Below are 56,680 nucleotides of genomic sequence, written 5' to 3'. Positions count from 1 at the left end.
GAATGATGCATTGAACATCAGCATGTGCTTCTGGAGCTAATTCCATAGCGGAAATGAACCATTTTGGAAGCTCTTCTGTATCGGCTTCTGGATGACGGTCCAAGTATTCCTGTACAATGTCAGCCTTAACTTCAATGAATTTACCAAGACGGCCGCTGCGGAAATACGTGAAGGAGAAATATGGTTCAAGACCTGTTGATACCCCGACCATAGTTCCTGTGCTTCCTGTAGGAGCAACTGTCAATAAATGAGAGTTACGGATGCCATGTGCAGCAACACTTTCCCTGATATCTTCAGGCATTTTTTCCATAAATCCGGTTTGTGTGAAACGTGTTCTAAGCTCATCGGTTTCTTTGTCAGTTGACCCGATCAGGAACGGGAAACTGCCTTTTTCTTTAGCAAGTTCCACGGAAGCCCTGTAAGCTGTCGTCGCAATCGTTTCAAACACCTTGTCAACCAGGATATTTCCTTCTTCAGAGCCATATTCCGTCTCACAGTAGATCAAAAGGTCATGCAGACCCATTACACCAAGTCCAACCCGTCTCTCACCCAGTGCCTGTTTTTTGTTTTCTTCCAAGAAATAAGGAGTTGCGTCAATGACATTGTCCTGCATACGCACACCGACTTCGACAGTTTGCTTAAGTTTCTCGAAATTAACGGTTTTGCTTTCTTTATCAGCCATCTCAGCCAGATTGACTGCCGCAAGGTTACATACTGAATATGGGGCCAATGGCTGTTCTCCACAAGGGTTCGTCGCTACGACCTGTTGACCGTATGCTTTGGCATTCGTCATTTCATTAGCATTATCGATAAAGAAAATACCTGGTTCAGCAGAATATGTTGCACAAATATTTATTAAATTCCAAAGCTCTTTAGCGCGGATTTTACGGTAAACACGGACTTTGTGACCCATTTTCTCCCATTCGCGAACATCGCCGACATTATGCCATTCTTCATTGTAAATGGCCATTTCTTCGGCATTATAGCTTTCAACATCAGGAAAACGCAATTCGTATTCCGCATCTTGTTCCGCCGCTTCCATGAATTCCTTAGTCAGGCAAATCGAGATGTTGGCTCCAGTCAGAAAATCAGAATTATGGACACTGTAAGTTCCCCCTGTACGGAGCTTTTCCTCTGCATCCCTAATGATTTTCTCGCTGAATCCACCTTGGCCAGGAATCTCCTTATAATTGATGATCCCTTGATACATAGCCGTTTCCTGTTCCGTGTGCGGCGTGAATTTCAATTTATCCGTCGCATATTTCTTGATCGCTTCGTCTTTAGTATTTTCCACTAGGTAACGCAGAATCCTTGGGTTTTGCATTTTAGAAATGATGAACTCTGCAATATCAGGATGCCAATCAGCAAGCATGATCATTTGCGCGCCGCGTCTGCTACCGCCCTGTTCAACCAGATGCGTCAGTTTCGCAATATCGTCAAGCCACGACACAGAACCCGAGGATTTTCCGTTTACGCCTTTTGCCAGAGTGTTTCTTGGACGCAGTGTCGACCCGTTCGTTCCCACTCCGCCGCCGCGGCTCATGATTTCCATCACTTGTTTCCTATGTTCTGAAATACCTTCACGTGAATCCGGTACGAATGGCATTACATAACAGTTGAAATAAGTAACATCCGTATTGGAACCTGCACCATATAATACTCGTCCTGCCGGGACGAAATTAAGGTTTTTTAATTCTTCATAGAATTTATTGAACCATTCCGTTCTCTTTTCTTCCGTGGTTTCCACTGATGCCAATCCCGTTGCATTACGTTTCGCAATTTGTTCATAGTATATTTCAAGCGGCTTTTCGATAATATCCAAAGGACGGTTTACAATTCCCGTCTCCATTTCTTCCGGATTATCCAGAACGCCACGGAACTCTTCATCCACCAAAACCTTCGCTTTTTTGGTTTCCCAATCTATTTCAACGATGTAACCGAGACCCCTTGCCGGGAATTTCGGATCTTCCTTAATCGTCAACACGACGAAATCGCCTGCCGAGAGTGTGATTTTTTCAGTATCCTTAAAAGAATAGCGGTCAAGCATGACTAGACGGGACACTCCCTTATGCGCCATTTTCATATCAGCAGTTACAGGGTGAACCTGGGGAAATAAAGAAATATCCTTATTCAACCTTTCTAGATCAACCTTTAAAGCTTCTTTTATTACAACCGACATAATTCCCTCTCCTTTATATGTTTCAAGATCCGTTCTTGCTGCCGCAAAAATCCTTATGTAACCTTACATGTCCGTTTCGCTTAACAAGTACCCTAAATTTATCATAGCGAAACTCAAAAATCAACATATAGTGTCGCATTAAATATTTCAACTACTATATATTGTGTTTGTTTTGAATAACTTTTAATTTTGTCAAACGATAAATCAATTAATATAGTTAGCAAAAGGGAGGAAAATGTCGATTTACAATAATTTTTCATCAGATTTCAATTAATTTGGACCTTGCTTTTTCCCCATCCCTTTTAGGGCTTATCCCTGCAAGGGATGCGTTATTTGGTCAAACAAATCTGAAAAAACTTTTTTATTATCCACTCTAATTATGCTTCCTCTATCTCATGAAATTCCAATCATCGCTTTCATATTTGCTTTCTGCAATGGACTTCACTTCCAGCAATTGCTTTTCGGTGAGGACGTATGGCTCTAAATCGACCGAAAGTCCTTCGGCAAAACCTTTTTCAAAAGCTTCTTTCGCTTCAGGGATGGTAATCTTTCTCCCTGCAATATCATTTATGGCCACAGCTTTGTTTTTTAGGTTTTTTTGCATTCTCTCTTTAACCCTGTCATTTGAGAATTTAAATACGCTAAAAAGCTTATCATCATCAAGTTCAAGCAAAATGGATCCGTGCTGAAGGATGACGCCTTTTTGCCTGGTTTGAGCGCTGCCAGCGACCTTCCTGCCCTCAACGACCAGTTCATACCAGCTTGGAGCATCAAAGCAAACCGAAGACCTGGGCGATTTTAAAGCCGCTTTTTCCTGATCGGTTCGAGGCACGGCAAAATAAGCTTCCAATCCCAGATTCCTGAATCCCATTAATATTCCTTCAGAAATGACACGATATGCTTCAGTAACGGTAGTCGGCATTCCCGGATAGGATTCTGGAACGATTACGCTATAAGTCAATTCATGCTCGTGCAGGACCGCTCGTCCTCCTGTTGGCCTGCGTACAAAACCAAGGCCCTGCCTTTTGACCTCTTCGATATCAATTTCCGCTTCCGCCTTTTGAAAATAACCGATCGACAATGTAGCTGGATCCCAGCCGTAAAAGCGTATGATTGGCGGAATTTCCCCTTTGCTTTGCCAGTTTAACAGAGCTTCGTCCAGTGCCATATTAAAAGCCGGTGAACAATACCCCGAATCTATAAAACCCCATTTATCTTTAGCCATCCTTACCCCTCGTTTCGATAGACTGTTTTTCAATACCCCACAAAAAACTCACATGTAGTAGTTTAACAGACTTTAACACTCTAAAAAAGAAAGTACCATCAAGTCCATGAAGAATTTGATGAAAATTCTTTTTGATTATTGGGTAAAGCAATTATATAATAAAGATTGTCTGTATTCGTTAAGGTAGAAGGGAGTTTTTATGTTTGGAAATATTATATACACTGCTCATCATCTTAGGAGTGGTTATTGCGTATTCACTTTTTAATTGGTACCGCCAGCGTAAAATCGTTAAAACACTAACACAGGACGAATTTATCGCTAACTACAGAAAAGTGCAGCTAATCGATGTGCGGGAACCGAATGATTTCGATAATGGCCATATCTTAGGCGCAAGAAACATCCCTATGACTCAAATGAAAACACGCTTGGTCGAAATTAGGCCGGACAAGCCTGTATATTTGTACGCTCAAAGCGAAATCATCAGCGGCAGAGCTGCAGCCATGCTATACAAAAAGGGCTACAGGGAACTTTTTCACCTAAAGGGCGGTTTCAAAATGTGGACTGGGAAAATCAAAGCAAAGAAATAAGACCCCATCTCCGCATGGGCTCTTTTTAATTCAATAGCTCAAGGAAAAGAAAGTTAACTGCTGGACTTTAATGAAATCTTACATAAACATGAAAAATCCCCGCCGGCAGGCAGGGATTTTTTTCGTATAAGCTATCAATCTAGGCTTGATAACGCAGAACAGGTTTTCTTGCAGCAAGAGTTTCATCAAGCCGCTTTATAACGGTTGTATGCGGAGCTTCCTGAACGATTTCCGGGGTTTCTTCCGCTTCCTTGGCAATCTGGATCATCGCATCGATGAACGCATCCAGCGTTTCTTTTGACTCGGTTTCAGTCGGTTCTATCATCATTCCTTCCTCCACGTTCAACGGGAAGTAAATGGTTGGAGGATGATACCCGAAATCCAGTAATCTTTTGGCTATATCAAGAGTCCTAACCCCCAATTTCTTTTGCCGGCGTCCGCTTAATACGAATTCGTGCTTACAATGACGATTATATGGTAAGTCAAAATAAGGTTCCAACTTGCGCATCATATAATTGGCATTGATGACCGCATTTTCGGTGACGGCTTTAAGGCCATCAGGCCCCATTGAACGAATGTACGTATATGCCCTCACGTTAATCCCGAAATTACCATAATAAGGTTTTACCCTGCCAATGGATTGCGGACGATCATAATCAAGAGCGAATTGCTCACCTTGTTTAATTATAAGAGGTTTAGGCAAGTAAGGAATCAAGTCCGACTTCACACCTACAGGACCAGAACCCGGACCGCCGCCGCCATGCGGACCCGTGAATGTTTTATGGAGATTTAAGTGAACCACATCAAAGCCCATGTCACCCGGGCGTGCTTTTGAAAGGACTGCATTCAGATTGGCTCCGTCATAATAAAGCTTCCCACCTGCATCATGGACAAGTTGTGCCATTTCCAAGATGTTTTCTTCAAATAATCCCAATGTATTGGGGTTCGTCAGCATCAAGGCCGCCGTATCAGGTCCGACAACACGCTTTAAATCTTCAAGGTCGACTAATCCATTTTCATCGGATTTCACTGTAATCGTTTCAAGTCCGGCAACAGTGGCAGAGGCAGGATTCGTACCGTGTGCAGAATCAGGTACAATCACTTTCGTCCGTTCTGTATCGCCATTCGCTTCGTGAAAAGCGCGAATCATCATCAACCCTGTCCACTCACCATGTGCACCTGCTGCAGGCTGTAATGTCACTTGGTCCATCCCGGTGATTTCAGTTAAGTGTTCCTGCAAATCAAATAAGAGTCCCAATGCTCCCTGAACGGTAGCCGGATCTTGATATGGATGGATATGGGCAAAGCCGTTGAAACGTGCCACGTTTTCATTTATTTTCGGATTATATTTCATCGTGCATGAACCCAGCGGATAAAAACCCGAATCCACCCCATGATTCCGTTTGGAGAGTGCTGTATAGTGACGCATGATATCCAGTTCGGACACCTCAGGCAGTTCTGCCTCTTCTTCACGGATGTAGTCGGCAGGAAGAATTTCTTCGAGCGGAATAGTTGCAACATCCATTTCTGGCAGACTGTACCCGATTCGACCGGAAGTACTGATTTCAAAAATGAGTGATTGATCTTGATTATTCATGTTGATCCCCCAATTCCTGCGCAAGTGCATCAATTTCTTCTTTTGTTCTAAGTTCAGTTACCGCAACCAGCATATGGTCTTTCAGCTCAGGATAAACCGTCCCTAAATCAAAGCCGCCGATCATCCCTTTTTCAAAAAGGCTTTTATTGATTTCTGAAAACGAAGCAGGCAGTTTAATGATAAATTCATTGAACGAAGGACCGTCGAATATCACTTCCACCCCTACTGCCATAATTGCTTTTTTCGCATAATGTGCTTTTTGAATATTTTGCACGGCCATTTCCTTGACACCCTTTTTCCCAAGGGCGGTCATTGCAACAGAAGCTGCCAACGCATTCAAAGCTTGATTGGAACAAATGTTGGATGTGGCTTTGTCACGGCGAATGTGCTGTTCACGAGCTTGTAGCGTTAGTACAAATCCCCTTTTACCATTTTCATCCACGGTTTGACCGACGAGTCGGCCTGGAACTTTCCGAACAAGTTTATTAGTAACCGCAAAATATCCACAATGAGGTCCACCGAATGCCGCTGGAATGCCGAATGGCTGAGCATCCCCCGTTACGATATCTGCACCGAGTGCACCAGGGGATGTCAAAGCTCCCAATGCAAGCGGATTACTGGAAACGATAAACATGGATTTGACGCCATGAATGATTTCTTCCATTTCCTTCAATGGCTCGATCCGGCCAAAAAAGTTCGGATATTGCACGATCACTCCTGCAATGTCCTCATTCGCCAATTCCTTTAAAGCAGCTAAGTCCGTCACACCGTCTTTATAAGGAATTTCGATCACTTCCACGCGTTGCCCTTTCGCATATGTCTTCACGACTTCTCTTGATTCAGGATGAACGGTTCCTGAAATGAGAATCTTCTTGCGGCGTGTCTGTCCTGAAGCAAGCATGGCTGCTTCAGCCAGCGCTGTCCCGCCGTCATACATGGAGGAGTTAGCCACATCCATGCCCGTCAATTCACATATCATCGTTTGATATTCAAAGATTGCTTGAAGCTCTCCCTGTGAAATTTCAGGCTGATAGGGTGTATAAGCCGTGTAAAATTCAGAACGGGATAGAACATGATCGACGATGACCGGTGCATAATGGTCATAGACACCCGCACCAAGGAAGGAGGCATAGTTTTTAAGATCCGCATTCTTGGCAGCAAGCCTTGATAATTCTTTCATTAATGCTGGTTCCGATTTAGCAGGCTTGATATCGTATTCTCCTTGAAAACGAACGCTCTCAGGGATATCATTGAAAAGTTCTTCAGCAGTGGATACCCCTATCGCTTTCAGCATTTCTTGTTTATCTTGCTCTGTCATGGGTAAATAACGATGTTTCATCTAATGACCATTCCCCTCTATTTACGTGGTTTTTTATAAAAAGGTGTTTGTATTATAACGGCTTTCAAACGTTTGGAACGGATCTCCACTTCGACTTCCGCATCCAGCACTGAAAATTCCTTATCGATAAGTACCAAACCCACGTTTTTCTTCAACGTTGGTGATTGGGTACCGGTCGTGACCTCGCCAATGACTTTATCACCGCTGTAGACCTTATACCCATGACGTGGAATGCCACGGTCTATCATTTCAATTCCCACAAGCTTGCGAGGAGCTCCTTTCTCCTTTTGCTCAGCAAGAACGGCTTTCCCGAAAAAATCAACTTCCTTATCGACTTTTACTGCAAAACCAATCCCGGCTTCTATCGGGGTGATGTCTGCTGAAAGCTCCTGCCCATACAACGGCAGTTTCGCTTCAAAACGCAGGGTATCACGAGCACCTAAACCAATCGGCTGAACTCCCTCTTCGTTTCCGGCATCCATAATCGCCTTCCAAAGGGCTGGACCATTTTCACTGTCACTATATATCTCAAAGCCATCCTCACCAGTGTATCCAGTACGGGATACCATCGTGGAGATACCGTTAATCATGACATTTTCCTTGAACTTGAAAAATCCAATTTCACTTAAAGCAGTATTTCCCGATAGTTTTTGTAAAATCTTCTCTGCAGCTGGCCCTTGAAGTGCCAGCTGTGTATAGTCACTAGATACATTCTTGATTTGGACATCTTCCGATAAATGAGCTTGCAGCCAATTGAAATCTTTTTCTGTGTTCGCTGCATTGACCACGAGCAGATAGTCATCCTCAGACCTTTTATACACGATTAGATCATCAACCGTGCCTCCGTTTTCATAACACATGGCGGAATATTGGGCACCGCCCTGTTTCAGCTTTGATATATCATTAGTCAGCATCTTTTGTAAAAAGGAAAGGCTCCCAGGACCCTTAACATCGACTTCACCCATATGGGAAACATCGAATAACCCCGCTTTTGTACGTACGGCTTCATGTTCGTCCTTTATACCCGAAAATTGGACAGGAAGTTCCCAGCCGCCAAAATCAATCGTTTTACCTCCGTATTCACGATAAACCTCAAATAGTGGTGTTCTTTTTAAATCGGTCAAAAAATGACCCCCTTCAGATTTTTTTAAATTAATTGGCTTCATTATCAAAAGCTTCTTGTCATTACGCATCAGATATATCCTGATTCATGATGTGAAAAAAGCACAAAAAAGGACAGAGAAAGCCCGTTTGAGCTTTTTCTCTGTCCTGAAACCTGAAAGTTTACCTATGTAATAGGTTTTCCCCTTTGGTGGCCGTCCCAAAACGGGCGGCGCTCTCCAGAGTTGCGTCCAATAAGAGTTCTTTTGCCTGAGAGATTCACTGCTAAGTTTGCTCCTTCGGCGCTACATCCGTAGTCTCTCCCCTTATCTTCACCCGCATATAAATGGTCTACCAATGAAAGGAAGCGAATAAGCCACCAAACATCGGTAAAACCTCTGAGCATCGTGGAATGCATTCTCTGCCAATTCTCCTGAAACCTCAGAAACCGTTTGATTGGTCTCCTTCAGTAATCTTGGATAAATTAGAAGTCTATAGCCCATACTAAGAAAACGCGAACTGCAAAATCGATGTACAAAGATTCTTTGTAGCGTTGGGAAATTGGAATTTTCTAAATATACTTATATCCTACCCTAAGAAACTTATCTCTGCAATATCTTTTGAAGAGAAATATTTTTCTTACTTCACATATGAAATGTTCGGGTTTTGACCTTTTATTAAGGAAAATATGATTTAAGAGGGAGTTATTTCTATGAAAATCAATATATCCTTTAATTCTGAATGGAATGACGAGTTTCTGCAAAAGATGGAAAATGACGGTCCATGGGGAAACTGGGAGCTTTATAAGCTCGCGGTTCAAATGGAGGAAAATCTTATCATCCCTGATTTTGAAGGTTTACAGGCGCCCAAGCACCTTCCGCAGTTAACCCCGCTTCCCCATCAATTGGAAGCAGCCAAGCAAGTGGTGGAAAAGATGAATGGAAAGGCCATTTTAGCTGATGAGGTAGGGCTCGGAAAAACAATTGAAGCTGGATTGATCCTAAAAGAGTATATGATTAGGGGCCTTGTAAAAAAAGTTTTGATCCTTGTTCCGGCTTCCCTTGTCACACAATGGGCTTTTGAATTGAATACCAAGTTTCATATACCGGCAGTCGTTCAGAGAAAAAGCTATGTTTGGGACTCCTGTGATGTGGTCATTTCATCCATTGATACAGCGAAACGAGCTCCACATCGAGATATCATTTTCAAGCAGGAATACGACTTCATCATTATTGATGAAGCTCATAAACTTAAAAATAATAAGACGAAGAACTATGAATTCGTCCAAAATCTGAAAAAGAAATTTTGTTTACTCCTGACAGCCACTCCGATTCAAAATAAAGTCGAGGAAATTTTCCACCTCGTTTCGTTATTGAAACCAGGCCACTTGGGAAATGCCTCACTTTTTTCAGAAAAGTATAAAGGGAAAGGCCGGAACATTATTGAAGATGAACACCTAAAGGAACTTGTCAACACTGTCATGATTCGAAACCGGCGGGCCGATACTGGCATTGAATGGACAAAACGGCATGTGGAGACCATCACCATTGAATTTTCTCCAACGGAACAAGCATTGTACGATGCTGTTTCCAAATTCAAACCTATTTCGGATGGTTCTAAAGGAAGCGCCTTTTCGGCTCTCACTCTCCAAAGGGAAGCATGCAGCAGCAGAGAGGCGGTCTTTTATACATTAAAGAATATGAAAAATAAATATGATCAGCCTTCCCCTGACTTTTTGGCAAAGCTTGATGATTTATTTTCTAAAGTGAATGAAACGGTTCAGAACTCAAAGGCTGAAAAAGCTTTGGAACTGATCAAGAAAATTGATGATAAAGTCATTATCTTTACCGAATACCGGGCGACTCAGCTATATCTACAATGGTACCTACAGCAGAATGGAATTTCTTCAGTTCCTTTCCGAGGCGGTTTTAAGCGCGGAAAGAAAGACTGGATGCGAGAATTATTCCAAAAAAATATACAGGTATTGATTGCAACAGAAGCTGGCGGAGAAGGGATAAACCTTCAGTTTTGCCATCACTTGATTAATTTTGACCTGCCATGGAACCCGATGAGGCTCGAACAGAGAATCGGACGGATACACCGCCTTGGTCAGGAAGAAGATGTGATGATTTATAACTTTGCCACGAAAAATACAGTGGAAGAACATATTCTAAAGTTACTATATGAAAAAATAAATTTATTCGAGAAAGTAATCGGCGAATTGGATGATATTCTAACCAAACTGGATATTAACAACATTGAAGAATATTTGATTGATGTAGTCGGCGAATCCAAAACAGAGGGCGAAATGAAAATCAAGATGGATAATTTTTCATCGTTAATCCAATTCGCCCAATCAATGAAGGAAGGTGAGGTTCATGCAGCAACGGGAAATTCATGATTTTTTAATAACTTACTTTAAAGCCAATGATTGTGAAATACTGGATAATGCACCAACCCACCTTACAGTCCAATTGACGATTGATATGGATAAAGAATTAATGAACAGACCCTTTTATTGGCATTATCTAGAAAAAACAGGCGGCGTTCCAAACCCAGCACAGATGACTTTCATTACCGATCCAGAACTAGCTCCATCCGATTTAAAGGGAGAAATGATTCATTTTGGCTCCCCTCGCCTTCACCAGATTATTCAATCTACCAAAAAGCTGGCAGGATATACTAGACTTTTTGAGGATACCCCTCCATCAAAAGGGGGAAATAATCCTTTGTTTCCTTGGCTGACCCTGAATGTGAAAATATCCTATCAATGCGATCGTAAAAAGGATACCTTCATGTCGATCGGTTTGAATTTAATCTCAGGTGAGATCATGGAAAGGTTTCACCATCGGGTTTTACCGATAAAGGTCACCCCCAAAATACCGGATTACTCCTTTACGCTTTCACCGCTCATAATGCCCAAGAGCGGATTGGCAAGACTGGATACATACATCAGGACCAGTTTCGAGGATGATGACCATTCCTGGGCAGAGGAAGCAATGCTTCGCTGGCAGAATGACTTGAATTTATTGGAGCATTTTTACAAGGATATGGAAGAAAAAAGTGAGAGCTATTTTACCGAAAAAGATGCCTTAAAAGCTCAATATGAACCCAACATCCGAATATCCATCATCAACGGAGGGTTATTTTACCTTTCTGATAGGGCATTGGGATAAGTAAGAACAATAAAAAAACAGATGCCCTAAATTCAGGACATCTGTTTTATTTTTTGATATTTTTCCTTACGAACATCGACAAAGCAAAAGGGACAATGCCAAACCAATGGGACATACCATGATTTTTATCCTCTTTTCTGTGACGGCGCTTTTCTTTTCGTTCTTTTTTCGTCAGATTAAAATACTCGACAAGCTGCTGAGTCAGATATTTAATATAAGCGTTTGTAGACATATAAAATAATCACCCTATGCAAAGTATGCCCCGTTTACGTAGCTTTTATTCCTTTGGTTGTTCCCTGAACACGTGTACCTGACTTAAAAGAATGTTGATTTTGCGTATTAAACAGCCTGCTTTTCCAACCATTCTTTCACTTTCCCAGCTTCTTTATCGTATTGAATGATGACCCTTCCCTCGCGGTCATTTTTAGTCGTGGAAGAGAACTCGATATAGACATAAGGACCTTCTTCTTTCATTACGGAATACCGCACCACACCATTAGGGTATGAAATTTCCCCCTGGATGATTTTTGGGATCTCTTCGCCCCACTCTGCCGTCACATCCTTGATCGCTAAATGGACAAGATGGTCGGCCACAAGCGATTCTTCCACTTCTTTATAAAATTTTTTATCAATGATAAACTGATCGATCATTAGTATTGTGAACATGATGAAAACACTCGCTACAATCATGACCATCGGGAAAACGACTCCTTTTTGATTATTCATCGACTTTCGTGACATTCCTAAAGAAAGGATGAAATCTTCGACTGAAAGTAGTCCCTGCTTTATCCGTTATATTTATAACAATGACACTGCCATCCTTCTCAACCCGGAATTTCGAAATGTTCTGTAAGATGACCTCATGCCCCATACCATTCACTCGTCTTCGGACCTTATCTTCATATTGTTCAAACGATGATAATTGTTCATCTGAAAGCATCAAATATAATTTATTTCCCATTACATCCTGAGCTTTGGAACTCCGGACCTCCTGCTTCATTTGCATGGTAAAGACCTCCCACTCTTTAGGATGCAATTTATCAACGGACCCCATCTGGGTGTGAATGATTGAAAAAAGCTGTAGAACAAAAAGGGACGTCGTCATTAATATCATTAAAGAAAAAAGCATTTCGATCATCGTAAAGCCATCATTTTTTCGCAGCATCACAAATGGATTCAAGATTACCCGATTCATCTTCATAACGTACACACCCTTCAATCATCCCCGGGAAATCCCCATTGTCCTTCCAAACCAATTCATAGGATCTTCTTTTGTAAATGATTTCCTGACCTATTGCTTGTATTTCCCCATCCATGAACGCCGTCAATCTTTCATATAATAAATGGTGGGCTTCTGTCCTTACGGCAATATCTTTCCGATGCGTCATTAACTCTTCAAGAATCGGTAAAATGGCAAGTACCAGGAAAATACAAATGGAAAATGCGGCCATCAGCTCAAGGTAAACGTAACCTTTACAATTTCTCAATCCTGAACCTCCCTTTACCGATATTGAGGACCAATTTGTACATTCCTTTTGACGTGTCAATCATAATCGTTCCGGCTTTTGAAGCATTTCCATACTGATTAAAATGGAAGCTAAACCCCAAAGTGCCACTTGAAAACTGAATATCCTTTGGTATGCTCCTCTCTAGAACGATCCCTTCCTTATAAGATGACACGGTATAAACCTTTTTGGCATTATTAATATGGAGGTAGATCAAGCTCTCATGACTGATGGCATACTGCTGTGCATAGAAGATATCTTCATGGAATTGAGAAAGAAATAGCCTATTTTCCATGCCTTTAGTGAAGCTAGGATATAGATTAGGACCGATTGAAATCAGTAGTACAAAAATAACGAGGACAATAAGGGTTTCAGATAATGTATACCCCCCATTGGACTGCCGTATATTCACTTCTCTCCTACTCAACGACCGTTATCTTTCCTTTACTATCCAAACTAATATCATCCCCATTAGGACAGGATGTCTGTTTGAGATAGCCTTGACTTTCCAATTCACCGATACTTCCGGGCAGTTTAGCATTATCAATCTCATAAGCCTGTACCTGTGCTTGGGCCATCTTCACGAATGCTTCACAACCTTTGGACTGAATCGTAGATTGGTTCTTTGTGATATTGGGGATTGTTATAATCAAAAGGATGGAAATTACCAGTAAAACAATAAGCATTTCAATTAGTGTAAACCCACGTTCATTCATCACGTTCTTCAACATATCCATCATGCTCCTGAACCACCTGAATACTAGATGGCTTCGAGCATTTTCACCTCCGGAATACAATAATAAAATCCTATATACTTTCGAGCAGTGAGAACATCGGCAGCAAAACCGCCAAATAAATGGACACGATCAACAGACCTATCAGTGAAAACATGAGAGGCTGAATGATTTTTAAGATTGCATTCATTCTCTCTTCAATTTTCTCCAGTATAAAACGACTGTAATGAAGTAGCTCCGCATCAAGTCTGCCATATTTTTGACCATTTGCAGCGACCACCGGCAAATTACCATCAAAATATGGAAGCTCCCGAAAAATCAATTCAAGTGATCTGCCCTCAATCAGATCATCCTTAATGATATTGCATAGTTTTTGGTAAAAGGGCTGCTGTTGGTTTATCGAGAATAATTTAATGCTATCGTTAATCGATAGCCCTCCGGAGAGTAAGCCACTTAATTGGCTTGCAAAAAAATAAGTTTCGTATAATTTGATGAAGTTCCCGAATATCGGAATTCTCATCAAAATCCTCCGCTGCCTTAATGGGCACAATCCGTTAAACCAAAATCGTTTGAGTACATACAAGAATAGGAGCAATCCGAGTAAAAAGAAGGGGAGTGCTGGAAGAATGAATGTGGAAGCTGATATTAATCTCAAGAGTGTATGCTGATCGACATCCATCGTGAAATAGATTGTCTGGAATTTAGGAAGGAGAACACTCTGAAGAATATAAAAAACAATACCTACAAAAAAGACTAAGAACACAGGATACACCATTAACTTTTTTACTTTATCCATATCCTCGGTTCTTTTCTTCCAATATCGCCCTCCTTCTATCAACGCCCGTTCCAGGTCGCCGTATTGTTCTCCATAAAATATATAACTTACAAGCTGCGGATGAAAATTCAGATGGGTCAGCACCAAGTGCAGCGGGAAACCGTTCCTTAAATCGGCTTTAGCCTGAGTGAAGTCTTCCGCTTTCTTCTTTGATTCCTGAAATTCAAGAAAATGCAGAGCCTCCGCCAAGGGATAACCATGCTTCAATAATTCACCTAGCTTCGAAATAAAAACCGCCTGCTCTTTTACCCTCCATTTACTTTTTGGTTTCATGGTATACCAGCCGTTCATATTCCTCTGAATCCACATAGCCCATCGCAACCGCTTTTCCAATTTCATCCTTCAATTGGCGGTAGCTGACCGTTGCCATTCCTTTTTCATCTCCCATTATCCTGAGAACCTCAGCCAGGCTTTTTCCATGGAGCAATTCATATACACTGGCCCTTTTATTCCTGGCAGTCATCTTGCAAGCAAAAGTACAGTCCCCTTTACATGGAAGACATCGCAATTCAACCAGCCGCTGTGCTGTCACGCCAATCAAGCTCTGTTCAACCTCAAGCAAGCTGACACCAAATTCCAGTAACCTGGAGATGGCGCCCTTGGCATCCCTTGTATGCATGGTTGTAAGTATCAAATGACCGGTTAATGCGGCACGCACTGCAATTTTGGCAGTTTCTGCATCCCTGACTTCCCCAACCATGATCACGTCGGGGTCATGCCTCAGGACGGCTTTTAGACCGACAGAATACGTAATACCCGCCTTTTCATTGATTTGGACTTGCAGTACCTTTTCGGATACATTTTCAATGGGATCTTCAAGTGTAATGATATTTCGATTGATCATTTCGTAGGCATGGTGAAGCAGGGAATATAATGTCGTGGTTTTTCCACTGCCAGTCGGACCGGTAAATATGAGCATGCCATGGGAATGCTTCAGGAGTGCAATCAATTTTTGGACGGTATTTGGAAATAAGGATAACTGTTCGAGAGGAAGGATATTCTGTTGGGGTATTAAGCGGATGACCAAACTTTCGAGATGGGCAGTGGGTAAAGTGGAAAGGCGGAGCCCGACAACCTGGTTAGCCAAATTAATGGTGAGGGCACCACTCTGGGGCCTCCTTTTCTCCCCTATATCCATCGAGGCAAGGAACTTCAAATGAGCGATCAGCCTTTCAGCTTCAAAGAATGATAATGTTTCCTGGGGTACAAGCTTATTGTCTATCCTGAATTGGATGAGAGGTCCCTCCCTCCGAAAAAAAATGTGGATATCCGATGCAGATTCCTGAATGGCACGGGTTAATATTTTTTCTGCGGTCTTTTCAATCGATATCAATTCATTCATCACCTCCTATATTTCTTGTTGTAAGGATTCGACAATCCACGACAAATTCCTGCTCCAGAATAAAAAAAATTCCCGAAAAGAACTTCGAGAATCATCTTACATGCTCACTTTCAATTCAAGCCTTTGGGAAACCAAATTTCTTAAAGCGTCTACATTATGACCTATCACCAGCTTTTCCCCGTCCATGAGGATGGGTCTTCTTAATAACTTCGGTTCTTTTGTTAATAATTGGATGACATCAGAAAGCATCATTTCGTCAATATTAACTTGTAAGTCTTTGTAAGCTTCACTTCTTGTTGCCAAGACTTCATCAAGTCCTTCCGTTGTCAATTCAAGTATTCTTTTTAACTCTGCTGCAGTTGGAGTTTCTCTGAATAAATGCCGTTCATCGAAGGAAACATGATTGGCCCTTAACCATTTTTTTGTTTTTCGGCAAGATGTACAACTTGGGTACGAAAAGAAAGTTAACTGTGCCATACTAATCACTCCCCGTTCACATTTTGTATACAATTATAATATATATAATGATTGTATAACATTTGTACAACCGATGTATATTTTTTGCATTATAAAACAGTTTAAATTGTGAACTTTTTTTAAACTAAAGGGAGTTAGCGCTTTCTATTATTCCATTTTTTTCTGCCTGCATTATAATGAACATAGGTAAACTATGGAATACAGGAGGGTGTAATGGAACAAACGTTAAAAATAACAAACGTGTTAGCAGATCCCACCAGATATTATATATATCAGCATATTGTGAAAAACCATGGCGATGTTTCGGTACAGCAAATTGCCGATTCTTTTAACATCCATCCAAATGTTACACGTTTACATTTGTCAAAACTTGAAGATATCGAAATGTTGACCTCGGATGCCCGAAGGACGGGTAAAGGTGGTCGCCCGAGCCGGCTTTATCGATTATCCGATAAAGTCATTCAGCTTCATTTTCCATATAGGAACTATCAGCTGCTTTCCAGGATTGCAATTCAGACGATGATGACATTAGGGGAACATGGAAAACAGGCTCTTTATGAAACGGGAAAAGGCTACGGGGAGGAACTGATAAAGCAGCAACTAGCCCTGAACTCGAAGTCGATCGATCGAATTGCTTTTGAGGAAAAAGTCAGCATGCTTAAAAATGCGGCTACCATCGCAGGGTTATCTCCTGAAATACAAGCAAGCGAAGAAGAAAATAAAATATACTTTCGTATCTTCAATTGCCCGTTTAAGGAAGTTACTGAAGTGGAGCCAGGGACAATCTGCTCCATGCACAATTCATTTTTAGAAGGTATGTTCGAAGCCTTGTTTGATAATGTCAATATTGTGGAATTAGAAAACATGATGTCCAATTGTACAGCATGCTCATACCAGGCTTCGGTTCTCACATAGAAACAAAAGGCATCCTTTACATTACCTTACAATTTCATTTATAATTATTTAGAATGTACACGACTAGACATAAGGAGGGATTCGGATGGAACGCATGTTCAGAGTATGTGGATTTTGGACAGGAATTATGGCAATTTTCTTTTATCTTGGCCATATGCATCAAACGTCTTTGCTTTTCTTTGCACAAACGATCTTTTTTGTTCTTTTAAGTTATTTGAAATTATCTGAGCGCATGTATATTTATGTTTTCGGCGCCTATCTTACCGTTTTCTTTGCAGGATTTTCCTACTGGAGCGTATTTATGATGACTCCTGGTACTGCGCATTAAGAACAAGCAATATTACATAACCCATGAATTTTGATTCATGGGTTTTTACTTGTCACCATTCAGGAAAGATCCTTACATCGTCTGCTAAATTCTTCGATTGAAGCAACACTTTGAAATGTTCACTAAATCCCCCTGGAACGATTAGCCCGCGAATTGCACGATTACGCTTCGCCGTTTTCGAGAATGGATCAGTTCCTTGATGGTCCCTCAATTCCTCTAATATTCCTGCCTTAAGCAAGAATTCATTTTGAAGAAAAAGCCCATGATTGGAAAGATCCTTTCTTTTTCCAATCTCGATTAATGTGTCAAAATGGATATGTGTCGTCAGATCCATATCACCAGGATACATAAGTGGATCTTTAATCATTTGGTGCTCATAATAGCCCCTCAAGCTCCCTTGAAGATGAGCTGGCTCCTTCCATTCCCTTTCGGTATAGCCATAATCAATTGTAAGGAGTATACCCGATTCGATACAGGAAACGATCTTCTCATATTCACGGACCATTTTTAACGGAACTTCATATCGTTGTCTTTCATTTAAGGTGATAGTTCGTTCTGTAAGGTAAGATAGAATGTCAGGGTTGTCCAAAGGTTCCCTCATCTCTACAAAATCTCCTTCCTTTTCAGTGACGAAAACCTCTACGAGGGCTCCCTTATACTTTTCGATCACATGTACAGGCAACGCGTCGAAAAGTTCATTTGAAAAGAGGATACCATTTACCTTCGTCCATTTTTCCAAACTGGCAGCGGAAACTGCCTGTTTGAACATCCCTATACGTTCTTGCTGAAGCCTTCTATGAAATGGACTTTCATCCACAAGGATATAAGTCAAAGAGTCCCATATCTGCGGTTCCAATTCCTTCATGGAAACGAGGATATCATAAGCGAGCTTACCATCACCTGCGCCGACCTCGATGATTTTTGGTGAAACTCCGCAGCTTTTTATTAAATAAACGAACCATCTGGCCAAAGATCTCCCAAATGCATCCCCAACATTGCCAGACGTATAAAAATCCCCTCTGGAGCCAATCTTCTTTTTTTCGCGTACATAGTAGCCTATATTTGGCGCATATAAAACAGCTTCCATATAGTCATGATAGGAAATTCTTTTTTGGGGGCTTCCTGCAATCAATTCCTTTAAGTGATTTTTCAACACAATGCCTCCGTCTCCATGATCTTAAAACATATGAAAATTAAATGGTCCTTTTCTTTACAAAACACATAAGTTCACAAAATGTTCAATTTTTTCATCTTACAGTCATAAGCGTGCCATCATTACATAATGAATGTTTTCGACAAATCTTAGTTCAGAGCTGAATCAAAGTCATGCACACAAGGCAAGGCCCCTGTTTTTATATTAAGTATAGTTCTGGAAATGACCCATTTCAATATTTTTACATAATTAAGAGCTAAAAAAAACAGGTGCCATACGGCACCTGCAAAGGTCATTATCTCAAAAAGGGATTAGTATTCTTTTCATCCAGAATGGTCGTGACAGGCCCATGACCAGGAAATACGATCGTATCATCAGAAAGTGACAGCAGCTTCGTTTCAATGCTATTTAACAGCACTGCCTCGCTTCCGCCTATTAAATCGGTTCTGCCTACGCTTCCTTGGAACAAGACGTCCCCTGAAAATAGGAGCCGTTGCTCCTTGGCATAATACGAAACGCTCCCTGGTGAGTGTCCGGGAGTTTCGAATACTTCGAAAGTGAATCCCCCAATAGTAAGTTCTTGCTCATTTGCCAGGAAGTGATCGGCAGGCTTCATGCGCATTGGATTTTCAGGGAACCAGTTTTGAGAACCATTCAATGCGGGATCAAGTAGCCACTTGGCCTCTTTTTCATGAATATATGCAGGTATCCCATAATGTTCCCGAATAGCATCAAGAGCACCGATATGGTCAAAATGTGCATGTGTCAATAAAATCGCCAAAGGCTTTAAATTTTTTGTTTGTATGTACTGTATGATTTTCTGCGGCTCTTCACCCGGATCGAAAATGATGCAATCCTGTCCATCGGAAACTACATAACAATTCGTTTGCAGCGGGCCTAGAGGTATTTGTGTCCATTTCATTTCCATCAGCTCCAATATGATTTTCTATCTTCATCTTACACTAATTAGGCTGCTAATGTTAATCCAGTTTACTCAAGTCATAGAAGTGTCACCTATTAAACCTCGACAAATAATTGAAAAAATATTAAGATATTAACAAATGCAATCTTTTCTACATATTTTTGGTAGTTGCTTTATTCTCTGGGTATATTATTAGGGATTAAGTATTCATTACGAAAAGGGGGTTTTGACATGATATTAATGGTAGTTTTCGGTCTTGTGGCTATATTAGGAGTAGTAGCTGTGTTTACCTCATTAAAAAAGAGAAACTTCTTAGGATTCATTTTTGCTGCCGGCAGTGCAGTCGTGTTTGGCTGGTTCACTGTCATGACTGTCATCAACAGCGGTTTTCCAGTTGCCCATTGAAGAAAAAAGCTCGCCATCCGGCGAGCTTTTGTTTTAGGTCATCATGTTTGTTTGAACAATCTTTGTATTTGATGGGTTTTCATATCAATGATTTTCTCAAATTGATATCCATATAAGCAGAAGTTGCCATCAAGCGAACAGCTTAATGGTTCATTTTCCATGTCCTTCATCAATTCTTCTTGTGTGCCTTTTTCCCAATTAAATTTAGTTAAGGTAAACCTTCCCTTATATTGGTCCGCATCTTTTGATTCATTAGGAATAAACGTTATCAATTCCTTGTCTTTTTCAATGAAATCATAGGATGGAATCACCCAATCTGAAAAGCTTTTCAATAGTGGTACGGAAAAAGAATGGATCGGCTTGTTTGATGGATCATAAAATGCATATGTACCCCGATCTTGATTTTCTGTCTCCACTTGAATCGTCATCAGCACTTGTTTCATTTTTTTAAAGTGAATGACATCGAGCATAAGGCTGTCCGTTCCATCCCCATTAAGCGCTTTTCTTTCTAGGGGTGCCGTCAAAGCAGGTTCTTCCCTGTCCCAATCGAGAAACATCAAATCTTTTTCACTTGCCCATTGAGCAAAGGGCTGTGGAAAGTCCAGAGTTTCCATTGTTTGTTCATCTGGATTCAACACATAACTGTTGTATGTCCAATCTTCATAAAAACTCGATAAAAACAACCGGCCATCTTTAAATGAATTCCACTCATAAGCTAATTCATAGGCTGGAATCGCCACGGAATACAGTGGATTTCCCGTTTTATCGAGTATTGTGATGGATGCTTTACCCGAAGAGGTGAAGGACGATAACAAAACATGCGTACCAGACGGACTGATCGATACTTCAGAAAACTCAAAAGCCGGCTGATAGAAAACGGAAGTATCATTCGTTTCCAAATTCCATGCCATCAGCTGGGATAATTCATTACCATCCCGCTTCACAGAATATAAAATGGTTTTGGAATCCAGCCATCCTACAATGGCTTCAATTTTATCCGTTTCTGCAGTCGGGACCTTTAAATTGCTTACTGAAGTTTCAAGGTTTGATTGGGAGTGTTCTTTTTCCGTATCATTTACGGGTTTACTAAGGTCCTTGGAAGGCTCACAAGCCGAGATAAGAAGGATAGTGGAGATAAATAATGGGATGATACACAACATCTTACAAATGGAAAGCCGCATACAAAGTGCTGCTTTGGATACTTTAATCTCCACACACCTCCCTCTTCAAAACTAAAACGCCTGGCATATGTGAGCGAGACATTAGAAAGAGAGTAAGGATTAACCAATCGAATCCTTACGACTTTCATTATAAAGTAAAAAAGAGAAAATGTGGCGAATAATGATCTTATATTTTTTTGGAAGTATATCCCTTAGAGGGAAATGTATCACATATAAAGGCCTGCCACCAATATCTTGACGGTATCTTCATATATACCCGGCAAATGGGATAGCGGAAGCGGATTGATGCCCTTTCCCAATTCGATTGTGAAACCGCCGCGTTTGAATTCCTGAATGAACCAATCTTTATACCCGGCATGGCTGTCAACGTATTGTACGGACCGATATCCGCTGCGTTCCTCAAACTCCCTTGCAACATTCGCTGCCTCTTCAGGTTCATGTCCCTCATATCCCCAATAGAATTCTTTTCCCTGGGTGTGAAGTGCAAGCACTCTTTCGAAATTCCGCCTCATTGCCAGCTCCTTCATGGCCAATGCTTCTGGTTCTGATAACGCGGACTCTCCTGGAAAATCTCTTGGAGCAGGGGCTTTTGGAATCTTTCTACGCTTTTCAATCTCCCAATTGGCAGGATATTGATTATTCAGGTCTACACCGCGGATATTGGCTTTCCAAGCATAAAAGGCAGGGTTGCCATTGTTTATTTTTAAAACATCGACCTTCCCCTCTGCCGCCTCCTCCCCCTTCAGGACAAGCTCGACTCCATCCGGATTCACCATTGGAACAATCGAAATGGTCATATCCCGATAGAAGGGCATACAATCCATTCCGCAAAGTGTACAATCATTTGTTACTGCCAGCAGAAAATCATTCAGCCATTTCATCAAAACCGCCGAAGTGATCCATTCATTAGCATGGAATGAACCGTTATAATGTATAATCTTATCGCCTTGACCGATCCTTACCTCAAGGAGTTCTTTTCCCAACACACTCCTCCCGATCGATTCAACCTTAATAAAGGGGTAATGAAAAGATAGAGTATCCAGATCGTCAAGAAGTGATTGATAATCATAGGGCTTGTCGGTGACAATCATGGGATTCATGACCCGGACGGGCACGGAAAAAGGTTTTTGTCCACCTTGATTCAATAATGATACCCCATCGATGGGCAGGTGATATTGTAATGCGATTTCGGCAAAATCGATATCTAACCGGGACTCTTCCTGAACAATGTATCCAGGTATCTGTACTTCCATGCCATTTGGCAAAACCCCGCCAGTAATGGCGGGATTGGCATCCTCTATCAAAACCCGGGGAATTTGGAACAATTGACTGTAATATGCCAAATCATCCCCGCTTCTGCTCACGACTTTCATTCAGCCTCCGCCCCTTTCATTGTTTTATCTTTATGAAGCGAAAGACAGAAAGATGTTCAGGAAGTCTCACGTGTTCCAATAATTGTAATGGGTACTGATTTTCCTGAAGAAACAAAAAAAACCTGGATTGCGCCAGGTATCAGTAGACAAACTCGATGAAAATCACCTACAGTTTGTTTGTACAATTTGAACGTCGATTTCCTCTTCAGGCACTCGCTTTCCGCGTCCAAGGGAGCCGCGCACCTTACATTCCAATCAACTTTGTTTTAACTTTTAGATAGGACACTATTGTCTACAGTCTTTTTGTTTTAGTATTTAAACTGATGTAACTTGAGTCTATTCAGCGATATCGGCTTGAAATGATTACTTTAGATCAACTGATGCCATCGAACGATTTGTAGTCGGCACGATTGTAACACGAGATATGATAGGAATATCCTAAAAGTCTATAGCGGAAAAGTTGATTGGAAGAGTTGGAAAACCGAAAGCTGTTGTCGCACGTGCAGCTTATAAAACACCTGCAATTACCGAGTTACTTATTATCGTGAGTATCAATCACCGAAACATAATTGCGCAACGAGTTCTTTTTTTAGCACAAAGATCATCAAAAGTAGTGACACGTCATAATGGGCAAGAATAAGTGGAAGTATCACGAGAGGTCAACTGTTTCTCCATACCTGCTTCAATTCCAATAAAGAATCAAAAGGTCCCATCTCGGAACCCTTTTGTGTACAAATTGAAACCTGGATTGCGCCAGGTTTCTTTTTTCAACGTTGCTCATAAAATCGGAGCAAATCCCCGTAAATGATTTTGTCGGAGTAATCAAGCTCCTGTTTCGCCTTTTCCAAATACTTCTCACAGGAACCCTTTTCAGTCGCCCTCCCAGTCTTTTTATCATAGCAGGTATCCATCGTATAGAGATAATCCTTCGTGATGAAACTGCTATCGCGAAGAACGGTGAATTCTAATTTCTCTTCAGAAAATAGATCTTTGCCGAATTCGATATAATCATCATTTTCAATCCCCAATAAATGAAGAAGTGTCGGCCTTACATCAATTTGGCCGGAAACGGTGGAAATCGTTTTTCCCTTCTGACCGGGGATATGTATGATGAGCGGGACACGCTGAAGCTGGATGGATTCGAAAGGTGTGATTTCCTTCCCAAGGAACTGGCTCATGGCAGAGTTGTGATTTTCCGAAATTCCATAATGGTCCCCATATAGCACAATTATGGAATCCTCATATAATCCATCACGTTTCAAATCGCCGATAAATCGTTCCAAGGCTTCGTCCGTATAACGTACGGTCGGAAAATATTGATTCAATGTTTTGGAATTTGAATCGTACGGCTCCAATGTCCGGTCTTCGTCATTCAAAGTGAATGGAAAATGATTGGTTAACGTTATGAACTTGGCATAAAAAGGCTCAGGCATCCTCTTCAGGTGAGAGATTGATTGTTTGAAGAACGATTTATCATTCAAACCCCAATTGATGGAATTCCCTTCAGAGACTTTGTATTCATCACTGTCATAAAACCGCTGGTACCCTAGGGAATTGTACATTATGTCACGATTCCAAAAGCTTTTATTATTGGCATGCAAGGAAGCCGTATAGTAACCTTCTTCCGATAAGATTTCGGGGGTTGCTTTGTATTCATTTTGGGCATGAGTGAAAAATACTGCACCTCTGCCTAAAGGATAGAGGGAATTCTCAATAATGAATTCTGAATCGGATGTTTTCCCCTGGCCAGTTTGGTGATAAAAGTTATTGAAATAATAGCTCTCTTTAATGAATTCGTTCAGAAAAGGAGTGATTTCTTCACCTTTGACAGTTTTATTGATGACAAAGCTTTGTGTGGATTCCAATGATACAAGGATCACATTTTTGCCTTTTGCCAGCCCATAAAGATCATCATTAACCTCTTTTTGATTGGCACGGACATAATTTTCAATTTCCGACAATTCACTGCCATCCGCAAGGGCACGTTGAGCTGATGATTTCGTCTGTAATATTGCATCATAGAGGTGATAATGGTACGTACCGATATTCTTAACGAGGATTTCGCGGTCAAACGTTCTTGTCAGTAGTTCAGGACGCGCCGCTTCAGCTAAAGCTAAGTTAAAAAATGTCACTCCTAAAGCGATTAACATGAAGAATTTACGATCCTTTGGATTATATCGACATTCATGGAATGTTTTTGGTTTGTATTTCAGCAGCAGCAGCAAGAAAAGGGTATCGGCAAAATACAATAGGTCACTCGGATTGATCAATTCATGTACACTGCTTCCAAGATCGTTCATATTGCTCGTTTGAAAAAGAACGGGAATCGTTAAAAAGTCATTGAAAAAGCGAAAAAAAACAAGGTTGGCAAAGAGGATGAAGGTGATGGAAAAACTCATGATCAATAAATATGCTGTCCTTCTATTTTCTTTTAAAAATATGTGCACGCCAAGAGTAAGCAAAAGGAAACTGAAAGGATTGATGAATAGTATGAACTCCTGGAGCCAATTATCAATATCTATCTCAAAACTTGTTTTATAAGCAATATATGTTTTAAGCCAAAGTGAAATGAATACGACCCAAAAAAATGAATATCCCTGTTTTTTGAAGACCCTTTTCAATCTTGGTCCCTCCTCATCGAAGAAGCGCTGGAGCCATGGTCCTGAGCGCCTCAATCATGGGTCATGGTTCTCCCCTCTATTTAAATGCAGGAACGATTGCCCCACCCATCAAAGCGGGGAAATTTTTTCAAAAATCCATCTTTTTTTCTTATACCCCTGTTAGCACAGGGCAGCAAGGCATCACGTATTCATTTGGCTTTTAATGAGCCAGGCTCCACCTATAACCCCTGCATCATTGCCTAGTGTGGCCAGGCTGATTTTCGTTGATTTACTAACCCGTTTGAATGCATACTTTTCGAAGGCAGCACGGACAGGATCAAGCAAAATGTCTCCCGCTTGTGAAACTCCCCCGCCAATGACGATTTTATCTGGATTCATGACATTCCCAACATGTGATAGTGCCAGCCCCAAGTAATTGCCCACCTTATCCACCACAGCTTTGGACATAGGATCACCTGCTGCAGCGCATTGGAATAACAGTTTGGAAGTAACCGTATTTCCCTCGTCGACTTTCTGCTGAAGCAATGACTTTTCATCGGCGGTATTCAAGGCTTCTAAAGCCATACGGACGATTCCCGTTGCCGAAGCAACCGTTTCCAGACAACCAGTCTTGCCACAATTGCATGGTGCCCCTCCGTCCGTTACGACCGTTATATGCCCTATTTCTCCAGCAGCCCCACTGGTACCATGGACGATTTGCCCATTATGGATGATCCCGCCGCCTACACCCGTTCCCAGAGTGACACAAACGAGGTCTTTGGCACCATTACCGGCACCTTTCCACATTTCTCCCAAAGCTGCCATATTGGCATCATTATCGATCACAGCTGGAAGAGATGTCTCCACTTCCAGTAAATCTTTTAAGGGGTAGTCCTTCCAGCCTAAATTGACGGCTTCATATATGGAACCGTTAACAAATTTCACGGGGCCTGGAGCACCCATTCCTATCCCTACTATCTTACTCTTCGGTTCATTAAGTTCAACGAGCTTCGCATCAATTGCTTTTGCTATATTAATCGTAATGAATTTTCCCTTTTCGGAGATGTCCGTGCTGATTTCCCATTTATGAATGATCTCTCCGTATAAATTGATCAGAGCCAGTTTGGTAGTTGTACCGCCTAAATCCACACCCATCAGCCATTTTTCCATCATTCTCACCTTTTTTATCAATTTTTTTTCTGTTTTTCCCTTTCAAGAGACAATTGCTGTCTAATTAAAAGGATCGCCATTTGATAATCTTTCGTATCCATCATCTGCATACGGTGGATTTCCCTTATTTCGGCCTCCATCATTTCAAGCTCGGCTAAGCGATCACCAATATAGATAAATGTACCGAATCTTTTCAAGTATTGTTGAAGATCATAATATGTTTTCATAGTAAACCTCTTTACTCTTTTCTTTAGGAAAGTATATCGAATCAGCCTTTTGGTAACAAGCGACCAATTCCCCCTTTGATAATTTCCCCCATCCCCCTCATACATGTCCAACTGTATTCATATGATGAAATATCAAGAATGTGGACTCTTTCGATTTGATTCAACAGCTTAATATTTTTAACCACTCATCACGCGCGAAAACGGAGGGGAAAAATGAAAGTACAATTGAAGTATACCGTCTTTTTGGTCTTGACCACCATTTTTGTCATCCTATATTTATCAAATCATAAAAGGGCAGAGGAAACCATCATTTTTTTTCCCATCGATTCCTCGCTTCATTTTGAACATGCTTCCACCAACCTGACACCGGAGGGCACCGGGGATTCAACCTATACCATCACTTGGAGGGTGGATTCTTCATTGGACCAGACAGCTTACTTGCGTCAAGACGTATCGCTTTTATACAAAAATGGAAAATTGGCAGGAGCCTTAAAAAATTGGCGCCAAAATAAACAAGAACTCTCTCAAAAAGCGAAAACTAAAGAAACCGAGAGTGGTCGTTATGAAGCGGTAACGTTTCATTATGCCGAGGTTCATCCGAGTGACACAATTTTCACCAGTGCCCAGCAGCTCAGTAAAGATAAACTCTATACAGTAACGACACCGGTTTTTCAATTTTTCCACCGTCCCCTTTCGGAAGAACAGGTTCAGTGGAAAAAAACGCTGGACGGCTTTACAGATCAAACGGTTCGAAATGGTTTGGAAAAAGCCGGTCAAGCATTTCAGGTTAATCTGGATCAGTACAAAATCATCTCTTTAACAGATTTGCCGTCAAAGAAAAATCAATGGCTTGCTGACTTCCCCCAATTCAAACGGGAAGAAATTGTGGGAAAACTGTGGGAAGGACTTTACAAAAATTACGTGTTGGGAATAAAAAAGGAGGATGGATCCACTGTGAGTCCACAAGGCAGCACCATCCCCCTATTGCTTATGGCTAAAAATCAAAGTGAAATACTTGTCTTGTTTACCCTGAAAGACGGTTCCCCAATCATGCTGCGTCAAAAGTTATAGTCGCTTTTCAATTTCTGCCAGCAGTTTTGTATATGATTTATTATCCGGGGCAAGCTCAATAGCCTGAACAGCTTGCTCCTTAGCTTGATCGAATGATTCGAGATTCATGTAGACTAAGGCAAGATTGTAATGGGCTTCATGCAAATCCGGATTGCTTTCAATCGCTTTTTCATAATAATCCCTGGCTTTATTTATGTCCTTATTATCAAAAGATAAATTTCCCAGCATAAAAAGCGATAGCGGTGCATCAGGATTTGCATCAACATAATTGTTTAACATCTCTTCCGCTTTATCCTCTTCATCATCATCAATATACTTTTGGGCCATCATGGCCATCGTATTATCATCCATAGCTGCACTTTCCTGATGATTGAATCCAAAGTTAAGAAGGGCATAGGTCAGTATTGCCGACCCGATCAGAAAAGCCAGCTGCCGTAAGATATTCCTGGACTTTGGCAGATGCACCACTCCAGCAGCAAAGAACCCTCCGATCAAACCTCCGATATGCCCTGCATTATCAATTCCCGCTACGGTGAAACCATATATTAAGTTAATGATGATCAACACGATCACCGATGAGCCCATCGAGCGCATGAATAATTTCGGATAGACGATGCCGAAGTACAGAAGTGCCCCAAAGCAGCCAAAAATGGCTCCGCTCGCCCCTGCGGAAAGATTCGGGGTCATGATGAAGCTGCCTAGAGTTCCAGCGAAACCAGCGAATATATAGATGAAAAGGAACCTGGCATTACCGTAAATCCTTTCAACCTCAGCTCCGATCAAATACAATGAAAATGTATTCATCAATAAATGAATGAACCCAATATGGACGATCATCGGTGTAAAGAACCGCCACCATTCCCCTTGCATGATATAAGGGGAAAATTTAGCGCCAAACTCAATCAAAGTTTTGGAATTGGTGCTGCCCCCATTAAACTCCATCAAGATGAATACAGCTATTTGTAACGCCATGAATATATATGTAAAGAATGGCTTATTGGCATTTTGAAATACCTTCTGCTCAGCCTTAGCCTTTTTGACTGACTCAGAGATGGCGTCTTTCTTTACTGCGAGAATCTTTTCCTCATCTATTTCATTATCTTCAAGAACTTGAATTGACAGTGGTTTTTTCAAAACATGTTCAAGGTTTTGCAACGAATCATGAAAGTTTTCACAAGTTAGAAGAAACGTGTTAACATTCGTTTTTTTAAAGGAAGCCACTCGTGAGCTAAAGTCATGATCATCCACCGGGGCGAATTTACTAACATAGATACTTAATATGTCAATGGGCTTTTTGTATAATTTCCTTCTGATCCTTTCCCCATTCTGCAAAGTTCGGTCGATATCGCGTTTCAGCCAATTAGCCCAATCCAAATCATGTCGAATGAGTCTAATGACTGGAAATTCTTTATTCTTATCGCTCTCTAGCCAAATCTCCTGATGGTTTTCCGTGACAGTGATCATTCGATAATCATAATGGGCAGACAACTCCCTTATGGTTTCCCAAAACAAATAATCCTCTTTAAATCCCAATGCCTTCCCCACTTTCCAATGAAACTTATGCTTCTGAAATTCCTGTTTCTTAATTAAAACTATAGACGAAATCATGAAAAAAGTAAAAAAGGAGACTGCTTTCCCGCTCCTTAAAAATAAAAAAAGGAACCCCTGATCAGGTTCCTTTTTAAGATGCAGGCTTTCTCATTTGGTCTGACTGAACATGCTTTGCATCATTTTATCCCTGAACATTGGCATATCCAAGGATTTAGTCACTAGAAATCTTCTTAAAATGCCGTTGGACAGCGCAACATTTATCAGGCGGTACCGGTTTTTGTAACCTGCATAAACAGCTAAACCAACCAAGAAGATTTGAATAATTAATCGAAGCATAACAATCCCTCCTATCCATAGTGTGATACAGGACAGGATTTTTATGAGCTAAAAGTGATAATTAATAAACTTCTTCTAATGGGAGTACGTACGTATTACCCTGGATGGGGTAATGAGTTTGCCGACCGCTATATCATGAACCTCTATCGGGAGTTCATCCATTAATTGAAGCTCGTATGTAAGGGCCAATGTATCTCCTCGGTAATAAGATAGGAAACGGTCATAATAGCCGCCTCCAAAGCCTAGGCGATACCCTTCCTTGGTAAAAGCAAGACCGGGTACGATCAATGCATCCAATTCCTCTTTCCGAGCCTTGGCTGTTTCAGCCACTGGTTCAAGCAACCCGTAATAAACAGACTCCAGCTGATTGAAGGACGAGATTTTCTTGAATTCCATTGTCCTTTTTTCAGGATCACATTTTGGTACTGCCACTTCTTTTCCTTCACTCCATGCTTGTTCGATGATCCGTACCGTTGGAACTTCGGGCGGTATGGAGATGGTGATGCCAACGGTTTTTGCTTTTTTCCATTCCTCCAGTGAAAATAAGTTTTCAGCGATTCGGTTCGATAGTTCCTCATGTTCCTCTTTAGTCAGCTCCATTAAACGGGACCTAGCTTCTTGGCGGAGCTTTTTTTTATTTTCTTTCATCTCTTCCGACTCCTTTAGTCTACTTCTATCATTATCTCATAATATTTGTTCATATACGAAAATACGGTGTCGGAAATTGCCGATCCATTAATGCAACCTGAAAATAACCACTAAAGGAAAGAGAGGAAGAAGGGATTAAAAAAATGCATAAAAAAAACAACAGGAAAAATCCTGTTGCTTACTTTGTTTCGCGGTGAGTCGTGCTGCGTTTTTCTCTTGAGCAGTATTTTTTAAGCTCAAGACGGTCTGGATTGTTACGTTTATTTTTTTTAGAAATATAGTTACGGTCTCCACATTCAGTGCAAGCTAATGTAATATTTACGCGCATTGTGTATTTCCCTCCAAACATATTGACTTTTTCACATAGGACTTTTCTATAATAGCATTATTCAATGCGAATTGCTAGTATGTTTTTTGGGAAATCCAACTTTAACTTTTTTGAATTCTTAATTGTTTACGTTTTGCATCGTCAGGAGGAGCTGATTATTTATGACTTTCGCCTCTTCTTTCGTTTCAGCATGAATGACCCAGGCCACAGCTTCCACACATTCCTTCGGCAAGATTTCAGTCTCTAGCGTAAACACACTGGTAACTTCCCCTTTGGCGAGCGGTGAATAAGCCAAGAGCCCCTCCTTCAATGATTTGAAGCATCCCTCTTGATATAGGCTTCCCTTACCTTGGATACAATATTGAGAGATGCTTTTTCCTTTCACCAATCCACCCAATAAAGCAATCGACTGAGGAGCTACATGTAAAATCGCCCGTTCATTCGGGCTGTAAAAAGCCACCGCCTGCCTTTCGAAAGCGTTTTCATAGTGAAAAAACACTTTTGGGCGCTTCGTCTCGAATGATGTATTTCTAATCGTGAACTTCGAAAAGGTCACCTGCCCTTGGGTATATGTTTGTGAAAGTGTCCGGATCTCTCCATTCGGATGACTCATCATATCTTCCTCAGGATACCAATCAAAACTCTCATCCATCCATAACCCAGCCTTTAACCCCTTACGAAATATATCCTGGTTATCCTGCGGCATATACGCGAATAGCGAATTCATATAATCATCCCTTCCCCTTCTTTATCCTTATATATAGCTTATCGTTAGGCGCTGACAGTGAATCTATCCACTTTGGAATCTGCACACCATTTTCTTATAGTCAACCGATTTTTAACTATTCAAAATATTTTGTTTTTTCGATTTATTCTATCTTTATGTTAGCACTGAATTGGCTGATGGACAATAAACACATTTTGTCGAATTTTATGTATGTTATCTCTTAAAGGTTTTTTTCCCATTTTAATGCCTGATTTTTTTTATTCAACGACGGTCATTAAGCTTTTCGACAATATTTGAAACAAAACAGACAATAAATGAAGTTTACGGCCCATTTCGGAAAATATAAAAATATGAAAATCTCCATTTTTTTAAAAATATGTGTAAAATATAAATATATTGTCGAAAATTAGCTTCTGAGGTGAAAACATGGAAACACTTATCATCCTTCTTTTTTCTTTAGCGATCGTCCTTCTCATCATTTCCTTTTTCGGTAAAGATAAAGTTGCCAAATTAGAGGAAGATTTGGAGCAGATGACACTAACGTATATGCAGGATATCTACCAATTAAAGAAGAAGGTGAAGATTCTTGAAGAGGAATTCGTTATCCAGGACGATCCTGCTCCCTCTGTAAAGGTTAAATCAATTGTCAATTCCAATGATAGCGAAACCATTCATGAAATTTTAAAAAGCCAGGTTCTATCTTTATATAGTCAAGGTCTTTCTTTGGACCAGATCGCCAAACAATCCTCATTAACGAAGGAACAAACAATTTCAGTGATCGAGCAGCAAAGATTGCGGGGTGAATGAGAATGAACAAAGCAAGACTGCAAGGTCTTTCCGCCGGTATCATTTTTACAACAACAATCTTTGCTGGCTATCATTATGGCACCGGATTATTCGAAGGCACCACTCCCACTGAGGAGGAAGCTAAGGAATTGCTCGTGAAGAAAGGATTCGTCGTTACACACCCTATGGAGGAAGCTAAAAAGACCGTCCAACCAAAGGATCCAGATAAGGATTCAATGGAGAAAGGGGCTTCAAAAAAAGATCCCTCCATCGTCACCTATACAATTAAAGTGAAAACGAATATGACCACAACCGAAATTGCCGATAGCCTTGCCAATGAAAAAATCATCGATGATGCTGCTGAATTTGAAGCATACATGAATGACCATGATTTCTCAAAAAAAATACAAATCGGTGAGTTTGTTGTTACGAATAATATGAAATATAGACAATTGGCCAATACTTTGACCCATTAATGAATAAGAGAGGCTTTTAAATGGACGATGTCCGAAAAAAGCCTCTCTTTTTTTCAATTAGGATCGGTTCATTCATTCCTGCCGATATATCTCCCTCTTACCAGGAAGTAAATATTCTCTGCGATATTCGTTGTATGGTCCGCTGTCCTTTCCAAATATCGAGCTATTAAGGAAAGCTGTGTAACCTGCTGTAGGTTTTTTTCATCTGAAAGGCGAAGGAGACTCCGAATCATATCTCCATAAAAGCTATCAACCTCGTCATCCATTTCAATGATCTCTCTTGAAAGAACAACATCTTCCTTCTCAAATGCTTCTATTGAAAGTTGAATCATCTTTAATGTAATATCATGCATCTGCTTTAATGGTGTTAAAGGCAGAATAAATGGCTGGTCACCGATTCGGATGGCTGATTTAGCGATATTCACACCAAAGTCCGCCATCCTTTCAATATCAGAGGCGATTTTTATGGCAGCAATGATACGCCTTAAATCAATCGCAACCGGCTGCTGCTTAGCAATCAGCAAAATCGCAAAGTCATTAATTTCCTCTTCCAGTAAATCAGCGATTGTGTCATCATCAATAACTTCAAGAGCCTCTTCTACATTATTGTTTTCCAATGCGGCATATGATTTTGATATGGCATTTGAAGCTAAATTAGCCAACTTCACGATTTTCTCCTGTAACTCTTTCAATTGAAGCTCGAAATTTTCACGAACGATCATTATCGCATCTCCCTTTCTCTTTAACCGAAGCGTCCGGTAATGTAATCTTCTGTTCTTTTATCATTCGGATTAGAGAAGATGGTGTTTGTATCAGAATATTCGATGACTTCCCCATTTAAGAAGAAGGCTGTTCTATCAGAGATACGTGCTGCCTGCTGCATGTTATGGGTAACGATGATAATGCTGAAATCCTTTTTCAGTTCTTGGACCAATTCTTCTATTTTCAAAGTGGATATCGGATCAAGAGCAGAAGTCGGTTCATCCATTAATATGACATCAGGTTCGATGGCCAAACATCTGGCAATACAAAGGCGCTGTTGCTGTCCACCTGAAAGTCCATATGCATTTTCATGCAGTCGGTCTTTCACTTCATCCCAAATGGCTGCCCCTTTTAAACTCTTTTCAACGATCTCATCAAGAATTTTTTTATTTTTAATTCCATGGATTTTTGGTCCGTATACAACATTTTCATAAATTGATTTTGGAAAGGGATTAGGCTTTTGGAAAACCATTCCCACCTGTGTCCTTAAATCTTCCACCTTATAGGACTGATCGAGGATATTCCTGTTTCTATATTTAATCTGGCCTGTCGTTTTCACATCCGGGACTAGCTCTATCATTCGGTTCAATGTTTTGATGTAGGTCGATTTCCCACATCCTGAAGGCCCAATGATGGCGGTCACTTCATTTTGGTGCATATCCAGATTAATATTTTTCAAAGCATGGTTTTCTCCATACCATAAATTGAGATTGGATGTTTCATACACCTTTTCCGTCAAGGCAGCTGATTCGACATTTTCGATTCCGATTGCCGTTGACTCTTTTTCTCTCGTTAAGGTCATATTCATGCTTCCTTCCTCCTATCAGTATCTTTTCTGGAATTTATTTCGAATTATAACCGCTATTGAATTCATGAATATTAACAGGATGAGTAAAACGATGATTCCCGCGGCAGCAACCTGCTGGAATTCCTCCTGTGGACGGGATGTCCAATTATAGATTTGCATCGGCAGCACTGTGAATGTATCCATGACCGTTTGAGGTAAAAAGGCGATGAACATTGGTATGCCAACCACCACCAATGGAGCCGTTTCACCGATTGCACGTGATAAAGCAAGTATCCCCCCAGTTAAAATGCCAGGTATCGCAGCAGGCAGGACCACTTTCAATATCGTTTGCCACTTTGTTGCACCCATTCCAAATGAAGCTTCCCTTAAATCACGAGGTACGGCACGTATGGCCTCTTGGGCAGCCACTATGATGACAGGAAGAACAAGTAGGCTCATCGTCAAGCCTGCTGCCAATATGGACCGGTCCAAGGCTAGGGCACGAACGAAAACCGTTAAACCCAAAAGTCCAAATACTATTGACGGGACACCTGCCAGATTGGAAATATTCACTTTGATAAAAGTGGTAATCCAATTCTTCCGGGCATATTCCTCTAAATAAATGGCCGTTCCAACACCAAGCAGCAGGGAAACCGGGGCCACCACTACCATCAACCAAATTGAACCGATCAACGCTGCCTTTATACCAGCCTCTTCAGGTTTCCTGGAAGCGAAATTCTGAAGGAAATCCCCATTCAGACTGCCAATTCCTTGAGTGAATATCCGATAAAATAAGATGGCCAATACGAGGAGGCCAACCAATGTTGCCAAGAAGAATAATCCTTTACAAATCGTGTTAACAGCCAGCCTAACAGGCATTTTTTTTGCAACATGACTTTTGTTTATCAGTTTCATGTCTTAGTATTCCTCCCTGAACTTGCGAGAGATGAACTGCGCCAGTAAATTCATGATAAGCGTAAAGACGAACAGTGTCATTCCAACCGCATAAATGCTGTAGTAAATCGTTGTCCCATATCCTGCATCCCCCGAACTTACCTGTACAATATAAGCGGTCATCGTTTGAATCGATGAAGTGATATCCATGCTCATATTTGGGGTCGAGCCGCCGGCAACACTCACAATCATGGTTTCCCCGATCGCTCTGGATAGAGCAAGAACGATGGATGCCACAATTCCTGAAACGGCTGCTGGCAATACCACTTTAATTGTCGTTTCGAGTTTCGTTGCTCCTAAGGCATACGCACCTTCGCGAATCGACTTCGGTACTGATACAAGGGCATCTTCCGACAAAGAGGCTATCATCGGCATGATCATGATTCCTACAACGATCCCAGGACTTAGAGCATTGAACATGTCAAGGGAAGGAAATAAATCCCGCAAAACCGGTGTTACAAAAGTTAAGGCAAAGAAGCCGTAAACGATAGTAGGGATTCCAGCTAAAACTTCTAAAATCGGCTTAATGATTCTGCGTGTTTTCTCTGATGCATATTCACTCAAGAAAATGGCTGTTGCAAGCCCTACTGGAACTGCAACCACCGCTGCTATGACTGTTATCTTCAATGTTCCCACGATAAGCGGCATAATCCCATAGGACGGTGTAGATGCAAATGGCAGCCATTTAGCTTCTGTAAAAAATTCGACGATAGATACTTTGTCAAAAAAGATAAATGTTTCAAATATAAGCGTCAGGATGATCCCGATTGTAGTAAAAACGGAAATTGCCGCCGTAAGGAACAAAAGCTTAGGGATGACTTTTTCCATATTCATTTTTTTCTTACTTTTCTTTTCCAGGATCATTTGCTGTACAGAATAGGTATCTGTTTTTCTAAGTTCCAACTTGCATCCTCCATTTCAGACACACAATATTTGGATTTACAAGCTGTTACCCCCGCCTTAATCGAGTCAAGGCGGGATTTCAGTAGCCTGTAATATCGTTTATTTTTCCAGTTCTTTTAATTTATCAAGATCTTTCTGGTACTCTTCTTCCGGCAGGCTGATATAACCCACTTCTTCAGCAAGCTCTCCTGCATTTTCAATGACGAATTGAGTATAATCAGCAACTTGTTCTTTTTCAGCTACCGACTTATTAGCTACATATGTGTAAAGTGGACGTGACAATGGTGCATACTCCCCACTTTTAATCGTTTCATGTGTTGGCTCTACAGCACCTTTGCCGTTGTCGATGGAAATGATCTTTAACTTATCTTTATTTTCAGAGTAGTAGGCATAACCGAAGAAACCAATCGCATTTTTATCACCTTCAACACCTTGTACAAGGACATTATCATCTTCTGAAAGCGTAGCATTTTCCACCATCGGTTTTTCTTCAAGGATCACTTCATTGAAATAATCATATGTGCCTGAATCTGTTCCCGGAGAGTAGAATTTAATTTCTTCGTTCGGCCATTCAGGACGTATATCAGACCATTTCTTCACCTTTCCATTATCAATCCACAGTTTTTGAAGTTCTTCAACTGTTAGTGAATCGATGAATTCATTATCTTTATTGGCGACGATTGAAATACCGTCAAATGCCAGTTTCAACTCTGTATATTTAACTCCCTTTTCATCAAGTAAGGCAGTTTCTTCTTCTTTGACCGGGCGGGATGCATTGGCTAGGTCCGTATCACCAGCGATGAATTTCTTGAATCCCCCACCTGTTCCTGACGATCCCACTGAAACCTTCACATCAGGCTGTGTAGCCATATATTCTTCTGCAACTGCCTCCATGATCGGAAAGACCGTTGAAGAACCATCCGTAATTACTTCTCCCTGCAGTTGGCCAGATCCTTTTCCTTCACCGCTGCTTGTCTTAGTGTCATCGGATCCACAACCCGCCGCTACTGCAATTACTCCACCCATCATTACAGTCATTGCCATACCTTTGAAACGTCTCATTTGTAAATCCCCCTAAGAATTTTATATGAATATTTTGTCCTACTCTCACATCATACTTTTAGACTGTAAACTCCGTTTGAAGCAAATGTAAATATTCAGTAAATAATTGTGTGCTAATTGTAAAGACGAAAGAACTGTACTGATCTAGGTCTTAAAATGCAAAAAAACACGTTTCCGGTTTTACCCAAAAACGTGTTTTTAACCTTTTATTCATTTTCCTGGCTTTTTCTAACTTCAGCTTGGTCCTTTTGAACGTCTTTACCATTCTCCACTTTCAAATCAGTCGAGGTTTCGGTATTTTCTTTGTCCTTCTTAGCCCGTTCTTTTTTCAGTTCGAAATAAGTATCCATGATTTCTTCACCTATCTCTTTACTCATGCTGTGGCCTGAATGTCCTTGGTATGCCCACGGAACAACGACCGCAAAAGCGACCTCAGGATTTTTAGCTGGGGCATAGCCAACCAACGTGATATTCATCGTATCTTGAGGTTCGCTATAATCCGCTCGGTTCGGACCATCATAGAACGCTTGCGCCGTTCCGGTTTTAGCCGCTACCGTATATGACTTATTCCCAAAGTAAGTATAAGCTGTTCCGCCTTGTTCCATCGAAACTTTCTCGAAACCGCTCTGCACACGTTCTATCCATTCTTCCTTCATCTCAAGACGATTAAGGACAGTTGGTGAAACGTCTTCGGCAACAGGACCCAATTCCTCATTATTATCAACAGGATCACGGATTTCCTTAACCATATGCGGCTTCATGCGGTTACCGCCATTTGCAATGGCTGAAACATACTGCACAAGCTGCATCGGTGTGTACGTATCGTACTGTCCGATAGCGAGGTCAAGCAGCTTACCTGGTGACGTTTCCGAACCTTTGAATCCACTCATTTCATTCGGGAGATCAATCCCCGTGCGGACACCCAAGCCAAACTGGGCAAATGAATTCCGCATGGTCGAAAAGGCGCTAGAACTAATATTCAATGGCTCATTCGGCACATAATGCGCACCTGCAATATTAATTGCCGTTCTGAACATATAAACGTTCGAGGATACTTTTAAGGCAGTCAAATCATTAATGTTCCCGAAGTTACTATATGAGCCTTTTTCCTTTGTACCCTTAATCTTCAGCTTCGTATCATAAAAGTATGTACCTGGCTGAATGGCTCCTTGCTGATAACCAGTCAAAACAGTTGCGCCTTTTACTGAGGAGCCCATTGTATAGGAAGTCGTAATATTCCCTAATGCAAAGTCCTCTATGGAAGATTTCCCTGTTTTTGAATCCTTCTCATATTTCTTGCCCGCCATCGTTAAAATTTCCCCTGTATTAGGATCCATCATAACGACAAAAGCTCTATCCAAGAATTTGGTGTTGCCCATTTTTTTCTTGGCAATCAATTGCTTTTCAATGATTTCCTCTGTTGCAAGCTGTAAATCCATATCAACTGTCAATATAAGATCTTTTCCTCGCGAACCTTCAGTAATCACTTCGGAATCGACAACATTTCCTGATTTATCGGTCACATTCCTTACTTTCGCTTTCTGCCCTTGGAGGATATCTTCATATTGCGCCTCGATATAGCTCTTTCCTACTCGGTCATTCCGGCTGTAATCACGTGCAAGGTAGTAGTTCAGGCTTTCACTAGGTAACCCTTCTTCAGATGAGGAAACTTTACCCAATACAGATTTAAGTGTTTTATTATATGTATAAAAACGATCCCAATCTGTAGATACATCGACTCCTGGGAGCGAATCAAGGTTTTCACTCACCTTGGCGAACTCTTCTTTTGTTACTTTCTTGTTTTTCACAATTTGCGGGGTAAGGGCATATCCGCTTGCAAATTCCCTATAGATAGCAAGGACTTCCAAATCTTTATCCGAAAGCTTTGTTTCTTCTTCAGTAATTCGATCAAGCTGAAGCTTATACAAATCACTTTCTTCCATCTCGCCTTCTTCCACTTTTTTCCGCTCTTTATCGGTAATCTTTTTCTCGGCCAGCTTTGGATTCTTCAAAATCCAAAAATCCTTTTTATCGCGTTCAGTCACTTTGTCTGTTTCCTTTTCGATCAACTTCGCGAGTTCCCCAGCCGTTTCCAGCATTTCTGTTTGTTTCGTACCTTGCTTTCGTGTATATGTAATTGCATCCAGTGGTTGGTTATCGACCATCAATTTTAAATTCCGGTCATACATTTTCCCACGGGGCACCGAATTATTCACGGTCACTTCCTCTGTTCTTTCAATCTCACGCCGGTAATCATCACCATAAACAATCTGTACAACACCCAAGCGTAAAATTAAAGCGGAAAACAAAACAAACACTAAAAAGAAAAGAATATTCAATCTGAAAGGCACATGCGTCTTTTTCTTTTTCTTTTTATTCACACTAAGCCACACATCCTTTTTACATAGTCATAATAGGTCCTATACCATTCTATAGAACATTTATATTTTTTTCTACCTTAGTGTTCTAGAAATATTAAACATCTAACGAACTTTACATAAAAAGTGACTTACGGCTCATAGATCCTAAAACCGTAAGTCCTGATATTGGAAAAGAGGCCTCTAAGGCCTCTTTTTCAATCTTGGTCAATGATATCGATTTTCCGTATAAACCAATATATCACGGTATGCCCTGCCCCGACGATTAACAGATAGATCGGCAGTACTTCCTTTAGGTCGAATAACATGACGGAAAGTATGAATCCTGATATCGATACGATCCTTCCAAGATGAACGAACAGTTCCCGGACAACGATATATTCAATCCTCATTTCCGCTGCCTTCCAAGCACGGCCTATAATGTCATACGTCAACGATATATAAGGGACCAAAAGAATAGGATAAGCGGTAGCGACAATTGCCCCATAAATAAGAAGCTTCCCGAATGTGATATCAAATGCAATCAATAAGACCCCTGCATACAAAAGGATTCCTCCAATAAGAATGGCCTTTTTTCGCATCGGCTGTTTTATATATCGTGAAGCAAAAAAATACGCAACGAATGAAATGGCCGAATTTAACAGACCATAGCTCCCTAAGGCAAGTTCACTATCCGTCTGAATGAAAACGTTAATCGAAATGATGAACATGAAGGTGCCCTCTCGTATCCCTTGAAAAAAGTGAGCACGTGTGATCAAAAGCCAATTCCGATTATTTTTCCGTTCCTGCAATATCCGAAGGAAACAGTATCTGCCATGTGCTGGACGTCTTTTTAAAGAAAAGCTAAGAAACACCGCAACGGAAAACAATAGCAAAGACAATCCGAATACAATGGAATATCCCGTGAATTTTTCAAGCCTCGAAATGATGAACCCTGAAAGAATCGGACCGACCATTCCCCCAAGGGATGATAAAATCCCTAAAAAACCATTGAAGAAATCTCTTGTTTCCGGTTCAGTTATCTCAAAAGTCAAGACATTATAGGCAAGCCAATAAAACCCATAACCGATTCCTAACAGTCCACCAAGCAACCAAAGGAAATCCGTTGCCCGTGTGCCGACCAATAGGACTGATAAATAAAATAGGGCCAAAAAGATAACACCCAGACGCAAAACAATGATTCGATCCACTTTTTTCGCCAACCTGCCAGCAAAGACAAAGGTAAGCGGTTGAAAAAGCACCACGGTTAGATTATATACGGCAATATCAACAATTTGACCGGATTGTTTCCACAAGTACACATTAACGAATGTATTGGATAAAGCAATACTTAGGCTGTACAGCCCGCCAATAAACAAAAGGAGGTGCAGATCCTTCTTTCCCCCCGCTTCACCCAACCATCTCTCTAAAATACCCATTGTTTTAACTCTCCTTTAAATTCCACTCTAGTGTTTGAAAAAACAAAAGAATTTATGTAAAAAAAGGTAAAGAAAACTCTTTGATTGGCGAGCCAGGATGGCGATGACAGAGAAGTAGTTGCCCTTATACTGTTTTCCATAATAGCTCTCTCTCTCAAGTAAAATTAATAATAGTGTAAAGAAAACTCTTCGATTGGCGAGCCAGGATGGCGATGACAGAGAAGTAGTTGCCCTTATACTGTTTTCCTTAAAAGTTCTCTCCCGAATAAATCAAAAACAGTGTAAAGAAAACTCTTTGATTGGCGAGCCAGGATGGCGATGACAGAGAAGTAGTTGCCCTTATACTGTTTTCCTTAAAACTCTCTCCCGAATAAATCAAAAACAGTATAAAGAAAACTCTTTGATTGGCGAGCCAGGATGGCGATGACAGAGAAGTAGTTGCCCTTATACTGTTTTCCTTAATATCTTTTCCCTTTATATCAAAAACAGTATAAAGAAAACTCTTCGATTGGCGAAGACGAAGGGGATGATCATGAATTTGGAGTGTTTACTCGTGAATTCGATCCTTTTCCTCGTGAGTTTCAGATTTCACTCAGGAATTGAAGTGTTTACTCGTGAATTTTTGCGTTTTACTCGTGAATTTCGGGCTTTTACTCGTGAGTTTTGAGCTTTTACTCGTGAATTTGTGCGTTTCTCGTAAATTTCCATCTTTATTCGCAGCTTTTTCTCGTGAATTTCTTTCACTTCTTTTGGCGAAACAGCATACGAGTTGCCTTTATATTGTTTTCTTCAATGTTCCCGTTCGGATTAGAGAAACAAAAAAAAAAGACAGGATTCCTTTTCAGAAAAGGAACCCTGTCTTTTTTAATTACAAATTATTTTGCAGCGCTGTAACGTTTTGCAACCTCATCCCAGTTTACAACATTCCAGAAAGAATTGATGTATTCAGGACGACGGTTTTGGTAGTTTAGGTAGTATGCATGTTCCCAAACGTCCAATCCAAGAAGCGGTGTTTTACCTTCTGATAATGGATTGTCTTGGTTTGGTGTACTTGTTACTTCCAACTCGCCATTGTTGACTGCAAGCCAAGCCCAGCCAGATCCAAAACGAGTAGTAGCCGCTTTAGCGAACTCTTCTTTAAAGCTGTCAAAGCTTCCGAATTTTGAAGTGATAGCATCCGCTAATTCACCAGTCGGTTGTCCGCCGCCGTTAGGTGAAAGGATTTCCCAGAATAAAGTGTGGTTAGCATGTCCGCCACCATTGTTGCGTACAGCTGTACGAACAGCTTCAGGTACTGCGTCAAGGTTAGCGACGATTTCTTCAACGCTTTTGCTTAGAAGTTCTTGGTTACCTTCTAGGGCATTGTTCAGGTTTGTCACATATGTGTTGTGATGTTTAGTGTGGTGAATGTTCATTGTTTCTTTGTCGATGTGTGGTTCTAATGCATCATATGCATACGGTAATTGTGGAAGTTCAAAAGCCATAATAAAATTCCTCCCTATGTAAGCTTTTATTTTTTGAGGGCTTCAGTTCTCGAAAGATACATAAAGCTCGCTAGAAATAGAGTATCAAATTTTTGTAACCGTTTCAAACCTTATGCCTCAATTTTTCATTTTTCGATTATATTTCCTATGAGAATACCACGAATAAAAAATATCCAATCATCAAAACTTGGATGATGCCTTTTGTGATGACGCTGCTTATAAAGCCTACAACGGAACCAAGGCCGATTTTCGAAGCAGTGACCGGGTCTTTTTTATGTACTAGGATTTCTGCCAGGAATGCCCCGATGAATGGTCCTATTAGTATTCCGAGGAACGGGATCACGAATGGCCCGACCAGAAGCCCAATCGTACTGCCCCAAATTCCCGCTTTCGTGCCTCCATACTTTTTGACCCCGACCATGTTCGCAATGTAATCAGCTGCGAATAAAAGGATGACGAATAAAATTTGGACCGTCCAGAAAAACCAGCCAAATGGTTCAAAAGAATAAAATAGTCCATATAGCAATATTCCGCCGAAAATGAATAAAACACTTGGGATGATTGGAAAAATCAGACCGACAAACCCCATTATGAACATGAGGGTAATTATTATCCAAAATAGTGTATCCATCATTAACACGCCCCTTTCTCATTTTATATAATTTGACTTTATCTCTCCATAATTACCTCATTACTGATGGTTGAAACCAATGAAGCAGAATACAGGTTGTTTTATTTTTCCCATATAGTTAAAATTGGTTAGGAATCTTATATAGTTAGGTGCTGAAAACATTGAACATATTCAAACAACTATTGGTAAGCTTGTATTCTCCTAAAGATATCGCTTCCTTTCAAAACCAAGGTATCGGGAAAACGATATTATTCGTTTTCTTTATAAGTCTCATCGCCTTTCTCCCTTCAGCTTTTTATTTCGGGACAATGATAGTTAACGGGATAGATGCCATGCACGAAACAGTATCCGAAGACTTACCGGCATTTGAAATCAAAAATGGCACGTTGACAACTGAACAAGATGAGCCGTTTAGCCTGAATAAAAACGGATATCAAATTTTTGTAGATGGCACGGGAGCTTTGACCCCGGAAGATGTAGCCACTAAAGCTGATGAAGCTGTCGCGCTTTTAAAGTCTGATCTGGTTTTCGTATCCGGAGGCAATGTGCAATCCTCTCCATATTCAGTTCTGGAGGGAGATAATAAGGAAATATCCACTTGGCTTGATTCAGTTGAATCTGTGCTGCCTATTATCCTTCCATTGCTGCTACTTATATTATACCTGTTTACTGCTAGCGGAATCTTCATTAAAGTGACAATCCTTGCCGCTTTCGGTCTTTTTTTCAAAAATGCTCTTGGCCGTCATCTTTCCTATAGGCATCTATGGAGAATCGGTGCTTACAGCATAACGCTTGCCACGGTATTCTTCGCCATCATGGATGCTTTTCAAGCAATGGTACCGTTCGCTTCCATCATTAGCTGGTTTGTGACATTGATGATGTTATTCTTATCGATTAAAGAAACATCAGCCAATAAGATCGGAAATTGACATTAATAAGATTGGACTCAGACTGTAGGGAAGCTCGATGAGAATCGAGCTTCCCTACAGTCTTTTAAGGCTTTGTAAAATTTGAACGTTGATTGGAACCAGGGCGGTCTTTGCGCCTGTGGGGTCTCCCTAATACACGCTTTCCCGCAGGAGTCTCGCAGACCTGTTCCAATCAACTTTTTTAAAATTCAGATAGAACCCCATTTAATTCGACCACCGGGTCCGGCTCTTTTTGCTTAAATAAAATCGGGTAATCCATGCCTTTGCAGCATATGACTACAGTCATCATTTTTTTAATCTACTTAATTCGACAAAATACTCGCTAAGTTATTCCTATACTTATGGTTGAAATAGTAATTAAGAGGTGATAGATGTGAAGGAGAGTCATATTGATGTACAGTGGTTGCTACTCATAATGGAGGCAAAAAAGAGTGGTCTGACCCCAAAGGAAATTCGCTCCTTTCTTAACACTCATTCAAATAATAAGGATGATACTCAAATGAAATAGAAAAATTTGAATGGCCACTCTCATATTCCATTTGAAGAATTGCCCATTTTTAGGCATATTTTTTGCCCCCTCCAAGTATAGATGAATTAAAGACAAGCTTGGGAGGATGGAAAATTGAAACGGCTACTGCTTTTTATCTCATTCTGTTTCACTTTATTTATTATTTATTTTGATATGACTACGGGTACCCTGCCGGCTTCCCATCCACCGGCCTCTACAGGCGAACAGGCCGTCCCGGCCAGCAAGCCTGCATCCGCACCATCTGCCGCCTATAAAGAAATTACCATGAAACCGGGTGATACCTTACTTTCCATCGTCGAAACGGAAAAAGGCGGATCCAATCAGCCAATCGAAACGATCATCACTGACTTTCAAAGTTTGAATGAAGGATTGAAGCCCGAGGATATGCAGATTGGCAAAACATATAAGATTCCCGTTTACAAATAACCCCCATAATAGGAATCTCCCCCTACACAAGAACCATTAAGGGGATTTCCCAGCATCGATTGTATCCAGAAATTAGGGGATGTCTCGTGATGAAAAAACATTATGCGTCCTATTTCCTTGTCAAGCGGTATGTACATTGATACAATATTTCAGAGAAACAAATTAAAAATCAAAACTGATTTTTTCCTAAAGGAGAGAATTCCACTTGAGTGAAATCATACATCGCACCAAGACGCGGCCAATTAAAGTCGGAAACTTAACGATTGGCGGCAATAATGAAGTTATCGTACAAAGCATGACAACGACAAAAACACATGATGTTGAAGCAACGGTTGCAGAGATTCTTCGCCTTGAAGAAGCTGGATGTCAAATCGTACGTGTCGCCTGTCCGGATGAAAGGGCAGCTGATGCAATCTCTGAGATAAAAAAACGGATAAACATCCCTCTTGTAGTCGATATTCATTTCGATTATAAACTTGCTCTGAAGGCAATCGAGGGCGGAGCTGATAAAATCAGGATTAATCCTGGTAACATCGGTCGCCGTGAAAAGGTTGAAGCAGTAGTGAAAGCTGCGAAGGCTAAAGGAATACCAATTCGCATCGGGGTCAATGCTGGTTCTCTAGAGAAAAAAATCATCGAGAAATATGGCTTCCCGACTGCTGATGGAATGGTAGAAAGTGCTTTACACCATATCAAGATCCTGGAAGATCTGGACTTTCATGACATTATCGTTTCCATGAAGGCTTCCGATGTGAATTTAGCCATCGAGGCATATGAAAAAGCTTCAAAAGCATTCGATTATCCTTTACATCTTGGGATCACGGAATCAGGTACACTGTTTTCAGGAACCGTAAAAAGCGCTGCCGGACTAGGTGCCATCCTAAGTCAGGGCATCGGAAGCACGATGCGTGTTTCCTTAAGTGCCGATCCTGTCGAAGAGGTGAAGGTGGCAAGGGAGCTTCTAAAAGTATTTGGCCTTGCTTCCAACATGGCCACTTTAATTTCCTGCCCTACTTGCGGTCGAATCGAGATTGATTTGATTTCCATCGCCAATGAAGTTGAAGAGTACATCCAGACGGTCAAAGCGCCAATCAAGGTATCAGTGCTTGGTTGTGCGGTAAACGGCCCTGGAGAAGCCCGTGAGGCTGATATCGGCATTGCCGGGGCCCGAGGTGAAGGTTTACTGTTTAGAAAAGGTCAAATTGTTCGTAAAGTGCCTGAAGAGACGATGGTCGAGGAACTTAAAAAAGAAATTGACAAAATCGCTGAAGAGTACTATGAAAAACAAAGAGCCGAAGCTGCTGCTGCAGCTTTACTAAATAAATAAAACAAAGAATCCCGATGTTTCATTATCGGGATTTTTTGTTTTATACAATTTGAAAAACCCTTTGATGCATTTCGGAAAATGACATCAAAGGGTTTAATGATGTTTAAAAGAACGGCAGGATGAATATGCCAACGATGATGGAGATTGCACCAATGACGATGGCCCAAGTACCTAAGTTCGATCCCCGGCTTCTGGCCACTATCCCTACAATGATACCCACAATCCCTAAAATGAAGGGCATCATGAATAAAGATATAATGGAGATGATCAAAGCTATGACACCAATCGCTTTCCCTCTTGATGCCACATCCCCAGAACCATTATCCTCTGCACGTCCATCATTTTTATATGACCTGATTCTCTGAGGCGGTGTTGAAATTTCGGCAGACGTTTCTTCCTGATACCGGTTATCCATATTGGTTATGGTCCCATGACTTTCATATCGTCTGTCATCTTCAGGTGTATCTTCATTATAATACCGCTCATGATGCTGATCATCCACAACGGTTGGTTCACTGCCCTCTTTCGCCAATTGCATTTCGTCGTCAATACTGGAGTATTGATCTTTTTCCATTCGTGCATCCCTCACTTTCATTTGTGAAGCATTTATAGTGTATGTAAAAATCGCGGATCCCATCGTGAAAATGGTTTCATATCTTGGAAATAAATACGGGTATTTACCAAAGCTATGATGGGATATGTTACACTATTACAAGTATTGAAAATGAGGGAGAGATTCATCATGAAAAAACGTTTTGGCATCGATATAGACGGGACTGTTACAAGACCTGATTCCATGGTCCCCTTTTTAAATAAAGCTTTCCAGCTGAATTTAGCTTATGAGGACATTACCGAATATGACTTATTCCCTTTCGTGAATGTTCCAAAAGAGGATTTCACTAAATGGTTCATTGAGAGCGAGCCACTCATCTATTCGGAATCATTATTGGCTGAAGGTGCGAAAGATGTATTGGAAAAATGGACTGAACACGCTAACCTTTATTTCATAAGTGCCAGAAGTAACCGTTTATTTGATGTAACCAAAAATTGGTTCACGTCGAATGAAGTCCTATATGATCATATTGAGCTTGTAGGCTCACACGATAAAGTGGCTGCAGCCAAAAAATTCGAAGTCGATCTCTTTTTAGAGGACAAGCACGATAATGCAGTGGCGATTTCGGAAGAGTGTAAAATACCCGTGATTTTATTTAATACTCCTTACAACCAAGATCCCGTGCCTGAAAGGGTGATTCGGGTCAACAATTGGCAAGAAGCCTCTGCATGGGTGAATAATTGGATGTCAGGGCAACCGGCAACTATAAAATGAGACAAGAAAAAACCATTGACTGGAGGTCAATGGTTTTTATGCATCCAAAGATACGCTACATGCGGGACAGCGTCCGTAAATTTCAAATTTATGACCCGAAACATCGTAGTCCTTCAAGCTTTCCTGAAGTTCCTGCATCGGGCACAGTTCGATTTCTTTCGTTTTCCCACAATTTAAACAGATGAAGTGGTGATGGTGGGAAGAATGACCGCATGTAAAACGAAAACGCTTTTCCCCTTCCAACTCGGTCGCTTCAAAGATGCCCAGTTCTACAAATAAGGAAAGATTTCTGTAAATCGTATCGAAGCTTAAACCTGGATAATCCTGTTTCATATTCTCCAATACATCTTTGGCCGTTAAATATTTATCGCTGGAAGAGAAAAGCTGCAGCATTTCTTCCCTCTTTCCTGTATGCTTAAAACCTTTATCTTTTAATAGTTGCATGGCAGTAGTTACGTTCATTACATCACCCCATCTATCGATTTTTCCACTTATCAAACAAAATTGACAAGATGAGAATTAGTACAGCTATTATTACAATGGTCCCGCCAGGAGCAAGGTCAAGGTTATATGATAAGAATAATCCGCCTATGACAGACACTTCACCGAATAAGACCGAATATCCAATCATCTGCTTAAAACCCTTTGCAAAGCGGAGACTAGCAGCTACCGGGAGCGTCATGAGTGAAGAAACAAGTAATATACCAATGATTTTCATGGAAGCGGCAATGACCAACGCGACCATTACAATAAAAATAAAATGAATCGCTTTATAAGGTATTCCGGACGCTTTCGCATGCTCTTCATCAAAAGATAACAGAAATAGTTCTTTATATAATAGGGTGAGCATCAAGGCTACGACTATCCCCACTGCCAAAATGACATATAAGTCCGCCCGGCTGACGGCACTGACACTGCCGAATAAATAACCGTATAAATCCGTATTGAAACCATCTGCAATGGATATGAAAATGACACTGAGACCCATGCCGCCTGACATTATGATCGGGATTGCAAGCTCTTGATAATGCTTGTACACCCCTCTTAATTTTTCAATGAATAATGAACCACCTACAGAAAAGGCCATTCCTATATAAAGTGGATTCAATCCTGCTAAAGATAGAAAGCTCTTCTGCAGCAATAAACTAAACGCTATCCCAGCAAGCGCTACATGACTTAGCGCATCGGAAATCATCGACATCCGCCTTACCACGACAAAAACGCCCACTAATGGCGCAATCGCTCCGATGATGATTCCGGTCAAAAATGCGTTCTGCAAAAATTCAAATTGCAATATCCCCGATATCATTGGGCTATCCTCCAAAACATATTAATGATCATGATTTAAAAATTGGACCCCATGTCCATAAATGGACGAGAGCTCACCTTCATCCAGCTCATTATATTCACAGGCATCCCCGTGAAAATGAAGCTTTTTATTTAAACAGGCGACATGTGTGACTTTATCGGTCACAGTACCAACATCATGAGTTACTAAAATCAGGGTTATACCTAATTTTTTATTCAACATCTCAAGCATTTCATAAAATTGGTGGACGTTTTTTGAATCAACGCCAACCGTAGGCTCATCCAATATCATCAATTCCGGTTCGCTGACCAGTGACCGGGCAATGAACACCCGCTGCTGCTGGCCTCCGGACAATTCCCCGATATTGCGGTTCTGATATTCAAGCATATCCACGGATTCCAGAGCCTTCTTCACCTTTTGCTTATCCTCTTTGCCTGCAAACTTAAACAAGCCGATTTTTTTGGTCAAACCACTCTGAACCACTTCAAAAACTGTGGCAGGAAACCCAGAGTTGAAGGAGTTGGCCTTTTGGGAAACGAAACCGACCTTTTGCCAATCTTTAAAGCGTCGTATGTCTTCACCGAAAATTTCAATTTTTCCCTTTTGGAGCTTGAACAGACCAAGCAGCAACTTCAAAAGCGTTGACTTACCGGATCCATTCGGCCCAACGATTGCTAAGAAGGCCCCTCTAGGGATTTCAAGAGAAACATGTTCCAGCACTAGATCTTTTGTATATTTGTAAGATATATCTTCAAATTTAACTATGGGGTTTACTACATTATCCAAAGAGATCACCTATTTTTTTAAGAATCATTACGATTAACAATCGTTAGTATAAATCAAAGAAGCCAAGATGTAAAGAAACCGGTCCTCTGAACAAGTGCCGGTACACCCTGAACCACAAAAAAGTGTGAGCTGAACCAAACTTACAGTAATCAAACAAAGTTTCATGTTCACATACGTCTTCCTCCTTCATATGTTTTAACAAAGGAGGAGATCGTTTGAAATTATTTGAAATGATGGTCAATCATAAAATCAACAGTATTCGCCCCGATGAACTGCTTTCCCTTGCTAAACAGCATAAGGTTGCACTCACTCAAAAACAAGCACAGGATATCACTGCACTTCTAGCAGGTAAAAATATTAACATTTTTGATATACGTCAAAGACAGAACGTGCTTGGTCAAATTACAAAAGTTGCCGGAGCAAGCACAGCCAGGGAAATAGAATCCCTCTTCAACAACCTTACTTCCACTTTTTAGAGATCTTAAGCCAGCTGCAGCTTTATCTGAGCATACTTATGCAAATGAAAGGACGATTCATCTTTTTCGATGAATCGTCCCTATTATGATTATTGTTGAGATCTGATCTTATCCAATAGATCTTCATCAAATTGATTATTCTTGAACATATCAATTTCAAATTTATATGGTGCCTTTTTGTCTTTTTTGTCTTCACCTACATAAGGTGTTTCCAGGATTTTCGGAACACTGCTTAATTGCGGATGGTGAACAATAGCATTCAACGCCTTAAAACCAATATGACCAAATCCAATGTTTTCATGGCGGTCCTTGCGCATGCCGCGTTCATTTTTGCTATCGTTTATGTGAAGGACCTTGATGCGGTCAACACCGACCAATTTATCAAATTCATTCAGTACGCCATCAAAATCCTCGATGATATTATATCCGGCATCGTGAGTATGGCAAGTATCGAAGCAAACCGATAGTTTTTCATTATGGGTCACACCATCAATGATCATCGCCAGCTCTTCGAAAGACCTGCCACATTCAGACCCTTTGCCTGCCATCGTTTCAAGGGCAATCTGAACTTTATCGTCGGCAGTCAGCACCTCATTCAAACCTTCGATGATTCTCTTGATACCCAGTTCACTGCCTGCACCAACATGCGCACCTGGATGAAGTACGATCTGCCTTGCGCCAATGGCTTCGGTCCGATCGATTTCGCTGCGTAAGAAGTTGACTCCAAGCTCGTATGTGGCTGGATTCGTTGTATTTCCTATATTAATGATATACGGGGCATGGACCACGATATCGCTGATTCCATTCTCCTCCATATGCAGTCTTCCGGCTTCGATATTTAAATCCTCGATTTTTTTACGTCTTGTGTTTTGAGGGGCCCCTGTATAGATCATGAATGTGTTGGAGCCATACGAAGCCGCTTCTTGACTCGCAGCAAGTAGCATACCTTTCCCGCTCATTGAAACATGCGATCCGATCTTCAGCATCTGATTTCTCCCCTATTTCTTTCTCTGTATACGACGTTCACGTTTTTTAAAGTTTTCCACATCTCGTTGAATTTTCTTCTTGTATCCTGGCTTGACTTTAGTTGGCTTCTTGACGTGCCTGCTCGCTTTAACATCGATATCAGATTTTTGTTTTTTACGGTTTTTCCGTTTATTACGTTCATCGATATCAACCCAATCACCGTTTTGGATATCCGCATCACGGAATTCAATGCCCATTTTTTCAAGGCGGTTCAGTGAATCTTCATCGGATGTATCGTAAATGGTAGTGGCAATGCCTGAATATCCGGCACGAGCCGTCCTTCCCGTCCTATGGATATAAAAATCCAAATCTGAAGGCAATTCATAGTTAATGATATGACTTACACCTTCAATATCGATTCCACGGGAAGCCAGATCTGTCGCAACGATGAATTGATACTCCAGATCATTGATTTGCTTCATCATTTTTTTACGCTCACGAGGCGATAAATCACCATGAATACGGCCGACATTCAACCCTTTTTCAATCAAGGAGTTAGCCACATGATCCGCCATTTTTTTTGTGTTTGTGAAAATAATCGCCAAATATGGATTATAACGAACGATGATATCATGAAGTAACTGCTCTCTGTTACGGTGACGAATCGGTACGAGAACATGTTCAATTTTCGAAGCGGTCGCCTGCTTGGGATTCACTTGAACATACTTTGGATTCTCCATATATTTATTTAAAAACGGCTTCAATTTTTCTGGGATGGTTGCCGAAAAGACAAGCATTTGAATTTTTTCAGCCATACGTGATGCAAATATATCGACATCTTCAATGAAGCCCATGTCTAGCATAAGGTCCGCTTCATCGACTACAAGCATTTTTGCTGTATAAACCTGTAATGCCTGAGCTGCAACCAAGTCCTTGATCCGGCCCGGTGTACCGATTACCAATTGCGGCTGTGTCTTCAATTTATCTATCATTCGCTGTTTATCAGTACCACCGATGAAACAACGGACTTGAATCTGCTCATCCTCAGGGAAATGGTCAGCAATTTTCAAAGCTTCTTTGTAGATTTGGTTCGCTAACTCACGGGTTGGTGCGGAAATAATCGCTTGAACCTCATTCTTACCGGCATCAAGCCTGTTCATGATCGGCAGCAAATAGGAATGTGTCTTCCCTGTTCCTGTCTGCGACTGTCCAATTAAGCTACTTCCCTTTAAAAGCGACGGAAGCACGCGCTCTTGAATTTCCGTCGGCTTATCGAACCCTAAAGTACGAACCGCATCTAGAATGTAGCTTTTCAAATTAAATCGTTCAAATTGATTTTGTTTCATCAAAAAACTCCTTTATCCTGTCAGTCATTAGACATGTCCTGTTATTATAATAAATTTCACACAAAAAGCGCAAGCGCCTGGGTTGCTCGTGAAGAAAATAGGGATTGACCCATAAGGCGCTTTTTGCCTTATGTGGGCGATCATCTTTTTCACAACGAGCTAGGCGCTGAAGCTGGATTACACAAAAAGCGCAAGCGCCTGGGTTGCTCGTGAAGAAAATAGGGATTGACCCATAAGGCGCTTTTTGCCTTATGTGGGCGATCATCTTTTCACAACGAGCTAGGCGCTGAAGCTGGATTACACAAAAAGCGCAAGCGCCTGGGTTGCTCGTGAAGAAAATAGGGATTGACCCATATTGGGGCAGGCCATCTACTTTTTTCAATGTGTCCCATTTACTTAACAAAAGCGCAAGCGCTGAGGTTTTCTCTTAAAATGGACTCTTGCAAACGAAAAGCCCCTGTCCTGGTCATAGCGTATCCCCCGCAGACATGGAGCTAAAAGACTACCGTTACCATCTTACCTTCTTTCCGGTTACTTCACAACTGCCCAGTCACTCTTTCCTCAAACCTTTTTTGTCGAGTTGCATAATTTATATAGAAGATTACACCAGCATATAAAATCTGAGGAGGTGAAACCTATGTTCCCAAATAGAAATCGTCAACCCGGACCCGGTTTTCAGCCACCCAATGGCCGAAGGATGCAGCAGCACCCTGCTCCATTGAGACAGTCACCGCAAATCCCCCACCCTTATCAGCAGATGCAGCGGCCGATGGTACAAAACAGAGGGCAGATGCCACAGGGACCTCAAGGTTTCCGCGGCCCCTTCAACCAACCGCAGCGGCAGGAGATGCCGCCAGCGAAGAAAGAAGGGTTATTGTCAAAAATACTCGGTAAGTCAAAACAAAAAGCAGCTGCGCCAAATTTATTTGCGCCAGCCGGTACCTCTAATCAAAGTTCTTCAAGAAGCAGCGGAGGCGGTATACTAGAAACATTAAAAAACCCAGAGTCCCTTAATAACATGCTTTCCAACACGCAAAAAGTATTGCAAGCGGCGGAACAATTCACACCTATGGTGGAACAATACGGACCAGTGATTAAAAACCTGCCTTCCATGTGGAAAGTTTTCCGGAGCATTTCATCAGCCAGTGATAACGAGGATCAGGGAGTTTCCGTTGAAAGCGAGCCAAATGTTGAGGTACAAAAAAACAGTGTGGTACAAACGGATTCGAAGAAAAAAGAAAAAGCTAAAGAAGCTAACCCTATCGCCCAAGTCCATACCGAAACCAAAAGGGAGAGGTCATCCGGTCCAAAGCTTTATATCTAAAGGCTGCAAAAAATTTACCAATAACTGATTTTATGTAAATATGATGTTTTGTAATATCATCTATGGTCTTATATAATAGAAAGGTATAAAAAGTGAGAGTTTCTTGCCTTGAAGGAGGACACATAGATGAAAGTGATTAAAATTTCCCCGCGCGGCTATTGTTATGGCGTTGTCGATGCCATGGTCATCGCCCGTAATGCGGCTTTAGATAAAACCTTGCCACGTCCCATTTACATTTTAGGAATGATTGTGCATAACAAACATGTGACGGATGCGTTTGAAGAAGAAGGCATCATCACGCTGGACGGCAGCAACCGCAACGATATCATCGAACAGGTGGACAGCGGAACCGTCATCTTTACTGCTCACGGCGTTTCACCTGAGATCAGGAAGATCGCCGAGAAAAAAGGTCTTGTTACGCTTGATGCTACATGTCCCGATGTTACCGCAACACATGACTTAATTCGGGAAAAACAAGCGGAAGGCTATCAAATCATTTATATTGGCAAAAAAGGCCATCCGGAACCAGAGGGTGCTGTCGGAGTTGCTCCTGATGTAGTTCACCTGGTTCAAAAGGATGAAGATGTGGAAGCCTTGACTTTGAATAGTGATAAGATCATTGTTACCAATCAAACAACGATGAGCCAATGGGATGTATTGGATATCATGGATAAGGTCAAGGAAAAGTTTCCACATGCCGAAGTCCATAAGGAAATTTGTTTAGCGACACAGGTTCGCCAAGAAGCGGTTGCCGAGCAAGCTGGTGAAGCTGATGTTTTAATCGTAGTCGGAGACCCCAAGAGTAATAATTCAAACCGCCTTGCACAAGTTTCCCAAGAGATTGCCGGCACGAGCGCTTATCGGATCGCTGACATTTCCGAGCTGAATCTTGAATGGCTAAAAGATGCAGAAACGGTTGCCGTCACTTCAGGGGCTTCCACACCAACTCCGATCACGAAGGAAGTTATCGCATTTCTAGAGCAATATGAAGCAAGTGATGAATCGACTTGGAATACCGAAAAGAAAACGCCATTGCATAAAATTTTACCTAAAATTAAAGTGAAGAAATGATTTCACAAAAAAAAAGGCAGCCACTAATGGCTGCCTTTTTCGTGTTATTTAAATGAATTGGAAAGGGTCTGTATTCAGCCGGGATGGAATGAATTCCACATCGTAGCTCTTTTCGAGGCACATTTTTTCAAGGATTCGTGCCACCCCTTTTTTCATCACCTTTTCAACATTGTGGCCTGGATCCACGATATTCAATCCAAGCATCATCGCGTCATGCGCTGTATGGTAATACATGTCACCCGTAACGTATACATCAGCTCCCTTGAACTTCGCTGTTGTAAAGTATTTATTGCCGTCTCCGCCCAACACTGCCACTTTTTTGATTGGGCTTTGCAAATCTCCAACGACACGCACCTTTTCAACATCAAGTGTCCGCTTCACATGTTCGGAAAATTGTTCAAGTGTCATTTCTTCAGGAAGTACACCGATCTTCCCTAAGCCAAGAGACTCCCCTTTATTCTCCAGTTTATATATATCATGAGCAACTTCCTCATATGGATGGGCTTTGATCATCGCAGATAGCACTTTCTTTTCGATATTTTCCGGGAATATCGTTTCGACTCGCATTTCAGCTACTTCTTCAAGCTTTCCTTGGGAGCCAATTACCGGCTCACTGCCATCACCTGGCAAGAAGCGTCCGGTACCTTCCCCGGAAAACGAACAATTGCTGTAATTCCCGATCGCTCCGGCCCCTGCCTTACCTAGGGCTTCCCTCACCTTTTGTGCATCGGTCTTTGGAACATATACGACCAATTTCTTTAGAGTTGTCTCGGTAGTTGGAATCAATACTTCTGTGTCCTGCAATTGCAGCGCTTCGGCAAGTAAATCATTTACTCCGCCCCTAGCGACATCCAAATTGGTATGCGCAGCATAAACAGCGATATCATGTTTGATCAGCTTTTCGATGATGCGGCCTCCAGCAGTGTTTGTATCGATCCTTTTCAATGGTCGGTAGATAAGCGGATGATGGGCGATGATCAATTCCGCGCCATGTTCTATCGCTTCGTCTACAACCTCTTCCAGCACATCAAGGGCAATCAGCACTTTAGTAACCGGCTTATTGAGCTGACCGACATGCAGCCCGATCGGATCTCCCTCCATCGCATAATGCTTTGGGGAGAATTGTTCAAACGTTTCAATGATTTTGTGACCATTCACTGTCTTCACCCTTTAAGCACCTCCTCAATTACGGAAATTTGGGATTTTAATTCATTGCGCTTCGTTTCCAGTCCGCTTCTTCCGCTTTCATCCAATTGTTCGATGATTCTCTCCAAATGTTTTTTCTCTAGCTGCCATTTTTTTATGAAAATGTCACTGAATTGCTCTCTTAAGTATGGACCGAACGTGAGGCCTGCTTGCTTGTTTATCAGATAAGGGCGGAGCGGGTCCCCTTTTTCGGCAATTAAGATTTCATAGATTTTCCCATCTTCTTCAAGGATTTCCTCTCCAATAAGTTCCCAGCCGTTTTCCATAAGCCAGCTGCGAACATTCGCTGCACCGACATTTGGCTGAAGGATAAGCCTTTCTGCCCTGCCAAGTTTCCCTTTTCCGCTTTCCAATATACTTGATATTAAAGTCCCTCCCATGCCTGCAATCGTAATGCAAGTCGCTTCATCAGGCTTCAATACTTCAAGCCCGTCTCCTTTACGGACCTCTATCTTGTCCCTAAGCCCCGTCATTGCAACTTGCTTGCGTGCTGACTGATATGGCCCTTCTACAACTTCGCCGGCTATTGCACTGTCACACAAGCCGTTAGTCACAGCATAGCACGGCAAATAAGCATGATCGGAACCTATATCTGCAAGGATGCTTCCTTTTGGTATATGTATGGCAACACGTTCTAATCTCATCGATAGTTTTTCATGATTCATATTTATCAACTCTCTTAATTCAAATAATTTCTTACTATAATTAGTTTCCCATTCGATTATACCAAGTTCAATCGAAAAATTACAGAAAGGAGAAAGGACTCTTTCTATCAGTGGGCAGAAGAAACTTTCCATCTGGAATCTTCCTTTTCTGAATAAATGAAAAACTGACTCAAAAAGTTCGCTTTCCAACGATTTCTTGAGTCAGTTTCATGAATTATTTCAGTCCATGAATATATTCGGCCATGGCGTCAATGTTCTGTTCTTCGACTAAACCTGGTGGCATTGCACCTCGTCCATTCGTGATCACTTCTTTGACCTCG

62 protein-coding genes and 2 riboswitches (2 of these 64 only partly in view) are annotated in these 56,680 nt (G+C 41.2%); of the genes, 17 read left to right on the top strand and 45 right to left on the bottom strand.

Features of this window, described 5'->3' with window-relative positions; genetic code table 11:
- Together ACSR9O_RS08845 and ACSR9O_RS08840 are read right to left on the bottom strand one after the other, a co-directional pair.
- Positions 1-2,179, bottom strand: the 5' portion of a protein-coding gene (locus ACSR9O_RS08845) for a vitamin B12-dependent ribonucleotide reductase (protein ID WP_101222545.1). 392 nt of this gene lie to the left of the window's left edge; the window shows 2,179 of its 2,571 coding nt (coding positions 1-2,179); it begins with the start codon at positions 2,177-2,179; the stop codon falls past the left edge of the window.
- Positions 2,180-2,567: 388 nt separating this feature from the next.
- Positions 2,568-3,404 (bottom strand): lipoate--protein ligase family protein, encoded by an 837-nt coding sequence (locus ACSR9O_RS08840; protein ID WP_230177005.1) that lies wholly within the window; start codon positions 3,402-3,404, stop codon positions 2,568-2,570.
- 203 nt (positions 3,405-3,607) lie between these two features.
- Between ACSR9O_RS08840 and ACSR9O_RS08835 the strand changes: the two genes are divergently transcribed.
- Positions 3,608-3,991 (top strand): rhodanese-like domain-containing protein, encoded by a 384-nt coding sequence (locus ACSR9O_RS08835; RefSeq protein WP_076365383.1) that lies wholly within the window; start codon positions 3,608-3,610, stop codon positions 3,989-3,991.
- Positions 3,992-4,130: 139 nt separating this feature from the next.
- Here the strand turns inward: ACSR9O_RS08835 and gcvPB are convergent, their stop codons facing one another.
- From gcvPB to gcvT, 3 genes are read right to left on the bottom strand one after another with little or no spacing between them, the layout of a single operon-like run.
- Positions 4,131-5,588 carry an aminomethyl-transferring glycine dehydrogenase subunit GcvPB gene (gene gcvPB / locus ACSR9O_RS08830; protein WP_101222547.1) on the bottom strand — a complete coding sequence of 486 codons (1,458 nt, stop codon included), beginning with the start codon at positions 5,586-5,588 and terminating at the stop codon, positions 4,131-4,133.
- Positions 5,581-6,927, bottom strand: coding sequence for an aminomethyl-transferring glycine dehydrogenase subunit GcvPA (gene gcvPA / locus ACSR9O_RS08825; RefSeq protein WP_230177006.1), 1,347 nt, complete (start codon positions 6,925-6,927; stop codon positions 5,581-5,583). The genes gcvPB and gcvPA overlap by 8 nt, the downstream gene beginning before the upstream one ends.
- Positions 6,928-6,944: 17 nt before the next feature.
- Positions 6,945-8,051 (bottom strand): glycine cleavage system aminomethyltransferase GcvT, encoded by a 1,107-nt coding sequence (gene gcvT, locus ACSR9O_RS08820; protein ID WP_230177007.1) that lies wholly within the window; start codon positions 8,049-8,051, stop codon positions 6,945-6,947.
- 138 nt (positions 8,052-8,189) lie between these two features.
- A riboswitch (glycine riboswitch) is annotated at positions 8,190-8,273 on the bottom strand.
- A gap of 3 nt (positions 8,274-8,276) precedes the next feature.
- Positions 8,277-8,364: riboswitch (glycine riboswitch) on the bottom strand.
- Positions 8,365-8,740: 376 nt separating this feature from the next.
- Between gcvT and ACSR9O_RS08815 the strand changes: the two genes are divergently transcribed.
- Together ACSR9O_RS08815 and ACSR9O_RS08810 are read left to right on the top strand one after the other, a co-directional pair.
- Entirely contained in the window at positions 8,741-10,429 is a 1,689-nt protein-coding gene (locus ACSR9O_RS08815) for a DEAD/DEAH box helicase (RefSeq protein ID WP_101222549.1), read from the top strand.
- Entirely contained in the window at positions 10,407-11,204 is a 798-nt protein-coding gene (locus ACSR9O_RS08810; RefSeq protein WP_230177008.1) for a YqhG family protein, read from the top strand. Before ACSR9O_RS08815 ends, ACSR9O_RS08810 begins: the two co-directional genes overlap by 23 nt.
- A gap of 46 nt (positions 11,205-11,250) precedes the next feature.
- Here the strand turns inward: ACSR9O_RS08810 and ACSR9O_RS08805 are convergent, their stop codons facing one another.
- The 9 genes from ACSR9O_RS08805 to ACSR9O_RS08765 all read right to left on the bottom strand — a co-directional run bounded on the left by ACSR9O_RS08805 (position 11,251) and on the right by ACSR9O_RS08765 (position 16,097).
- Positions 11,251-11,436: a YqzE family protein gene (locus ACSR9O_RS08805; RefSeq protein ID WP_063233067.1), complete on the bottom strand. Its 186-nt coding sequence runs from the start codon at positions 11,434-11,436 to the stop codon at positions 11,251-11,253.
- 107 nt (positions 11,437-11,543) lie between these two features.
- On the bottom strand, positions 11,544-11,930 hold the full coding sequence (gene comGG, locus ACSR9O_RS08800; RefSeq protein WP_230177009.1) for a competence type IV pilus minor pilin ComGG: 387 nt from the start codon (positions 11,928-11,930) through the stop codon (positions 11,544-11,546).
- Entirely contained in the window at positions 11,923-12,405 is a 483-nt protein-coding gene (gene comGF, locus ACSR9O_RS08795) for a competence type IV pilus minor pilin ComGF (RefSeq protein ID WP_101222552.1), read from the bottom strand. The genes comGG and comGF overlap by 8 nt, the downstream gene beginning before the upstream one ends.
- Complete coding sequence (locus tag ACSR9O_RS08790; protein WP_101222553.1) at positions 12,353-12,691, bottom strand: hypothetical protein; 339 nt, start codon at positions 12,689-12,691, stop codon at positions 12,353-12,355. Before ACSR9O_RS08790 ends, comGF begins: the two co-directional genes overlap by 53 nt.
- On the bottom strand, positions 12,678-13,121 hold the full coding sequence (gene comGD / locus ACSR9O_RS08785) for a competence type IV pilus minor pilin ComGD (RefSeq protein WP_260359039.1): 444 nt from the start codon (positions 13,119-13,121) through the stop codon (positions 12,678-12,680). Before comGD ends, ACSR9O_RS08790 begins: the two co-directional genes overlap by 14 nt.
- Positions 13,122-13,128: 7 nt before the next feature.
- Positions 13,129-13,440 (bottom strand): competence type IV pilus major pilin ComGC, encoded by a 312-nt coding sequence (gene comGC / locus ACSR9O_RS08780; protein ID WP_290370120.1) that lies wholly within the window; start codon positions 13,438-13,440, stop codon positions 13,129-13,131.
- Between the two features lie 76 nt (positions 13,441-13,516).
- Positions 13,517-14,551 carry a competence type IV pilus assembly protein ComGB gene (gene comGB, locus ACSR9O_RS08775; RefSeq protein WP_230177010.1) on the bottom strand — a complete coding sequence of 345 codons (1,035 nt, stop codon included), beginning with the start codon at positions 14,549-14,551 and terminating at the stop codon, positions 13,517-13,519.
- On the bottom strand, positions 14,535-15,620 hold the full coding sequence (gene comGA / locus ACSR9O_RS08770; protein ID WP_491724301.1) for a competence type IV pilus ATPase ComGA: 1,086 nt from the start codon (positions 15,618-15,620) through the stop codon (positions 14,535-14,537). Before comGA ends, comGB begins: the two co-directional genes overlap by 17 nt.
- 96 nt (positions 15,621-15,716) lie before the next feature.
- Complete coding sequence (locus tag ACSR9O_RS08765) at positions 15,717-16,097, bottom strand: Spx/MgsR family RNA polymerase-binding regulatory protein (RefSeq protein ID WP_101222556.1); 381 nt, start codon at positions 16,095-16,097, stop codon at positions 15,717-15,719.
- A 213-nt stretch (positions 16,098-16,310) separates the two neighbouring features.
- Here ACSR9O_RS08765 and ACSR9O_RS08760 point away from each other — a divergent pair, with 213 nt between their 5' ends.
- Positions 16,311-17,012 (top strand): helix-turn-helix transcriptional regulator, encoded by a 702-nt coding sequence (locus ACSR9O_RS08760; protein ID WP_491724300.1) that lies wholly within the window; start codon positions 16,311-16,313, stop codon positions 17,010-17,012.
- An 85-nt stretch (positions 17,013-17,097) separates the two neighbouring features.
- A complete protein-coding gene (locus ACSR9O_RS08755; RefSeq protein ID WP_076365317.1) occupies positions 17,098-17,340 on the top strand; it encodes a DUF2626 domain-containing protein in 243 nt (80 codons plus the stop codon).
- Positions 17,341-17,392: 52 nt separating this feature from the next.
- Here ACSR9O_RS08755 and ACSR9O_RS08750 read toward each other — a convergent pair whose 3' ends face one another.
- Positions 17,393-18,493, bottom strand: a complete 1,101-nt coding sequence (locus ACSR9O_RS08750; protein ID WP_230177011.1) for a class I SAM-dependent methyltransferase — start codon at positions 18,491-18,493, stop codon at positions 17,393-17,395.
- A gap of 295 nt (positions 18,494-18,788) precedes the next feature.
- Positions 18,789-19,415 carry an MBL fold metallo-hydrolase gene (locus tag ACSR9O_RS08745; protein WP_101222559.1) on the bottom strand — a complete coding sequence of 209 codons (627 nt, stop codon included), beginning with the start codon at positions 19,413-19,415 and terminating at the stop codon, positions 18,789-18,791.
- Between the two features lie 231 nt (positions 19,416-19,646).
- Between ACSR9O_RS08745 and ACSR9O_RS08740 the strand changes: the two genes are divergently transcribed.
- Positions 19,647-19,820 (top strand): DUF2759 domain-containing protein, encoded by a 174-nt coding sequence (locus tag ACSR9O_RS08740; RefSeq protein ID WP_101222560.1) that lies wholly within the window; start codon positions 19,647-19,649, stop codon positions 19,818-19,820.
- A 41-nt stretch (positions 19,821-19,861) separates the two neighbouring features.
- Here the strand turns inward: ACSR9O_RS08740 and ACSR9O_RS08735 are convergent, their stop codons facing one another.
- The 5 genes from ACSR9O_RS08735 to ACSR9O_RS08715 form a co-directional block, all read right to left on the bottom strand.
- A complete protein-coding gene (locus ACSR9O_RS08735) occupies positions 19,862-21,034 on the bottom strand; it encodes a YqgU-like beta propeller domain-containing protein (RefSeq protein ID WP_260359043.1) in 1,173 nt (390 codons plus the stop codon).
- A 173-nt stretch (positions 21,035-21,207) separates the two neighbouring features.
- Positions 21,208-22,374, bottom strand: coding sequence for a M14 family metallopeptidase (locus ACSR9O_RS08730; RefSeq protein WP_230177013.1), 1,167 nt, complete (start codon positions 22,372-22,374; stop codon positions 21,208-21,210).
- 767 nt (positions 22,375-23,141) lie between these two features.
- A complete protein-coding gene (locus ACSR9O_RS08725) occupies positions 23,142-24,995 on the bottom strand; it encodes an LTA synthase family protein (RefSeq protein ID WP_491724299.1) in 1,854 nt (617 codons plus the stop codon).
- 180 nt (positions 24,996-25,175) lie between these two features.
- Positions 25,176-26,147 (bottom strand): ROK family glucokinase, encoded by a 972-nt coding sequence (locus ACSR9O_RS08720; RefSeq protein WP_101222564.1) that lies wholly within the window; start codon positions 26,145-26,147, stop codon positions 25,176-25,178.
- Positions 26,148-26,161: 14 nt separating this feature from the next.
- Entirely contained in the window at positions 26,162-26,371 is a 210-nt protein-coding gene (locus tag ACSR9O_RS08715) for a YqgQ family protein (RefSeq protein WP_101222565.1), read from the bottom strand.
- Positions 26,372-26,584: 213 nt separating this feature from the next.
- Here ACSR9O_RS08715 and ACSR9O_RS08710 point away from each other — a divergent pair, with 213 nt between their 5' ends.
- Entirely contained in the window at positions 26,585-27,442 is an 858-nt protein-coding gene (locus ACSR9O_RS08710; RefSeq protein WP_101222566.1) for a hypothetical protein, read from the top strand.
- On the opposite strand, the gene ACSR9O_RS08705 is transcribed toward ACSR9O_RS08710, so the two are convergent.
- The 5 genes from ACSR9O_RS08705 to ACSR9O_RS08685 all read right to left on the bottom strand — a co-directional run bounded on the left by ACSR9O_RS08705 (position 27,437) and on the right by ACSR9O_RS08685 (position 31,032).
- Entirely contained in the window at positions 27,437-29,050 is a 1,614-nt protein-coding gene (locus ACSR9O_RS08705) for a rhomboid family intramembrane serine protease (RefSeq protein WP_491724298.1), read from the bottom strand. The two genes, ACSR9O_RS08710 and ACSR9O_RS08705, sit on opposite strands and share 6 nt — an antisense overlap.
- A gap of 90 nt (positions 29,051-29,140) precedes the next feature.
- Positions 29,141-29,329 carry a protein YqgO gene (gene yqgO, locus ACSR9O_RS08700; RefSeq protein ID WP_101222568.1) on the bottom strand — a complete coding sequence of 63 codons (189 nt, stop codon included), beginning with the start codon at positions 29,327-29,329 and terminating at the stop codon, positions 29,141-29,143.
- Positions 29,330-29,404: 75 nt separating this feature from the next.
- Positions 29,405-29,977, bottom strand: coding sequence for a 5-formyltetrahydrofolate cyclo-ligase (locus ACSR9O_RS08695; protein ID WP_260359048.1), 573 nt, complete (start codon positions 29,975-29,977; stop codon positions 29,405-29,407).
- A 178-nt stretch (positions 29,978-30,155) separates the two neighbouring features.
- Positions 30,156-30,305 (bottom strand): 50S ribosomal protein L33, encoded by a 150-nt coding sequence (gene rpmG, locus ACSR9O_RS08690; protein ID WP_028391797.1) that lies wholly within the window; start codon positions 30,303-30,305, stop codon positions 30,156-30,158.
- Positions 30,306-30,423: 118 nt separating this feature from the next.
- Entirely contained in the window at positions 30,424-31,032 is a 609-nt protein-coding gene (locus ACSR9O_RS08685; RefSeq protein ID WP_101222570.1) for a hypothetical protein, read from the bottom strand.
- 426 nt (positions 31,033-31,458) lie between these two features.
- On the opposite strand from ACSR9O_RS08685, the gene ACSR9O_RS08680 reads away from it, so the two are divergent.
- Complete coding sequence (locus ACSR9O_RS08680; protein WP_491724297.1) at positions 31,459-31,839, top strand: hypothetical protein; 381 nt, start codon at positions 31,459-31,461, stop codon at positions 31,837-31,839.
- A 2-nt stretch (positions 31,840-31,841) separates the two neighbouring features.
- Entirely contained in the window at positions 31,842-32,294 is a 453-nt protein-coding gene (locus ACSR9O_RS08675; RefSeq protein WP_491724296.1) for a hypothetical protein, read from the top strand.
- A 68-nt stretch (positions 32,295-32,362) separates the two neighbouring features.
- On the opposite strand, the gene phoU is transcribed toward ACSR9O_RS08675, so the two are convergent.
- From phoU to ACSR9O_RS08630, 9 genes are all read right to left on the bottom strand, one after another.
- Positions 32,363-33,016, bottom strand: a complete 654-nt coding sequence (phoU, locus tag ACSR9O_RS08670) for a phosphate signaling complex protein PhoU (RefSeq protein ID WP_101222573.1) — start codon at positions 33,014-33,016, stop codon at positions 32,363-32,365.
- A 20-nt stretch (positions 33,017-33,036) separates the two neighbouring features.
- Positions 33,037-33,858 carry a phosphate ABC transporter ATP-binding protein PstB gene (pstB, locus tag ACSR9O_RS08665; protein WP_397315861.1) on the bottom strand — a complete coding sequence of 274 codons (822 nt, stop codon included), beginning with the start codon at positions 33,856-33,858 and terminating at the stop codon, positions 33,037-33,039.
- Positions 33,859-33,879: 21 nt separating this feature from the next.
- On the bottom strand, positions 33,880-34,758 hold the full coding sequence (gene pstA / locus ACSR9O_RS08660) for a phosphate ABC transporter permease PstA (RefSeq protein WP_101222575.1): 879 nt from the start codon (positions 34,756-34,758) through the stop codon (positions 33,880-33,882).
- A gap of 3 nt (positions 34,759-34,761) precedes the next feature.
- On the bottom strand, positions 34,762-35,661 hold the full coding sequence (gene pstC, locus ACSR9O_RS08655; RefSeq protein WP_101223464.1) for a phosphate ABC transporter permease subunit PstC: 900 nt from the start codon (positions 35,659-35,661) through the stop codon (positions 34,762-34,764).
- A gap of 138 nt (positions 35,662-35,799) precedes the next feature.
- Positions 35,800-36,762, bottom strand: a complete 963-nt coding sequence (locus ACSR9O_RS08650; RefSeq protein WP_101222576.1) for a PstS family phosphate ABC transporter substrate-binding protein — start codon at positions 36,760-36,762, stop codon at positions 35,800-35,802.
- Positions 36,763-36,968: 206 nt separating this feature from the next.
- The gene (locus ACSR9O_RS08645; RefSeq protein WP_230177018.1) at positions 36,969-39,143 is read right to left on the bottom strand and encodes a peptidoglycan D,D-transpeptidase FtsI family protein; all 2,175 of its coding nucleotides are present in this window, start codon (positions 39,141-39,143) and stop codon (positions 36,969-36,971) included.
- Between the two features lie 194 nt (positions 39,144-39,337).
- The gene (locus ACSR9O_RS08640) at positions 39,338-40,558 is read right to left on the bottom strand and encodes an MFS transporter (RefSeq protein ID WP_101222578.1); all 1,221 of its coding nucleotides are present in this window, start codon (positions 40,556-40,558) and stop codon (positions 39,338-39,340) included.
- Between the two features lie 875 nt (positions 40,559-41,433).
- The gene (gene sodA / locus ACSR9O_RS08635; protein WP_034308436.1) at positions 41,434-42,042 is read right to left on the bottom strand and encodes a superoxide dismutase SodA; all 609 of its coding nucleotides are present in this window, start codon (positions 42,040-42,042) and stop codon (positions 41,434-41,436) included.
- Positions 42,043-42,187: 145 nt separating this feature from the next.
- Positions 42,188-42,673: a DUF456 domain-containing protein gene (locus ACSR9O_RS08630; RefSeq protein ID WP_101222580.1), complete on the bottom strand. Its 486-nt coding sequence runs from the start codon at positions 42,671-42,673 to the stop codon at positions 42,188-42,190.
- A 161-nt stretch (positions 42,674-42,834) separates the two neighbouring features.
- On the opposite strand from ACSR9O_RS08630, the gene ACSR9O_RS08625 reads away from it, so the two are divergent.
- From ACSR9O_RS08625 to ispG, 4 genes are all read left to right on the top strand, one after another.
- Entirely contained in the window at positions 42,835-43,602 is a 768-nt protein-coding gene (locus ACSR9O_RS08625) for a DUF1189 domain-containing protein (RefSeq protein WP_491724295.1), read from the top strand.
- 364 nt (positions 43,603-43,966) lie between these two features.
- A complete protein-coding gene (locus ACSR9O_RS08620) occupies positions 43,967-44,110 on the top strand; it encodes an anti-repressor SinI family protein (protein ID WP_491724294.1) in 144 nt (47 codons plus the stop codon).
- 114 nt (positions 44,111-44,224) lie between these two features.
- The gene (locus ACSR9O_RS08615) at positions 44,225-44,557 is read left to right on the top strand and encodes a LysM peptidoglycan-binding domain-containing protein (protein WP_230177020.1); all 333 of its coding nucleotides are present in this window, start codon (positions 44,225-44,227) and stop codon (positions 44,555-44,557) included.
- Between the two features lie 214 nt (positions 44,558-44,771).
- Positions 44,772-45,884 carry a flavodoxin-dependent (E)-4-hydroxy-3-methylbut-2-enyl-diphosphate synthase gene (ispG, locus tag ACSR9O_RS08610; protein WP_185116202.1) on the top strand — a complete coding sequence of 371 codons (1,113 nt, stop codon included), beginning with the start codon at positions 44,772-44,774 and terminating at the stop codon, positions 45,882-45,884.
- Positions 45,885-45,987: 103 nt separating this feature from the next.
- Here the strand turns inward: ispG and ACSR9O_RS08605 are convergent, their stop codons facing one another.
- Positions 45,988-46,458 carry a DUF4190 domain-containing protein gene (locus tag ACSR9O_RS08605; protein ID WP_260358087.1) on the bottom strand — a complete coding sequence of 157 codons (471 nt, stop codon included), beginning with the start codon at positions 46,456-46,458 and terminating at the stop codon, positions 45,988-45,990.
- A gap of 168 nt (positions 46,459-46,626) precedes the next feature.
- On the opposite strand from ACSR9O_RS08605, the gene ACSR9O_RS08600 reads away from it, so the two are divergent.
- On the top strand, positions 46,627-47,211 hold the full coding sequence (locus ACSR9O_RS08600; RefSeq protein WP_260358089.1) for a 5' nucleotidase, NT5C type: 585 nt from the start codon (positions 46,627-46,629) through the stop codon (positions 47,209-47,211).
- A 36-nt stretch (positions 47,212-47,247) separates the two neighbouring features.
- Here ACSR9O_RS08600 and ACSR9O_RS08595 read toward each other — a convergent pair whose 3' ends face one another.
- Genes ACSR9O_RS08595 through ACSR9O_RS08585 form a run of 3 tightly spaced genes read right to left on the bottom strand, consistent with a single transcriptional unit; the run spans position 47,248 to position 49,306 of the window.
- Positions 47,248-47,673, bottom strand: coding sequence for a Fur family transcriptional regulator (locus tag ACSR9O_RS08595; protein ID WP_101222584.1), 426 nt, complete (start codon positions 47,671-47,673; stop codon positions 47,248-47,250).
- Between the two features lie 13 nt (positions 47,674-47,686).
- Positions 47,687-48,520: a metal ABC transporter permease gene (locus tag ACSR9O_RS08590; RefSeq protein WP_063233033.1), complete on the bottom strand. Its 834-nt coding sequence runs from the start codon at positions 48,518-48,520 to the stop codon at positions 47,687-47,689.
- Between the two features lie 21 nt (positions 48,521-48,541).
- Positions 48,542-49,306, bottom strand: a complete 765-nt coding sequence (locus ACSR9O_RS08585; RefSeq protein WP_053535720.1) for a metal ABC transporter ATP-binding protein — start codon at positions 49,304-49,306, stop codon at positions 48,542-48,544.
- A 215-nt stretch (positions 49,307-49,521) separates the two neighbouring features.
- Between ACSR9O_RS08585 and ACSR9O_RS08580 the strand changes: the two genes are divergently transcribed.
- Complete coding sequence (locus ACSR9O_RS08580) at positions 49,522-49,782, top strand: DUF2624 family protein (RefSeq protein WP_063233031.1); 261 nt, start codon at positions 49,522-49,524, stop codon at positions 49,780-49,782.
- Between the two features lie 89 nt (positions 49,783-49,871).
- Here ACSR9O_RS08580 and ACSR9O_RS08575 read toward each other — a convergent pair whose 3' ends face one another.
- The 3 genes from ACSR9O_RS08575 to ACSR9O_RS08565 are packed head-to-tail and all read right to left on the bottom strand — an operon-like array spanning position 49,872 to position 52,476.
- Positions 49,872-50,768, bottom strand: coding sequence for a deoxyribonuclease IV (locus tag ACSR9O_RS08575; RefSeq protein ID WP_101222586.1), 897 nt, complete (start codon positions 50,766-50,768; stop codon positions 49,872-49,874).
- Between the two features lie 12 nt (positions 50,769-50,780).
- Entirely contained in the window at positions 50,781-52,094 is a 1,314-nt protein-coding gene (locus ACSR9O_RS08570) for a DEAD/DEAH box helicase (RefSeq protein ID WP_101222587.1), read from the bottom strand.
- A complete protein-coding gene (locus tag ACSR9O_RS08565) occupies positions 52,075-52,476 on the bottom strand; it encodes a hypothetical protein (RefSeq protein ID WP_491724293.1) in 402 nt (133 codons plus the stop codon). Before ACSR9O_RS08565 ends, ACSR9O_RS08570 begins: the two co-directional genes overlap by 20 nt.
- 255 nt (positions 52,477-52,731) lie before the next feature.
- On the opposite strand from ACSR9O_RS08565, the gene ACSR9O_RS08560 reads away from it, so the two are divergent.
- Positions 52,732-53,418 carry a YqfQ family protein gene (locus ACSR9O_RS08560; protein WP_230177024.1) on the top strand — a complete coding sequence of 229 codons (687 nt, stop codon included), beginning with the start codon at positions 52,732-52,734 and terminating at the stop codon, positions 53,416-53,418.
- A gap of 126 nt (positions 53,419-53,544) precedes the next feature.
- Positions 53,545-54,489, top strand: a complete 945-nt coding sequence (locus ACSR9O_RS08555) for a 4-hydroxy-3-methylbut-2-enyl diphosphate reductase (protein ID WP_101222589.1) — start codon at positions 53,545-53,547, stop codon at positions 54,487-54,489.
- 48 nt (positions 54,490-54,537) lie between these two features.
- Here the strand turns inward: ACSR9O_RS08555 and ACSR9O_RS08550 are convergent, their stop codons facing one another.
- The 3 genes from ACSR9O_RS08550 to cccA form a co-directional block, all read right to left on the bottom strand.
- Positions 54,538-55,656 (bottom strand): Nif3-like dinuclear metal center hexameric protein, encoded by a 1,119-nt coding sequence (locus ACSR9O_RS08550; protein ID WP_101222590.1) that lies wholly within the window; start codon positions 55,654-55,656, stop codon positions 54,538-54,540.
- Entirely contained in the window at positions 55,653-56,360 is a 708-nt protein-coding gene (locus ACSR9O_RS08545; RefSeq protein ID WP_491724292.1) for a tRNA (adenine(22)-N(1))-methyltransferase, read from the bottom strand. The genes ACSR9O_RS08550 and ACSR9O_RS08545 overlap by 4 nt, the downstream gene beginning before the upstream one ends.
- Positions 56,361-56,574: 214 nt before the next feature.
- On the bottom strand, positions 56,575-56,680 hold the final stretch of the coding sequence (cccA, locus tag ACSR9O_RS08540) for a cytochrome c550 (protein WP_101222591.1). It continues 263 nt past the right edge of the window; 106 of the gene's 369 nt are visible here — the last part of the coding sequence; the start codon falls outside the window, past its right edge; the stop codon is at positions 56,575-56,577.

This window comes from Peribacillus sp. B65, from assembly GCF_058513295.1.
Note: the sequence above shows the minus strand (reverse complement) of the source record. Positions and strands in the feature narration are given on the sequence as shown.

Bases quoted from the DNA above. Each gene is read 5' to 3' on its own strand.
- gcvPA (WP_230177006.1), bottom strand. From the start codon at position 6,927: ATGAAACATCGTTATTTACCCATGACAGAGCAAGATAAACAAGAAATG.
- pstA (WP_101222575.1), bottom strand. From the start codon at position 34,758: ATGAAACTGATAAACAAAAGTCATGTTGCAAAAAAAATGCCTGTTAGG.
- ACSR9O_RS08545 (WP_491724292.1), bottom strand. From the start codon at position 56,360: ATGAATCATGAAAAACTATCGATGAGATTAGAACGTGTTGCCATACAT.
- ACSR9O_RS08810 (WP_230177008.1), top strand. From the start codon at position 10,407: ATGCAGCAACGGGAAATTCATGATTTTTTAATAACTTACTTTAAAGCC.
- ACSR9O_RS08710 (WP_101222566.1), top strand. From the start codon at position 26,585: ATGAAAGTACAATTGAAGTATACCGTCTTTTTGGTCTTGACCACCATT.
- ACSR9O_RS08730 (WP_230177013.1), bottom strand. From the start codon at position 22,374: ATGAAAGTCGTGAGCAGAAGCGGGGATGATTTGGCATATTACAGTCAA.
- gcvPB (WP_101222547.1), bottom strand. From the start codon at position 5,588: ATGAATAATCAAGATCAATCACTCATTTTTGAAATCAGTACTTCCGGT.
- ACSR9O_RS08675 (WP_491724296.1), top strand. From the start codon at position 31,842: ATGAACAAAGCAAGACTGCAAGGTCTTTCCGCCGGTATCATTTTTACA.
- ACSR9O_RS08560 (WP_230177024.1), top strand. From the start codon at position 52,732: ATGTTCCCAAATAGAAATCGTCAACCCGGACCCGGTTTTCAGCCACCC.
- ACSR9O_RS08680 (WP_491724297.1), top strand. From the start codon at position 31,459: ATGGAAACACTTATCATCCTTCTTTTTTCTTTAGCGATCGTCCTTCTC.
- ACSR9O_RS08705 (WP_491724298.1), bottom strand. From the start codon at position 29,050: ATGATTTCGTCTATAGTTTTAATTAAGAAACAGGAATTTCAGAAGCAT.
- ACSR9O_RS08695 (WP_260359048.1), bottom strand. From the start codon at position 29,977: ATGAAAGAAAATAAAAAAAAGCTCCGCCAAGAAGCTAGGTCCCGTTTA.
- ACSR9O_RS08720 (WP_101222564.1), bottom strand. From the start codon at position 26,147: ATGATGGAAAAATGGCTGATGGGTGTGGATTTAGGCGGTACAACTACC.
- yqgO (WP_101222568.1), bottom strand. From the start codon at position 29,329: ATGCTTCGATTAATTATTCAAATCTTCTTGGTTGGTTTAGCTGTTTAT.
- sodA (WP_034308436.1), bottom strand. From the start codon at position 42,042: ATGGCTTTTGAACTTCCACAATTACCGTATGCATATGATGCATTAGAA.
- comGG (WP_230177009.1), bottom strand. From the start codon at position 11,930: ATGAATAATCAAAAAGGAGTCGTTTTCCCGATGGTCATGATTGTAGCG.
- ACSR9O_RS08575 (WP_101222586.1), bottom strand. From the start codon at position 50,768: ATGCTGAAGATCGGATCGCATGTTTCAATGAGCGGGAAAGGTATGCTA.
- ACSR9O_RS08605 (WP_260358087.1), bottom strand. From the start codon at position 46,458: ATGGAAAAAGATCAATACTCCAGTATTGACGACGAAATGCAATTGGCG.
- ACSR9O_RS08740 (WP_101222560.1), top strand. From the start codon at position 19,647: ATGATATTAATGGTAGTTTTCGGTCTTGTGGCTATATTAGGAGTAGTA.
- comGC (WP_290370120.1), bottom strand. From the start codon at position 13,440: ATGTTGAAGAACGTGATGAATGAACGTGGGTTTACACTAATTGAAATG.
- comGB (WP_230177010.1), bottom strand. From the start codon at position 14,551: ATGAAACCAAAAAGTAAATGGAGGGTAAAAGAGCAGGCGGTTTTTATT.
- ACSR9O_RS08650 (WP_101222576.1), bottom strand. From the start codon at position 36,762: ATGAGACGTTTCAAAGGTATGGCAATGACTGTAATGATGGGTGGAGTA.
- rpmG (WP_028391797.1), bottom strand. From the start codon at position 30,305: ATGCGCGTAAATATTACATTAGCTTGCACTGAATGTGGAGACCGTAAC.
- ACSR9O_RS08760 (WP_491724300.1), top strand. From the start codon at position 16,311: ATGGAACAAACGTTAAAAATAACAAACGTGTTAGCAGATCCCACCAGA.
- phoU (WP_101222573.1), bottom strand. From the start codon at position 33,016: ATGATCGTTCGTGAAAATTTCGAGCTTCAATTGAAAGAGTTACAGGAG.
- ACSR9O_RS08840 (WP_230177005.1), bottom strand. From the start codon at position 3,404: ATGGCTAAAGATAAATGGGGTTTTATAGATTCGGGGTATTGTTCACCG.
- ACSR9O_RS08765 (WP_101222556.1), bottom strand. From the start codon at position 16,097: ATGGCACAGTTAACTTTCTTTTCGTACCCAAGTTGTACATCTTGCCGA.
- ACSR9O_RS08805 (WP_063233067.1), bottom strand. From the start codon at position 11,436: ATGTCTACAAACGCTTATATTAAATATCTGACTCAGCAGCTTGTCGAG.
- ACSR9O_RS08595 (WP_101222584.1), bottom strand. From the start codon at position 47,673: ATGAACGTAACTACTGCCATGCAACTATTAAAAGATAAAGGTTTTAAG.
- ACSR9O_RS08640 (WP_101222578.1), bottom strand. From the start codon at position 40,558: ATGGGTATTTTAGAGAGATGGTTGGGTGAAGCGGGGGGAAAGAAGGAT.
- ACSR9O_RS08745 (WP_101222559.1), bottom strand. From the start codon at position 19,415: ATGAAATGGACACAAATACCTCTAGGCCCGCTGCAAACGAATTGTTAT.
- pstB (WP_397315861.1), bottom strand. From the start codon at position 33,858: ATGACCTTAACGAGAGAAAAAGAGTCAACGGCAATCGGAATCGAAAAT.
- ACSR9O_RS08555 (WP_101222589.1), top strand. From the start codon at position 53,545: ATGAAAGTGATTAAAATTTCCCCGCGCGGCTATTGTTATGGCGTTGTC.
- pstC (WP_101223464.1), bottom strand. From the start codon at position 35,661: ATGATCCTGGAAAAGAAAAGTAAGAAAAAAATGAATATGGAAAAAGTC.
- ACSR9O_RS08590 (WP_063233033.1), bottom strand. From the start codon at position 48,520: ATGATATCGGGGATATTGCAATTTGAATTTTTGCAGAACGCATTTTTG.
- ACSR9O_RS08630 (WP_101222580.1), bottom strand. From the start codon at position 42,673: ATGGATACACTATTTTGGATAATAATTACCCTCATGTTCATAATGGGG.
- comGF (WP_101222552.1), bottom strand. From the start codon at position 12,405: ATGAAGATGAATCGGGTAATCTTGAATCCATTTGTGATGCTGCGAAAA.
- ACSR9O_RS08815 (WP_101222549.1), top strand. From the start codon at position 8,741: ATGAAAATCAATATATCCTTTAATTCTGAATGGAATGACGAGTTTCTG.
- comGA (WP_491724301.1), bottom strand. From the start codon at position 15,620: ATGAATGAATTGATATCGATTGAAAAGACCGCAGAAAAAATATTAACC.
- ACSR9O_RS08715 (WP_101222565.1), bottom strand. From the start codon at position 26,371: ATGAAAACATATTATGATCTTCAACAATACTTGAAAAGATTCGGTACA.
- ACSR9O_RS08755 (WP_076365317.1), top strand. From the start codon at position 17,098: ATGGAACGCATGTTCAGAGTATGTGGATTTTGGACAGGAATTATGGCA.
- ACSR9O_RS08685 (WP_101222570.1), bottom strand. From the start codon at position 31,032: ATGAATTCGCTATTCGCGTATATGCCGCAGGATAACCAGGATATATTT.
- ACSR9O_RS08570 (WP_101222587.1), bottom strand. From the start codon at position 52,094: ATGAAACAAAATCAATTTGAACGATTTAATTTGAAAAGCTACATTCTA.
- ACSR9O_RS08600 (WP_260358089.1), top strand. From the start codon at position 46,627: ATGAAAAAACGTTTTGGCATCGATATAGACGGGACTGTTACAAGACCT.